Origin of the sequence: Lactobacillus sp. ESL0233, from assembly GCF_003692995.1 — a bacterium.
Taxonomy (GTDB): domain Bacteria; phylum Bacillota; class Bacilli; order Lactobacillales; family Lactobacillaceae; genus Lactobacillus; species Lactobacillus bombicola.
On sequence record NZ_REHH01000005.1, the window covers coordinates 1 to 57,671 of the forward strand.

The window sequence follows — 57,671 nt, forward strand, 5'->3', positions numbered from 1 at the left end:
AAAAGAAGTACGGTGGCAAGAGCAAGAAGGAAACACCTGTAACCATGCCGAACACAGAAGTTAAGCTTCTTAACGCCGAGAGTAGTTGGTGGGAGACTGCCTGCGAGGGTAGGACGTTGCCGTGCTTTTTTTAATATTCCGGCTTAGCTCAGTTGGTAGAGCGCTTGACTGTTAATCAAGATGTCGTCAGTTCGAGTCTGACAGCCGGAGCAAGGTTAAAAAAGAAGGTCTAATGACCTTCTTTTTTTGTTTATGAAAATTAAATTAGTGGCACTAAAAGTTTAGTGAGAGCGTGACTTAAACGCTTTTAAAAGGTACAATATAAGTATATATATATTTTATTTAAAGGAGGAATTTTCATGGTAGGGATTGTATTGGCAAGCCATGGTGGATTTGCGGATGGAATTGCCCAGTCTGCAGAAATGCTCTTTGGCAAGCAATCCAATTTTGCTCATGTCATTTTGAGACCTGATGAAGGACCCGATGATATTAGAGGAAAAATGGAAGAGTCGATTTCTTCATTCGATAGCCAAGATGAGGTACTGCTATTAGTTGATTTATGGGGTGGTACTCCGTTTAATCAGGCTAGCGGATTACTTGAAAGTCATCCATCCTGGGCAGTGGTTTCTGGAATGAATTTACCAATGGTTGTTGAGGCTTTAACACAAAGAATGACTAATCCAGAGGCTAGTGCTCATGAAATTGCAACAGCAATCATTGCTCCAGCAAAGGATGGCATTAAGACCAAGCCGACTAATTTGATGTCTGAGATGCAAACGCAAACAGTTGCTTCATCAGATAAATCTGAAGAAATTAAGAATAAATCTATTCCAGAAGGAACAGTAGTTGGTGATGGTCATATAAAATATGTATTGGCTAGAATTGATTCACGTTTATTACACGGACAAGTTGCCACAGGTTGGATTCCAGCAATGCATCCAGATCGTGTAATTGTTGTATCAGATCGTGTTGCTAAAGATGATATGCGCAAAAGCATGATTCGTGAAGCTGCCCCTGCTGGTGTTAAAGCGCATACCGTACCATTAGCAAAAATGGTGGAAATTGCTAATGATTCGCGTTTTGGTAATACCCATGCTTTACTTCTTTTTGAAAATCCAGAAGATGTATTAAAAGTAGTTAAGGCAGGAATCGACATAAAAACAATCAATGTAGGTTCAATGTCTTATAGTGTTGGTGATGTAAATGCTAATAACGTTTTATCGATGAATCAAGAAGATGTAGACACTTTCCATGAACTTAAAAAAATGGGTATTAAGTTTGATGTGCGTAAAGTACCAAATGATAAACCTGGTAACATGGATGCAATTTTGAGTAAAGCGCAAAGTTTGCTTAATGAGCAGAATAAATAGGGGAGTATAATATGAACACTATTCAAATGGTTTTAGTGGTCCTTGTTGCCTTTCTTGCAGGTATGGAAGGTATTTTGGACCAGTGGGAATTTCATCAACCTTTGGTTGCTTGTACACTAATTGGTTTAGTAACAGGACATTTAGATTTAGGTATTATTTTAGGTGGGCAATTACAAATGATTGCCCTTGGTTGGGCTAATATTGGGGCCGCTGTTGCTCCAGATGCAGCCTTAGCATCGGTTGCATCAGCCATTATTTTAGTTCAAAGCGGACAAGGTACTAAAGGCATTGGAATGGCAACTGGTATTGCAATGCCTTTAGCAGTTGCTGGATTGTTTTTAACAATGATTGTCAGAACAATTTCAACTGCTATTGCACATATTATGGATGCTGATGCTAAAAAAGGTAATTGGCGCAAAATTAATATGTGGCAATGGATTGCAGTTTGCTTACAAGGATTAAGAATTGCTGTTCCTGCTGCATTGCTCTTGGCAATTCCAGCTTCAACGGTTAAATATTGGCTAGGCTTAATGCCAACTTGGCTTAACGAAGGTATGTCAATTGGTGGTGCCATGGTTGTAGCAGTGGGTTATGCAATGGTAATTAACATGATGGCAAGCCGTGAGGTTTGGCCATTCTTTGCGATTGGGTTTGCTTTAGCTGCAATTAAGGACTTAACTTTAATCGCTTTAGGTGCAATTGGTTTGGCAATGGCCTTAATGTACTTAGCACTTGAATCTCAAGGCAATAGCAATAATTCAAGTACAAATAATGAAGGTACCGGCGATCCACTCGGCGATATTATTGATGATTATTAAAGTGATATTTAAGAGGAGGAGAGTTTATTATGGCTGATCAAAAAATAAAATTAACTAAAGCCGATCGCTTCAAAGTTATGTGGCATTCACAATTTTTGCAGGCTTCATGGAACTATGAAAGAATGCAAAATGGCGGTTTTGCTTATTCCCTAATTCCAGCATTACGAAAGTTATATCCTAATCAAGAGGACATGGCGGCAGCACTAGAGCGTCATTTAGTATTCTTTAACGTACACCCTTATTTGGTTTCGCCAATTTTAGGAGTTACCTTAGCTTTAGAAGAGGACAAAGCTAATGGTGCTCCAGTTGGTGACGAAGCAGTCCAAGGAGTTAAGGTTGGAATGATGGGGCCCCTAGCCGGTGTTGGCGACCCAGTCTTTTGGTATACTGTGCGTCCTATCGTTGGAGCATTAGGTGCTTCAATGGCAATTCAGGGCAACATTTTAGGACCAGTTTTATTCTTTGTTATATGGAATGTAATTAGAATTGCCTTTATGTGGTATACACAGGAATTTGGCTATCGGGCAGGTTCAGCGATTACTAATGATATGTCAGGCGGATTACTGCAAAAGGTAACGCGTGGAGCGTCCATGATGGGAATGTTTGTCCTAGGTTCTTTAATTGAACGCTGGGTCAATATTAAATTTACGCCAATTGTTTCCCAAACGCCGATTCAAAAGGGCGGTTACATTGATTGGAATACCCTGCCAGCAGGTGCTAAAGGAATCCAACAAGCTTTAATTGCTCAAAGTAATGGTTTATCCTTGACTAAATTTAAGGTGACTACCTTGCAAAATAATTTGGATACCTTGATTCCTGGTTTAGCTGGTTTATTATTAACCTTCTTGTGTATGTGGCTTTTGAAGAAGAAAGTATCCCCAATAGTGATTATTATTGCTATTTTCATTATTGGTGTTGGCTTACACGTTTTGCATGTGCTCTAATAAAATGGTTGAATCAAGTAACAACAAGGTTGATTTTACTACTAATGCAACATGGTTTCGGGGAATTTCAACTTATGGCAAAGCCATGATTGGAAATAAAGCATTTGAATTTTATAATGATCGTAATATTTCTGATTATGTCCAAATTCCATGGACAGAAGTAACTTATATTGTAGCGGATGTCCATTTCGGTGGTCGATATATTCCAAGGTTTGAAATTCGAACGAAAGTAAACGGTAAATTTATTTTTTCTACAAGAAATAATAAGAAAACTTTACGTGCAATTAGAAATTATGTTCCAGCTGATCGAATGCGGCAAGCATTGGGGTTATGGCAAAAAATAAAGCAAAGGTTGATACATAATTAAAAAATCTTAGATCAAAAGATCTAAGATTTTTTGTTATCTATGTTTATTCTTGATGGCGAATTTTAACTAAACTAAATAAAATAATAAAAATTAATAGTGCAGCAATCATTGCAATTCGATTTTCTGGCAAAAAGAGTAATAAAATAATCATTATGATAAAGAAGGCTAGAGTAGCAAAATCTAAATAAGGAAACCAAGGCATTTTAAAATCGGTTAATTCTTGTTCCTTTGTTTGTTTACGATATGCAATATGGGTAAGCAACATTAGACACCAAATAATCAAGAACATACTAGTTGAAGTCGAAGAAATAAAATTAAATGCATTATTTCCAATTAAAATGATAACTAAGGGAGCTAATTCCATTAAAACAGCAGATAGGATAAGTGCGTTTTGTGGAAGTTTTCGGTGTAACTGGCCAAAAGTATGGTTCCATTTACCTTTGCCTTGATAGGTAACCGAGAAAAGTAGCCTGCCTGCACTGTACAAAAAACTATTAGTAGCTGAAACAGCCGCGGAAATTACTACAAAGTTAATTAGTGAGCCAGCATTTTGGATACCAGTTGCAGCCAAGGTTTGGACAAAAGGACTGGAGTTAGTCGCAACCTTATTCCAGGGAATTACGACTAAAATCGCCACAATTGCTAAAACATAAAATAAGATGATTCTCATAGGTACTTCGTTAATTGCTTTTTTTATGGTTTTGGCTGGATTTTGGGCTTCGGCTGCAGTTAAGCCAACTAGTTCTACGCCGACAAAACTAAAGATAACCATCTGAAAGCCAGAGAAGAAGCCAATGCTACCTTTGGCAAATAGGCCACCGTGACTGTTTAGATTGGCAAAAGTAACTGGGCCCAGACTAGTTTTGCTACCTGTCAATAAGAGGTAAAAGACCAAAATGACGAAGGCGATAATTGTTACAATTTTAATAATTGCAAAGCTAAATTCCAAATTACCAAAAAAACGTGCGGACAGTAAGTTAATAATTAATAATACTGCCACCGTTATTAATCCAGGTAGCCAAGTTGGCAGTCGAGGAAACCAATATTGGAAATAAATTCCTAGAGCAGTCATTTCAGCCATCCCCAATGTGACCCAGCTAATCCAATAAAGATAACCTGAAATCAGACCTATATCTTTACCTAAGTATTTTTTGATAAAGTCGATGTAGGTATGCTTTGATAAATCTGAAACAATTAGTTCACCTAGAGCACGCATTAATAAAAATAAAAAAATTCCCACAATAACGTAAATTAAGAGGACACTTGGACCAGCTCGGCGGATACTATTGCCGACACCTAAAAATAAGCCTGTGCCGATTGTTCCACCTAAGGCAATTAATTGAATATGGGCGTTGGTTAGGGTTCGTTCATAACCACTATTATTGTTTTCTTCATCTTTTTCATTCATTAGATTTCTCCGAAACTATAAAATATTACATTGATATTACAATAGTCGATTATAGCATTTATTAAATTGACATGCTTATATAAAGATGAAAATTTTTTGAGTTGACAATTATTTTGATAATTGTATGATGAGTTTAATTAAGGATTTGTTAAAGGAGATAATCAATGTTTGTTTTAGCTACTTTTTCGTTGAACAATTTATCCATTAAGTTAGTTTTCCCGGAAACAAGTCATGCGCAAAGTTTATATAATCTTATTGAGCAGGATCGATCAGAATTATCACGCTTCTTGCCTTGGGCGAATGAAATAAATGCGCTTCAGGATGAACTTGCTTTTATTAAGCTTATGCGAAGTGAGACCGCGGAATATAAAAAATTGGCATTAGTGATTCTTGTGAATAACCAGCCAGCGGGTATGGTTGATCTGCATGATATAAAGCTAAATGATCAAAGTGCGGAAATTGGTTATTGGCTTGGACAAAAATATCAGGGTAAAGGAATTATGACTGAATCGGTAAAACGTTTGGTACAAATTTCATTTAGTAATTTAAGTTTGCATCGTTTAAACCTCTTGGCCGATCATCGAAATAAAGCTAGTAGAGCAATAGCACAAAGATTAAAATTTGATCACGTAGCATTATTGAAAGATGAAGTAAAATATCACGGACAGTTTTGTGATATGGATTTGTATACAGTTATTAATTCGACAAACTAAAAAATGTACTGGTATTTATCACCAGTACATTTTTAGTTTAATCTTCATAACCATTAGGATGAGCTTGGTGCCATTGCCATGCACTTGCAATGAGCTCTTCAGCACTTTCAAATTGGGGCTGCCAGTGTAAGATAGTTCTAGCTTTAGTAGAATCAGCAACAAGACTATCCGGATCACCGCTACGTCTTGGTCCGATTGTGTATGGAATCTGAATCCCGGTAACCTTGCGCGCAGCTTGCAAAATTTCTAAATTGGAGTAGCCGTGTTCAGTACCTAAATTAAAGACATCTGATAGGTTAGTTTTGATTAAATATTGTAGTGCTAAAATATGAGCATCGATTAGATCGGTTACTTGAATGTAGTCACGTACATTAGTACCATCTTGCGTATCGTAGTCATTACCAAAAATAGTGAACTTATTATCCCCCTTAACAGCACTATTTAAAATATTGGGAATAAGATGTGTTTCAGGTGCATGGTCTTCACCTGTTTGTCCATCCTTTGATGCCCCGGCAACGTTAAAATATCTTAGTGCAACTGATTTAATACCATCAGCTTTGTCGGCCCAGTGCATGATTTTTTCCATCATTAATTTGGTATCACCATATGGATTAATTGGATTTAATGGTGAATCTTCAGTAATTGGTAACTTTTTAGGGATGCCATAAGTCGCAGCACTAGAAGAAAAGACCAGGTAATTCACCCTTGCATCCCGCATTGCCTCAAGAAGGGCAATCATTCCCCAAACATTATTATCGTAATACTTGAGGGGGTTTTTCATTGACTCTGGTACTAGTGAATAGGCTGCAAAGTGCATAACAGCATCAATTTTTTCATTACGCAGAATTTGACTTACTAAAAATTTATTTTTAAGGTCGCCTTGATAAAACTTGGCGCGATTGTCTACAGCCAGACGATGACCTGTGTATAAAGCATCAAGCACAACCACTTCGTACCCGTTATCCAGTAATTGTTTAACTGCATTTGAACCTATGTAGCCGGTTCCACCAATAACTAATATACGCATTTTTGCCTCCATTTTTGTAACCGTTTAAATAAATTTTAGCATAAATTGGTAAATTATTTATATAAATTACTACTAATTGACACCAGGTAGTTTTTGCACTACATTAATTTTAAGTAAGTCAATTCAGAGGGGAAGTAAGCCAATGATTCATAATTCAACCATTGATCAGCAAATTAATCACAGATCAATTAGAAAGTTTAAAGCCCAATCGTTAACAACCGAACAATTAACCACCTTATTCACAGTTTTTCAGCATACGGCTACAAGTCTATTTATGCAAAATACGACTCTCTTGCATATTACTGATGAGGAAAAACGAGCAAAAATACGGCAATTGTGTAACCAAAAGTATGTGGGGGCAGAAGGTGACTTATTTATTTTTATAGTTGATCTGTATCGTAATCAGCAGATTCGCCAGCAACTAGGTCAAGATGATGGTCGAGTGCATACAACTGATCTTTTTATGCAAGGAATGGACGATACCTTACTTGCATGGCAAAATGTGGCTAATGCGGTGGAAAGTATGGGACTAGGTTATGTGCCACTGGGGACAATTAATGACCATCCACTAGCACTACTTGAGGTGCTGGATTTACCGAAACTAACTTTTCCTGCACTGGGGATGCAGGTAGGGGTCCCCGATCAAAACCCACAATTAAAGCCACGTTTACCCCTAAAATTTACTACGTTTGAAAATAATTATCCACAAAATTTCAATGTTGCTGAGTTAAAAGACTATGACCAAACTGTGGAAAAATATTATGATTTACGAGCAACTAATCACCGCATTGATTCTTTTACCAAACAAATAACCGGAGCCAAGTTGGATAATAAAAAAATTGATCGCGACCAGTTACCTCAATTGCTACATCAGCAGGGCTTATGTCTTGACTGGAAATAATAAATAAAAGTCATTCATTTGATTGCATGACTTTTTTTGTTTTGGTATAATTTGAATGTTACCGAAAGCGCTGATTTAGCTCAGTTGGTAGAGCGTTTCCCTCGTAAAGAAAAGGTCGCCAGTTCGATTCTGGCAATCAGCATAATAAAGGCAAATATAGCATTAAAGTCCGTTGTATTAATCTTGATATGACGGGCTTTTGTTTGTTATAAAGTATTTTAAATAGTTGTAAATTAATGTGAATTGTTGTGGTTAGTCACATTACAGGTCACACAAAGTAAAATAAATAAGAAATTTGTTGTCATTAATTTTTGTGGAATTAACATAACCTTTGATGCAGCAAGCTTAATTGCCTGCTTTTTTGTGTGACTGAGTGTGACTAGAAATAATTTGATACGTAAACACATATTAATTAATTTCAAAGTCATGCAACTATACAAATAAATTAAAAAGATGTAAAATTTGTTCAATTAAATAATTTGAGGTTGGAGTTATTGAAACTTTCAAGATTTGCTTCTTTGGGTCAGGAAGCAACTTGGAAGTTTTTTTGTTTATGGAGATAAAAATATTTATGGAATTTATTCAAGAATTAGTATTAATTTTGTTGGCATCAACAGTACTAGGACAAATATTTGTCCGCTTTGACATGCCTGCAGTAATAGGAGAGTTATTAGCAGGAGTACTTTTGGGAACAGCTGTGTTGAATTGGGTTAGACCAAGTAACTTAATCAGTGTATTTTCACAGATCGGCGTTATTTTACTAATGACACTAGCTGGAATGGAAAGTGACATTAACTTATTAAAGAAATGTTTTAAGGTAAGCTTTTGCGTTGCTAGTGTAGGTGTGATTTTGCCAATTATTTTAATGGGTATAGCTAGTTATTTATATGGAGTAAAACCCTTAAAAGCAATATTAATTGGAATAATTTTCTCTGCAACAAGTGTATCGATTTCTGCTATTGTGCTAGAAGAAAAGCATCAACTTCATAGCATAGCTGGTACAACTATTTTAGGTGTAGCAGTTGTAGATGATATTCTTTCAGTAATTGTATTGGGCCTATTTACTACCTTTAGCCAAGGAACAGGAAATAAACAGCCAACTAATAATATTATGGTTAATACGATAATTCAATTATTATTTTTTTTCCTTCTTTATTTACTTTATAAATTTGTACCATACCTAAAAGTACTTTTTTTAAGAATTAAAAATAATCAGATAGTGAATATTATTTATTTATTACTAATATTTACTGTGTCCTGGATTGCTGAAGCAGTGGGCTTGTCAGCCATTATTGGTGCGTATTTTTGTGGGTTGGCTATTAGACAATTGGAAAGTTATAAAAAGGTATATAAAGCTGTTTCCAATATTGGCTATGAAATGTTTATCCCCGTTTTCTTTGTTAATATTGGATTGATGTTGACATTCAAAAATTTTTATAAGGAATTAGGATTTATTTTGATAATGACTATTTTAGCAATTGCTTCTAAATTTTGGGCTGGTAAATATACTAGCAGAATTTTGGGTTTATCTAAGAGTAGTAGTGATATTGTGGGTGCTGGAATAATTTCACGTGGTGAAGTAGCCTTAATCGTTGCCCAAATGGGTTGCAATAGTCGATTATTATCTGAGAATATATATTCTAGTTTAATAATAGTAATTGTTGTAACTACAATTTTGTCACCAATTATCCTTAATTATTTCATTAAAAAGGCTAATAGTGATGTTGATTAATTTGCTATAATACACTGTTTAAATTTGTGGTATTAATTGTGGATTACGAGCTTTTATTTATTATAGATTGTTGGAATAATGGTAAATAATATATTTAGTAATTGACTTAAATTTAGCTTTAGGTATTACAATTTTAGTAAATTAAAAGGAGGTAGTCAAAATGCAAAAAGCAAAAGTAATTGTCCAGATGTGAAGTTCTTTTTTGCTATTGCGACTTTACGATTATAGGAATTTACTGCGAGTGTCACCATAGACTGGTTGCGGTAAATTCCTAGCAGTCCGAATAACTTTTATAGAAAACTTAGAATAGGATAAGTTTTGCTATCGTTTTGTACTATAATAATAGTAAAATTAAAGAAATTGGCTTTTCTAGTTAATTAACAAACATTTTGCTTTGAGACAGGTTGATCCTAATTGCGAGGTTAAAAATAATTATTGATACTCAAGAACTGCAAAAAAAGTTTTAGAAAATAAACGAAAAACGAATTTATAAAGGTGGAAATAAATATTTGAAATGATTTTAACTCAAGAATAATAAACTGACTATATAAAGTATTGATTGGCTGTCAAGCACGTTGGTGTGTTTTGAGAAATCTTTTGATTTTGAAGGAATAATTATTAATATGAAAAGTTTAAAAAAGATCACAAACAAAGTTTTATATCTTTGTTTGTTTATGATATTATCTATAATTATCCAAATCCCTACAATAAGTGAAGGCTTTTTTGGGGGAGAAAGTTCGAAAAATATAAATTTATTTTTACATGTTGTGATAACATTTTTTAGTACGATAATTATATTTCTGATTGTTAATACTGTTTATCATCGTTTGAATTCCAAACCAATATTTGTGAAAAATAATATTATTAGAAGTTATAGTTTTGCAGTTTTATTTGCATTACTTTCACAGATTTTACAGTTTGCTATTACAGTGCTTGAAAAGGGAAACGATCGAGATTTAGAGTTACTAGCCGCTTCACAATCAAAACTTGCGCCAATTTTAATAATTACGTTAGTTTTGATTTCTCCACTTTTAGAGGCAATGGTATGGCAAGGAATTTTACAGGGCGGTATTTTAAAAGATATACCTCCTCTTTTTTCAATAATAATTACGAGCGTATTATTCGCATTTGCTCATGGTTATTCTTTTAACTATAAAACTTTAGAGTTATTATGTTCAGGAATTTCGTATGCTATTTTATATTATGTGACTGATGATTTGGGATCAGTAGTATTCTGTTATGGTTTATCAAATTTATACATCGAAGTGCTAAAAGAATATGATAAGCCATACTACAATCTGTTTCATCAAGTTAAGCCAAAAAGCTCAGTTAACTGGCTATAGCTGGGCTTTTTGCTTGTCTTTTTAATTTTATTAATTTGGCATTTTTCTTTAGTTTGGAAGAAACTTGTATAATTTTTGCTTCTTCAATTTTTGTTATGGGGGAACATAATATGGATGTGAGTATTCATTTTATCAAGTGAATTATTTAAATTATAAATAACATTTAATAGGATGAATTCACTATCCTGAATTGTTATTTCTAAGGAAGTATAAATAAAATCATCATCTATATAAGAGCTGTTAATTTTAGACAAGGGTAATTTTCAAAAAGCATAATAAGATAAATTTCTAGTTTTTAATGTGTATGCTTCCCTTTCAAAATGATGAATTTCTGTCCCACTGAAGTACTATAATTTGCATCTAACCAGTATCACTGAAGTTATAAAATTATCGCTATAATGCCCATTTTATATATAGGCTAGCTCATTTCTATACTTATCGAGTCGAGGTTATATACGGCATCACATAGTTGAGCAACCTTATCTAGCTTTTTACTGATCAAAATTTTTTTAAAGTTTCATTGTTGATGAAAAAACATATACCTTTGAACAGTTTAAGCGGCGAATTCATTCAATTCATATTACATCAAAATTTATTGTGGAATTTTTTCAAGATAACGAATCTGAGTTTGAATAATTATTTGATGTTAAGTAAAAACAATGGAAGAAGATGAAAAAATGTTTGGTAATGAGTTATTAAATGATAGACAAATAGCAGATATAGGGGATAATTAGAAATGGATGTATTAATAGATAATAATTATAAAGAATTATAAGACGATGAACTAAATAACATATATGACGGTAGGTTTGATTTCTGCTTAGGAGCTGTTGCAAGTGCTATTTGGGAATTTTGCGATAGCTATAAATGACTACTGGGTATGATGCGGGTCAAAAAGAGTACCTAATAGAAATGCTTAAAACATCTCCACTAGCAGTGTTTATTATTTTTGGAAATATAATAATAGCTCCAGTATTAGAAGAAATATTATTTAGAGGTATATTACAATCTAATTTTTTTAAAAAAATAAATCCAAAAATTGCAATTTTAAGTTGAACACCCTACTTGATTTGATAGATGCAATCTAATCTTTTCTCATATAATTCATCGGGAGTGTGGTAGGCTAAGATTTTGCGTGGCAGGTTATTGCACCATTCCTCAATGCCGTAGATTTGGATCATATCATAATCCTTGATGTATTTACCTTTAGGAATGAAGCGCCTGATTAACCGGTTGTGCCGCTCTACTCCGCCCTTCTCACAAGAAGTGTAAGGGTGCGCATAGTAGACTAACGTCTGCGATACTCTTTCTAACTGGGCTACATCCGCAAACTCAGAACTGTTATCCGTGGTAATGGTCTTAAAGACCTCATTCCAGTATTCTTGGTAGTGGCTGCGCAAGATTTTAAAGGCCGTCATGACGCTAGCGGCAGTCTTATCCTTAATCGGGATAATCATAAACTTGCGCGTCATGCGTTCATACAGGGTTAAGAGGGCCTGGTCATCTTTGGTCTTGTGACCTAAGACTAGGTCGCATTCCCAGTGACCAAATTCGCGGCGCTGGTTAATAGCAGCAGGTCGCTCACTAATACTGCGCCCCAGTCTGCGTTTATGCTGGCGTATCCGCTTGGCTTTAGTCTTACGGCTTAAACATTCGGGCAAGTTAGTTGCCTTAATCTGTAATAAACCACGTTCCACATAATGGTAGAGCGTCTTGGTGCAGACGGTTTCGGCCCGGGTAAATTTACCACTGGCTAAGGCCCGGCCCACACAGGCATCAAGCGACCAGCCGTGCTTGAAGAAGTGCGCTTCAACGTACTTAATAAAGCGAGTTTTGGCCAAGCAGGCTTGCTTACGACCGCAGTTTAAGCGTCTTGACTGATAGCGTCTTTGCGCTGCTTGGGCATCATAGCGGTGCGGTTGACCGTGATAGAGTGCAATCTGACCGCCGGCAATTTGACGCAGGGACTGGCCCTGCTGGCACAAGACTTGGATAATCACGCGGTCTTGCAAAGCAAGATGTTGGCCCTTTTGGTGATTAGATATGGTAGAATTAAGCGAGTTCATTGGTAACTTCTTTCTAGAATTGATTGGGTAATTACATTCTATCAGAGAAGTCCAATGGACTTTTTTCATTTTTTAATTAGGGCAAGTGTTCAACTTCATTTTACAATTTACCAAAGAATATTTGGCCTTTCTGCGTACAATGGAAATTCCCTATATTGTTTCTGGAGAGGAGAATTTTAACTTAAAGGAAGTTTTAGTTAAACTAAGAGCACACTTTGGCATTGAAAAATTAGCTCTTTGTGGCGGTGCAAGAATTGATGGTGTCTTTTTAGAGCAGCACTTAGTCGATGAAATTTCTCTCGTCATCTCGCCATATGTCAATGGTGACCGCGAGATTAAGACTGCTTTTGAAACAACTGGCAGAATTGATGATCAATTTAAAATAGATTTTATCAAAAAACTGCCAGACGGCGGATTACATTTAATTTTTAAAAAAGGTGAATAAAAATAAGCTGCAAAAATTAATTTTGCAGCTTATTTTTTTAATTAACGACATTAACGGCTTTTCCGTTTAAGAAAGCTGATAAGTTGTTGATTGTAATATCTAACAGGCGCTTACGTGTTTCTTTTGGTGCCCACGCAATATGTGGTGTAATGTAACAATTTTTTGCAGTTAAGAGCGGACTGTTTACCGGAATTGGTTCTTGCTCGGCAACATCAACACCAGCTGCTCCAATTTTACCATTATTCAAAGCGTGAGCAACATCTTGCTCGTTAATCAACCCCCCGCGTGCTGTATTAAGTAATAGAACGCCATCCTTCATCTTGGTAATTGCTTCTCGGTCAATCATTTCAGTTGTTTCGGGTGATTGTGGCACGTGAAGACTAATGATGTCGGCTTGTTGATATAATTTATTCAGGCTAACCTGTTTTACGTAGTCTGGAAGATTAGTTTTTGACCGATGATTATAAAAAATAACGTTCATTGCAAAGGCATGGGCGATTTCAGCGACTTTTTGAGCGATGCTGCCAAAGCCAATTAATCCCATTGTTTTACCTTGCAGTTCGATTAATGGCTTTGCCCAAAAAGTAAAATCAGGATTGTTGCTCCAGCGTCCCTCGTGAACCAGTTTATTGTGCAAACCAACTTGGCTAGTGATTTCAAGGAGTAGAGCAAAGGTAAATTGTGCTACTGCATCGGTGCCGTAAGTTGGAATATTAGTAACCGGGATGTTAGCTGCCCGTGCAGCCGCAGTATCAATCACATTGTACCCAGTCGCGGTGACTCCAATGTATTTAAGATTAGGTGCTTTGGTGATAACACTTCGATTTAATGGTGTTTTATTAGTTAATACTATTTCGGCATCACCGATTCTGCGCAAAATCTCGCCGTCATCATCAACTGGTGTTCGATCATAAACGGTACATTCGCCCAACTGCTTAAGGGGTGTCCAATCAAGGTCACCGGGGTTTAAGGCATAACTATCTAAATTTACAATTTTCATTTTTTAACCTCATTTGTTCATTTTTAACTTCTAGTTTACTACAGTTTGCAAAAGCACCAACTATGAAACAGTTCAATCCAGGCTAATACTACAATTTGACAGTAAAAATAGATAATTTTACAATGAATTAGTGTTCTACCTTTTTAGCTTTTTTTATATATAGTTTAGTTATTTGGGTAAAAGACAAAGTGGGAAGAAGATGTTTTACTATCCAATATTGCTATTCCAGATTTTGGGAGCGGATGAAAGTAGTTAGTATTCATATAATGTTGTTATAAATGTAAGGAGTAAGTAATGAAAAAGTGCCCTAATTGTGGTGCCCTGATGGAAAATGGGGTTAATTTTTGTACTAAATGCGGTAGCGATTTACGTTCAATTACGTTAGAAAAAGAGCCGGAGCAGGCTACTACTGTAACTAAAAAAACTGCACCAGTTGTGGCTGAAGTTAATCAGCAACATGTTAATTCTGGTAGCTATTTGCAAAATTATTGGGAATGGCTGGTTGAATCATGGAAACGTCCCGCAGCTAGCAATTTAGCTGCTCAAAGCTGGTACGGTTGGTTAACAATTTTAATTGAAGATGTTTTATTTGTTACTGGATTATATTTCTTTGCTAAGTCAGTTATTACCAGTGCAATTGGCTTAGTCAATCATTTTGGGGGCGATACTAGAGGTTGGGGCAATTTTGATATTTCTTTTGGCATTGTCTTTCGGGTATTTTTAATTGTCCTGATTTTCCAACTGATTGTGATTGGTAGTCACTTTGTGGCATATAAATTTATTTATGATGAGCAAATTAATCTATTAGATTTTGTTAACCGCGGTATCCATGCTAGTAACCTAAATTTGATTTTGACAGTCATTTTCTTTTTATTAATGGTTTTAGGACTTAATAGTATCAGATTTACTTTATTTTTAGTTTTACTATTATTTGGTTTGTTCTTTATTGGTCAAGAAGTGGCCTTGCTAGCAAATAACGGTGCTCGACGGGATAAAGCATATGGCGCTTTGCTTGCTTTTGGTATTATTTTTGTTTGTAGTTTGATAATGAACTCACTTATTTATAATTCCGTTTTACGGTCAATTTTTAATCAAATTATTTCGGGTTTTAATGGTTCAATGTAGATGGTGTAAAGATGAATAAAAATGAATTTTGTCCAAATTGTGGACAACCAGTTAACGAAAACGAGGAGTTTTGTCCCAATTGTGGCGCAAAGCTGTCTAATAATAAGCAAAGCCGGCAGGAATACCGAACGGATCAGACGCACCGGCAAGCTGCTGACAATAATCTGCGCCAGCCGATGAAAAAGAAAACTAAGATAATCTTGAGCATTGTGGGCGTTTTGGTTGTTGCTTTCATTGCTTTTTATGCTTGGGGCTCAAATCATTATCAACGGAAAAATCAAGTTGATCAGATTACTGCGTATTTAAAAAATCCGCGGGCAAATTTAGCGGACTATGTTATCTCGGATAATCCTAGTGTGCATGTCACTAATGCGGCTTTGAAGCCAACGCAAAATTATTATTTTGATCACAGTAGTGATGCCGATAAGATGGCAGAAGCTTTTAAGTATGGTGATACTTATGAAGACGTTTCGTTAGTACAGGCAGGACGCTATTTACTGTTTTTTCCTAAATATACGTTAAAATTTAAGACTTTTACACCACATATTAAGACTAATCATGCCAATTCGACGATTTATGTTAATGATGAAAAAATCGGCGGGGTTAATGGTAGTGGTGAAAGTTATTATAAGCAGGTACAGCCACTTTTTCCTGGAAAATATCATATTGTAGTTAAATCGACTGCTGCTGGTCATAAGTTAACTGCTGATAAAAGCGCCAATATTTTTTCAAATAGTGTAATTAATATGAATATCAAGACCGTCAATTTTACGGTTAAAAGCTCTCCTGGTGCGGATGTCTATATTAACGAGAAAAAAGTTGGTACGTTAGATAAGAACGGCGAAAAAGTATTTAACGAATATCCTGCTACGGATGACATGAAGATTTATGTCATGATGAAAGTTGACGGCAACGCAATCAGATCAAAGGTAATTGATTATGATGATTTAGGCTTTGATGATGACGATGATAGTAGTAGCAATGTCGTTAAGCCTGAATGGCCTGGCTTAATCAGCGAGGATGATGCCAAAAATATCTTGGAAGACAACTTTGAAGATCCAGCTGAAGATGCATTTGTTGGTGGCGCGGAAAATAATGGTTACCAAGAACTGCATGAGCAGATTGGTAACTTTAATGACAATGACGAGATAATTTCTTATGATATGGATTGTAGCATTGTTTCCATTTCGCCTGCGCCAGATAATAGTAGTAATGTTGTCTATAAGATAACTTACACTTTTGAGCATGATGATTATGAGCATAAACAAGTAATGCTGTATTCTGGTTGTGTCTTCCACCAAAATGGTGATGACGATGATGCTTCACAAAAAATTAAAGCAATTGGTAATGGAAAGATTATCAGTGATAAAAAGTATAATAACTAAACTAATAGGGCACATCACATGTGATGCGCCCTATTTAGTTTTAAATTACATTGATGAGTAAATTGGCCAAGATAAAAGATCATCAATCTATTAAATTTCAAAATAATAGGAGAACTTAAAATTAATAAATTGCGTAAGAATTATCATGAAAAAAGCAAGTATTGTTCCACTATTTTTTAAAGGAAATTTCCTTTTTTGGAATACTGCATATGTGTTTTCATTAAAGAGTGGGCGAAAACTTAATCTTAAAGACTATCCTGAACTTAATAAATTGGGTTACTGAATTAAGGTTAATGATTAAACTAATTAACGGGTATGGTCACTTTTAGGGCTTCCGGCGTTTAGCTAAAAATTTTGTCGAATAACAGGGCTTCAACCAGATGATTTTTACGTAAATTTAGTTTCTGGTTCAATCATTGGCATATCTTTGGCAATTCAAACTTATGCAGCACCTGGAGCAGCAATTTTTGCTGTGGTAATGGCAGCAATTATGTATGCCTTTTTTGAGCAATCGCCAGTTCATAAGAAGGTAAGCCATGTAGCAGAGCAAGAAGAAGACGGCTTTGATGAATTTTAAATAGCTCATACAAAAATAATGTTAAGAAGCATTCTATTTTGTGAAGATCAAATAGGATGCTTTTGTTTTGTTTTTTTATTCACATATTCTACTAGCTTGAATTTTCCGACAAATGCAAGTTACTTTACTGGTAAAATTGTTCGTTTATATTTACTTGATTTCGCTTACATAAGTTACAAAAGGTTACATTAATTTACTATTATTATCAAAAATTTAGGTTAAAACTAAAATATATTGTGAAATATGTAATTAATTAGGAGGAGAAAGATGAATATTGCGAAAGCGATTCAAGTGACATTTTCCAATGCTGCGATAGTTAGCTCAGTAACATCAACAATTTTTATTATTTTATTGGGTTTTTATTTACGTAAGCGTAATATCTTTACAGAAAAGTATGGTAAGCTTTTATCTAAGATTGTTTTAACAGTTGCGCTTCCGGCTTTGGCATTCAACTCATTTATGCAGCCAATTAATGGCGAAACTTTTTCGCAAGGGATGAATGTGTTAATTTGGGGAATTGTAATTTATATTATTTTGATTTTGGTAACCCCAATTTCTTATGCCAAATATCCTAAAGATAAGCGGGATGTTCTAGCAATTTTAACCACTTTTGGTTCAACTACCTTTTTTGGAATTCCAATTGTTGGTGCGGTCTTTGGTACCAAGGGAATAATGTATAGCTCGATTTTTAATATTGGCTACCGGATTTTTTTATATTCTTATGCTTATATTAAGATGTCTGGCTTGAAAATGAATGCAAGCAATATCAAAAAAATGTTTGTCAATCCGGTGGTAATTGCTACTTTTTTGGGACTGATTATGTGGCTAGTGCAAAATTACATGCCACAGGTAGCTGTAAGACAAGCTGTTAATGGCGTAATTAATCCTGGTGCACCAATAATTAAGGTTGCCTTTTACCGAATTGATCAGACTGCAATTTGGCTGTACAAACCACTGCAATATCTGGCTAACCTAGCATCACCACTTGCTTGGCTATCAATCGGTGCTACTTTAGGTTCGACTTCATTTAAAAAAGCTGCGGAAAACAAGACTTCTTGGTACTACAGTTTTAATAAGGTTGTCTTAGTACCACTGCTTAACTTGGTAATACTGGTCATCTTAAATGTGACTAACATCTTACCGATTAGCTATGTTGCTTTAGGTACAATCATTATTATGATGGCTACGCCAACCGCTACCGTTGCTTCGTCTTATGCGATTAGCTTTGATCGTGAGGCGGTATTATCGTCCAATGCGTCCTTTGTATCGACAATTTTAGCGGTAGTGGCAATGCCATTTTGGATTGCCTTTCTCGGTGTTCTTAGTCAAAGCGGATTATTTCATTAATTAGGAGGTTTTTTATGTTTAAAATTGTTGCTTATGGCGTACGTGAAAATGAAGTAGATTACTTCAAGAAATTAAATAAATACCATTATGATGTGCAATTGGAACCTGAATTGTTAACTCATGATAATATTGAAACTGCCAAAGGCGCAGATGCTGTTTTGTTACGTGCCAATTGTAAGGCAGACGCACAAAACTTGGCGAAATTAAATGAGTGGGGCATTAAATACGTCTTTACTAGAACAGTAGGTTTTAACCATATTGATCTTAAGGCCGCAGCCAAATATGAAACGAAAGTTGCTCGTGTTCCGGCATATTCACCATACGCTGTAGCCGAATTAGCAATGACCCTAGGAATGATGCTCTTTAGACATACTGCTTTGGCAGTCGATATGACCAGGCAGGGAAACTTTAGTGTTTCGACCGCCACTTTTTCTGGGGAAGTTCATTCAAGTACTGTGGGAATTATCGGAACTGGTCGAATTGGGGCGACTGAAGCGCAGCTATATAGTGGAATGGGAACCAAAGTCTTGGGCTATGATCCTTATCCAAGCGACTTCGCTAAACAATATGTTGAATTTGTTGAGCAGGATGAATTGCTGTCAAAATCAGATATTGTTTCAATCCACGTGCCGTATTTCCCAGGTCAAAATGATCGTTTAATCGATGCGGACTTTTTAAAGAAAATGAAACCAACTGCTATTTTGGTTAATACGGCGAGAACACAACTTGCTGATTATCCTGCTATTATTAAGGCAATCACTCAAAATCAAATTGCTGGTTTTGCTAGTGATGTTTTACCAGACGAAGTTGAAGTGCTGGGACATGATTTTAAAGGAAATATCACTAATGAACTGACTAAGCAGTTAGTTGATTTATATCCTAAGGTTCTACTAACCCCGCACATTGGTTCTTACACGAGTCCAGCTTTAACCGATATGATTGCAGTCAGCTATGAAAACTTCCACCAAGTTTTAGAGACAGGTAAGACTGATAACGACGTTAAGTTAGACTAAGTTAATATACAAAAAAGCGAGCTATCAGCTGATAGTTCGCTTTTTATTTATTAGCTTTATAAAGTTTAATTGGTCGACCTACTTTTAGGTAATGTGTTTTGATTGTTAATTCATTAGTTTTTACTAAATAATCTAAATACTTTTTCGTGGTAATCCGTGAGAGTTTAGACTTACGGGCAATCTCCTGATTAGAAAAATAATCGGGTGTTTCTGCGATGATTGCCTTTATTTTGTTAAGAGAAAAATTTGATAGTCCTTTAGGCAAGGAGGTCATTTCTTTTTCTCCAGCAAAATTTTGTGTAATAAAAATCTGATCGAGTTCAGTTTGCGATAATTGTCGATCTTGGTTTAATACCTCATTATATTTTAGAAAATGCTCAATTGCCTTATGGAATCGCTCAAAAGAAAATGGTTTTACCAGGTAATCGAGTACGCCATAGTTTAATGCTTGGTTAATGCTTTGGCTATCTTTAGCAGCTGATAACATGATTACATTCGGATGGAGATTGTGCTTAATAAATAATTGAAGAAGCTCAGTACCTGAAATTTTGGGTAAATAAATATCGAGTAAGACCAAATCAAGCTGCATTTTTTGAGCAAGTGCTAAAGCTTTATCTGCTCTATCTACTTGATAAAGCTGCATTTTTGCAGGCGGAATTATTTTCATTAGGTACTGTTTATCAATTGAATTGACCATGGGGTCATCTTCCACAATGAGAATCTGTAACATTTTTACTCCTCGCTGTTAATCGGTAATTCAAGATAAAAATTGCTACCATGTGGATTACAAGGTGTAATGTCAATATAGCCGTGATGATTATCGATAATCTGCTTAACCAGCATTAAGCCGTAACCATGATCTTTACCTTTAGTAGAATATTTTTGCTTAAAAAGTTGTTCTCGGACAGCAGGCGGAATACCACTACCGTTATCGGTCACTTCTATAATCAGGGTTGTACTTTCGGTATCATAATTAAGTTCGAGTTTAATGGCACCACTGGTATCAATGGCAGCTAAGGCATTGTCGATTAAGTTACCCAATATCTTGATCAGATCAAGATTTAATTTGTCTGAAACAATTGCTTGTGGCAAATAGGAATCAGGAGTAAGTGTCAAAGTCACTTTTTGCTCTTTAGCCTGATTAATTTTACCGGTTAAAAACCCGACTAAAGCTGGTGGTTCAATCTGCTGGTTTAGCTGGCCAAACTCTTGCTGGTAATTAGCATTAACTTTGCCAATAAAATTAGTAACATTATCATATTGCTTTAATTCAATCATACCGTAAATTGCCTGTAATTTATTGCGAAATTCATGCGATTGCGCTCTAAGCGCTTGAATGTATTGCTCACTTCCAGCTAATTGTTCAGACAGTTGTTGATATTTGGATTGATCTTGCAGTAGGGCAATTTGGCCATAAGTTTTGTCATGATAAACTAGCCTATTAGTGGATACAATGTATTCTTTAGCGTTAATTAAGAGCGGAACATTGGTCTTATTTTGTGAATGATTATGATTAAAAATCAGTTCAGCTAAATTGGAATCTAGTGCAGTACCCACTTTAACTGCTGGAAATGTTTTTTTAGCTAAATAATTGGTTGTAATTACGATGTTTTGTTCATTAACGGCAATTAAGATTTCATCAATACTATCAATAATAGCATGTAATTCCGTCAGCTTGGTAGCAATTTCATTTGGTTCCATATTAAAAAGAGATTTTTTAATCCTTTGCGCTAAAAAAAGTGCCAAAATTATGCCGGCACATAAAGCAAATAATGAACCAAGAATAACCGATTTTTGAGCAGATAAAATTGCTCGGTTAATTGAGCTATCGGTTAGACCAACGCAAACAATGCCAACTTGTTGTTTGTTCTTGAAAACAGGGACAAAGATGCGATAACCCGTTCCTAAAATTCCTTTACGATGTGAATAATGGATTTTACCAGTGCTTGATTTCTTAGCATCTTGCGGAGAACTAAATCTTTTGCCAATCCGACTAGTATCAGGGTGTGAGTAGCGCATTAATTTCCGGTCTAAAATGACAACGAAATCAACATGAGATGCCTGTGTAATTTGATTGGCATATTTTTGCAATGAATTATTTTGGGTGGGCTGGGGATGCTTTTTTAGAGTTTCCTTAACGGTTGCATCTTGAGCAGCAATTCTAGCAACTCCAGCGATTTCTTCTTTGATTATTTGCTTTTGACTCTGTTTGACGTGGTATGAAGCGATACTGCCAGCAGTAATAACAAAAATAACTGTTGTTAAAAAAACTAGTAAAACAGATTTAGTTCTTAAGCTAAAGCGTGATTTTCGTAGCATGTTTTTCCTTTTTATATCGTTACAACTGATTACTACTAGTATAAACTACTAAATCATAAAAAAGCTTAACTTAAAGGAAGATTTTATCAAGTGCTTAAATAAATAACTAAAATATCTTTTAAACTAAAAATAGCAGTCATAACTGATAGTTACCAGCTATACTTAAAGTTAATTGATGTCAAAAATTGCAGTTTTAATAGAAGCCTTTAAAGGTGACTAATGTAAATAATCTCAGGTTACTAAATTCACTAAGTGAATTAATCAATTCTCATTATGATAGTGGCAATCACGCAATTACCACTACTTAGTGGAAAATCTCTCCCGATTAGACCAGGTGACTGTTAATGAAATTATCAATCATGCTTAATGTTTTGCAATCTGTTGTCAGACACTTTTGCGAAAAATTAGGTTATTCAAGTTTGATTGATTTGAAATCATCGTTTTCTAAAATAATTTTCCCTATTGATTACTGTTTCTACTTCTGGAAAATACGCTGAAATTTTGAATGATTTTTTACGAGAATTATCGGGAGACAAAATTTTGTAAAGAAGCCATTGATTTAATAATTTTTGAACAACATGATATAGAATAGATTTAGAAAGAAGAAATAACTTGCAGCTAATTATTCTTAATCCGTTTATCAAACATGTTCAAACATTGACAAACAAAATAGAACAATTATACTAAAAGATGAACTAAGTTAGTTGCTTAATCTAGTTTAAAAAGTAGGTAACCATGTTAAAAAGTGAAAGATTAAAGACGATTTTACAGATAGTGAACACGCAAAAGTTTGTAACAGTTGATGAATTGGCCCAAGCCCTCAAGGTGTCTGATATGACAATTAGGCGGGATCTAAATGAATTGCATAAGTCCAACAAGATTATGCGTATTCACGGTGGCGCACAGATTTTGTCAGACCAAAGCCGTATTGAAAAAAGTTACAAACAAAAAAGAGAGATTCATAGTAAGGAAAAGATTGAAGTTGCTAAGCGCGCCTGCAATCTAATTCATGAAAATGATTCAATTTATGTTGGTCCGGGCACTACTTTAGAATTAATGGTTGCCAACCTGAAAGTTAAGCATCTCAGGATAGTGACTAATTCACTGCCAGTTTTTGAAGTGGCTAAAAACAGTCCTAATAATTATGATCTGATCATGATTGGCGGTTCTTATCGGAGAATCAGTGGTGCTTTTTTAGGAGCTCTTGCTAATAGTGAACTTGCAACAATGTCTTTTTCAGTCGGCTTTGTAGGTGTTAATGGTATTAAGGATACTTCTATGACAACAGCTAACTTAGAAGAGGGTCAAACCGAGAAAATTGGATTGGACCATTCACAAATCAAATTGATAGTGGCTGATTATTCTAAATTGGATCACAGCGATTTTCATCAATTTTATGACTTGCGCGATGTTGATGGTTTGATTACTAATCGTGGTATCGATCCTGAATTGGAAAAACATTATAGTCAATTTACAACTATTTATAAGTAGTTGTTTTGAGAGGAGTTTTAGCTATGAAAGTTGTTATTGGTAGCGATCAGGCTGGCTTTGACTTAAAGGAAAAAGTCAAGCAGTACTTGGAGGATCACAATTATGAGGTCTTGGACGTTACAACAAAAGCAGCAGCAGATTTTGTTGAATCTAGCTTGCTAGTTACACGTGAAGTACTGGATAACGGTATTAAAAAAGCCATCATGTTTGATGAATATGGTGTAGGATCGGCAATGGCTTCTAACAAGGTCAAAGGGATGGTTACCGCAAATGTGAACGAGGAAAGAACTGCCCACATGACAGCGATGCACAACGGTGCCAAGGCTATCGCTTTGGGAAGTGGCATTGTTGGTGAAAAATTAGCCTATTCGATCGTGCAACATTATCTTGATACTGATTATGCTGGCGGACGGCATCAGATTCGGCTAAACATGTTAGAAGAAATGATCTAAGGGAGGGCTAAAAATGTTAGATAATGATCGACCACAACCAGAATTTGTTGATCCTAAAATTGATAAGCATACGGTGATTGCCTTGGGTAATGACCATATTGTGACTGCAATTAAAATGGCTATTTCTGATCACCTTAAGGATGAGGGCTATCGTGTAATTGATGAAGGTACACATGACAACACAAGAACTCACTATCCAATGTATGGTAAACGTGTGGCAGAAGATGTTGCTGATGGCCGTGCTGATCTCGGCATCGTTCTTTGCGGGACAGGCATCGGTATTTCAACGGCCGCTGATAAAAATGAGGGTATTCGAGCAGCGATGGTTGGCGACGCTACTCAAGCTGAATATGCCCGCCGTGAATTAAATGCAAATGTTATTGGCTTTGGCGGTATTGTCCTTGGACGTGATTTCATTTTTGATATTGTAGATTCATTTTTGAATGCTAGGTATGCCCCAACTGACGATAACCGCAAATTAATTACCAAAATTGATGGTATTGCAAAGCCGAATCCTGATCAAAAGGATAATGTTCACTTCTTTGATGAAGAAAATAAGAAGTGGGCCGAAGGCGTATACCACGACTAATAAAAGTAAATAAAAAACAAAATTTAATCGCACACAAATACAAAAGATCATGCAGAGATTGTCGTGGTCTTTTTTTGTACTCGGTAAGGCAGAGGGAAATTTGTTTAATAAAATCAGAATGAGAAACAAAGTTTCACTATTTCAATTTGTAGAAAATTAAGAAAATTTGTTGCAATTTTGAATCCGGTTACATATAATATTTATAGACAAGCAAACAAAATAAAACATTTTCAAACAAAATCGAAAATTTATTTAGTGTGAAAAGGAGAGAAAAATGGTTACAAGAGAAGAAATATCAATGGCAGGCTTTGAAATTGTTGCATATGCGGGAGATGCAAAAACTGCACTAATGAATGCATTAGATGAAGCACAAAAAGGCAATTATGATAAAGCGCGTGAACTTGTTAAAAGTGCAGATGTTTCACTTAACGATGCCCATAATTCCCAAACCAGGCTAATGAGTAAAGAAGCCAGTGGTGAGGAGATGGAAACAACCTTTATTATGTCTCATGGCCAAGATACTTTGATGACTACGATGCTCTTGAGAGATCAGGCTAAGTACTTTATCGATTTATATGAAAAATACAATATTACCCTTAAAGAACTTGAACAATTAAAGAAAAACGAGTAATAGGAAAAGAGGATAAGTATGAAGGTCGTAATAAAGCAAATTGAAAAAGCCCAACCGATTTTTCAAAAAATAGCTGCAAATAAGTATTTACGGGCAGTTAGAGATGGATTTATTGCTCTAATGCCGATCATTATTTTTTCGAGTATTTTTCTCTTAATTGCCAATGTACCCTTGATTTGGCACTTTGCATGGCCCGTTAAAGTGGCCAATGCGTTAAATATGTTTTATAACATGTCAATGGGTGTTCTAGCATTGATGGCTTCTTCATCCGTGGCCAAAGCTTTAACTGATTCGTTAAACTTAGATCTACCTAAAATCGCACAGATTCCAACAATAGGTGTGCAGTTTACAGCACAGATTTCATTTATTTTGGTTGCAGTAGATACTTTGACAGATAAGCTAAATAATATTTATTTTGCAATTTCAATGATTGGTACTAAAGGCTTGATTTGTGCATTTCTTGTAGCATTTATTGTTCCTAATGTTTATTATGTGTGTTTTAAAAATCATATAACGATTAAGTTGCCGAGCGCTGTACCTCAAAATATCGCAAGTGCTTTTGAAAATATTATTCCCTTTGCAATAAGTACCGGTTTCTTCTGGGTGTTTTCCTTGGTATTTAGGGCACTAACCGGAACCAATTTAGCTGCTTGGATTATTCAAGTTCTTTCTCCGCTGTTCACGGCTGCGGACGGTTATGTGGGTTTAGCAATTGTTTATGGCGCAATGGCTTTCTTTTGGTTTATTGGTATCCAAGGACCATCAATCGTTGAACCAGCTGTAACCGCAATCTATTTGAGTAATGTAGAATCAAATTTAACTGCTTGGAAAGCAGGAAATATTGCTGGTGCTAACCATATATTGGCGCAAGGTACGCAATATTTTGTTGCAACCCTTGGAGGAACTGGCGCAACCCTGGTTATTACTTTGATGTTTGCTTTTTGGGCCAAATCTAAGGGGCTAAAAGCTGTTGGTCGCGCTGCGTCTATTCCGGTACTATTCGGTGTTAATGAACCAATTCTTTTTGGGGCACCGCTAATCTTAAATCCAGTCTTCTTTATTCCTTTTATATTAACACCAATCGTTAATGTTTGGCTCTTCAAAATTTTTGTTGATATCTTCCATATGCCTGGTTTTATTTATAATCTGCCATGGACTACGCCAGGTACGTTGGGTCTTATCATGGGAACCGGCTTTTCAATCGTTGCAATTGTCTTATCTATTGTATTGTTGGTTGTTGATACGGTAATGTATTATCCGTTCTTCAAGGCCTATGATATTCAGAAGTGTAACGAAGAAAAGCAACATGCTGAGGAAGATCAAAATGATGCAAATTCTACAGCAGTTATTTCTCATAATGAAGAAACAGCTGGTGAAGTAAACACAATAAATGATGGTCAAACAGCTAAAGCAGGTTTATCTAGTAAGATACCACTTTCAAAAACCAAAGATGGTAAAGAATTAAATGTCTTGGTTCTGTGTGCAGGTGGCGGAACTAGTGGAATTTTAGCCAAGGCCCTAAATAAGTTGGCAAGTGAAAATTCATTGCCTTTATCTGTGGCCGCTACATCGTTTGGATCACATCATGATTTACTAAGCGGTATGGATATTGTTATTTTGGCTCCTCAAATGCATGCTATGAAGGATGAGCTTGAGAAGGAATGCAAACAGAATAACGCTAAAATGATTACTACAACTGGTAAACAATACATTAATATGACACAACATGCTGATAAGTGCTTAGACTTAATCATCACAAATATTTCAGATTAAAGAATTAATGGAGAAATTGACAATGAGTTTATTAAATAGAGTACAAAAATTACCTAATGACTTTGTATGGGGTGGTGCTACAGCAGCCTATCAAGTAGAAGGAAGTACAAAGGTTGATGGGAAGGGAGAAACAATGTGGGATGCGTATTTGCGTAAGCAAGGAAGGTTTTCTCCTGACCCAGCCAGCGATTTTTATAATTGTTACCCCGAAGATATTAGATTGGCCAAGAAATATGGTTTGAATGCAATCAGAGTTTCAATTGCCTGGACGAGAATTTTTCCACAAGGTTATGGTTCTGTTAACCAAAAAGGGGTAGATTTTTATCATAATTTGTTTAAAGAATGTCTTGATAATGGTATTGAACCATATGTCAGTCTTCACCATTTTGATAGTCCAAAGAATTTGTTTGAAGATGGTGATTGGCTTAATCGTAAAAACATTGATTACTTTGTTGATTATGCCAAGTTCTGCTTCAATGAATTTAAGGAAGTTAAGAACTGGTTTACCATTAATGAATTAATTTCACTTGCTTACTCGCAATACATTGCAGGTACCTTCCCGCCTAATCATCACTTTGATGTAACAAGTGCTATCCAAGCTGAGCACAATGAACTGCTTGCTCATGCTCGTGTGGTTAACTTGTATAAGAGTATGAATTTGTCAGGACGAATTGGGTTAATTCATGTTCTGCAGCCAGTTTATCCAATCTCTGACTCCGAAGAAGATAAGCATGCGGCAAAACTTGAGGATGCCTTCCTAAATAAATTTTTACTTGATGGAACATTTTTAGGTTATTATTCTAAAGACACTATGACTTCGATTAATGAAATATTGCGGTTAAATAATGCCCACCTAGATATTCAAGATGGTGATCTAGATATTTTAGCTAAAGCTGCGACTCAAAATGATATTTTTGGTTTAAATTATTATCAAAATCAATTTATTAAGGCTTATCAAGGTGAGAGTGAAAATCACTTTAACGGAACAGGTGCTAAAGGGACATCATCCTTTAAATTTAAGGGTGTTGGCGAAATAGTTAAGAAACAGGGTGTACCGACTACTGATTGGGACTGGAATATTTTTCCTAAGGGACTTTATGACATTTTACTTCGTGTTAATCATGACTACCCCAACTGTCAAACGATTTATATTACCGAAAATGGCTTAGGATACAAAGACCAATTTGATGGTACAGATAAAATTATCGATGACCAGCCAAGAATCGATTTTATCGATCAGCATATAGATGCACTTCTTAAAGCAAAAAATAAGGGCGTCAATGTACAAGGATATTTTGTTTGGTCACTCCAGGATCAATTTTCTTGGGCTAACGGCTATAATAAGCGGTACGGATTATTTTACGTTGATTTTGAAACCCAAAAGCGTTATATAAAGAAGAGTGCACTTTGGTTTAAAGAACTAGCGGACACAATGAAATAATATTTTAGGTAGGGATATATTGTATCTCTATTTTTTTGTCTGTAATAATATTGTTATATTATTTTGCTTTAGTAGTTTTTTTTCTGACGTATTTGTGCGTGGATCCAACATGTATCTTAGCGTATAAGTGAATGTCATAAAAATGCTCCAATAATTAATTAATATGACTGATTTTGTAAAAATATTTTAAATATAGTAATAATTGATAGCAAATATAAAATATTTATAAATTAAGTAAAACTTTTCTAAATTTAGTCATTATATGTAAATCTTTTCAAGTATATTGATAGCGCTTTAATCAATAGCTAAATAAGTATATAATTGCAATGTGCGATTAAAATAAAAGGAGATATATAATGAGAACAATTACTTCTACCGTTGCTAAACATATGGAAAATTTATCAACTGAAGATGGTATCATTAGTGCATTAGCAATTGATCAACGTGGATCGCTTAAAACAATGCTGGCCGATGCAGCAAATAAACCAGCAGATGAAACAACAATTGTTGATTTTAAAAAGGCCGTTTCAAGTGAACTAACACCGTATGCTTCATCAATATTGACTGATCCAGAATACGGTCTTCCTGCTACTAAAGTTAGAGATAAGAATTGTGGTTTACTGCTTTCTTATGAAAAAACTGGTTATGATACAACTGTACCTGGTAGAATGCCTGATTTAATTGAGAATCAATCTGGGTTACGAATTAAGAATGAGGGTGGTGATGCAATCAAATTTTTAGTTTATTATGATCCAGACGAGGGAGAAGAAATCAATGATAAAAAGAAAGCTTTTGTTGAAAGAGTAGGTGCTGAGTCAAAAGCTAATGAATTGCCATTTTTCTTAGAAATATTGACTTACGATGCTAAAATTAATGATACTAAAGGCGAAGATTTTGCTAAAGTTAAGGCTAATAAAGTTATTGCAACCATGCAAGAGTTCTCAAAACCTCAATATAATGTGACGGTTTTAAAGGTGGAAATTCCCTTTAATCTTAAGTATGTTGAAGGCTTTAATGGCGATAACAACGTTATTTATACTCAAGCTGAAGCTAAAAAATTATTGAAAAAGCAATCTGAAGCAACCGATCTACCGTATATCTTCTTATCAGCTGGTGTAACAAGCGAGGAATTTATTGCTGAGATTAAAATGGCTGAGGATGTGGGAGCAAAATTTAATGGCGTTCTTTGCGGGCGAGCTACCTGGAAACCAGCGATTAAACCGTTTGCTGGTGAAAATGAAGAAGCTGGACGTAAATGGCTTGCAACTAAAGGTAAGGAAAATATTGAAAATTTAAATAAAGTGCTCAGCGGTGCAAAATCCTGGCGTGAAAAATTAAAAATAGAATAATTAAACAGTATAGGAAAAGCCATCTATTGTATAGATGGCCTTTTTATTTGCTTTCATAAAAACCAGTTCTAACAGAATAAGCATCACTAAAAATACGTGTCATAATTTGTAAAGGTAAGCGTGAACGCACCTCATATTCAGGAAAGTAATTTGTTTTTGACATATATCCGATAAATGACATGGTGGAATAAGGCATGATACTTCCGGCTGGATTGGTAGTAAAAGTTAGAGTTGGTATTTCATTTTTATTCAAAATGGCTGCTGCTGCAACTAGTTCTTCGGTTTCGCCATTTAGAGTAATAAAAATTGCAAGTGCATTAGGTTTAATTTTACTAGCCATAGTTTTAATAATATTTGGATCAGAATGAAATTCACAATATTTCCCAGTTAACTGCAACTTAACCATTAATTCATTGGCAATTGATTCTGATAAACCTCTGGCAAAAATATAAATAATTTTTGCTTGTCTAGTTAATGAAATACTATCTTCAATCGTGCTGTAGCTAAGATTATGGAGGGTATTATTCATTTCAATCTCGTTTTTAGTAATGACATGACGGATTTTATCGTCAGCGTCATTTAAGACGCTAAAGGCAGAGTTTGATTTACTCTTTAATTTTAAAGATTCACGGTAAGAAGTATAACCGCTATAGCCCATTTTTTGCATTGTGCGTACGATTGTCGCAGTAGATACATTTGCGAATTGACTTAATTTAACTATTGACATTTTTGCAATTTGTTCAGGATTATTTTCGACAATGTTCCATAAGTGGAGTTCAGCAGAACTGAGTTCTTTGGTTGGCATTGATTTACCTCATTTGTAAAACTTTTTCTATATTATAAAAGTAAACGCTATCATTAAGAAAAATGTTACAACAAATTATCTATATAATAAAGTAAAAGTCAATAAAAAGGAGTGAAAATTTTGATTTATACAATAACTCTAAATCCGGCAATTGATTTAGTGATTGTGACAAAAAAGTTGGAACCTAAGGTAGTTAATAGAACTGAAAAATTTGAATTGCAACCAAATGGTAAAGGCGTTAACGTATCATTTATTTTGAAAAAATTAGGTATAGATAGTGTTGCTACTGGTATTGGTGGTGGTTTTACATTGGATTATATCGTTTCTGGATTAAAGGAAAAAGGTATACAAACTAATTTTTTTAAAGTTAAGGAACCAACTAGAGTTAATGTTTTTACAAATGTCATTGACGAAAATACTGAATATAAAGAGGTAAATCCGGGACCTATAATTAATCAAACCGTTCAGGATAAATTTTTGCAGTATCTAACCACTAATTTGGTAACTAATGATATTGTAGTGATTTCTGGAAGTTTTTCCAAGGGAATTAAACCCAATATTTTGGTTGAAATTGCTCAAATTGCTAATAATAAGAAAGCTAAGTTAGTTATCGATAGTAGTTATGCCGCAATTCTTGATACTTTGCCATTTCAACCATTTTTGCTAAAACCGAATGATGCAGAATTAGCAAAACTTTTTAACTGCAAGGAAAAATTAACTAAAAAGAAAATCGTAGAATTGTCACAAAAATTAGTGGCAGGTGGTTGTAAAAATGTTTTGGTTTCTTTAGGGGCACAAGGAGCAGCATTAATTAATGATAATCGCATTTTATTTGCCAATGCGCCCAAAATCAAAGTAGTCAATTCAGCTTGTGCAGGCGATACAATGCTGGGAACTTTTATTGCTCTATTAGAAAAAAATAAATCAGTTGAAGAAGCTTTAAAGATGGCGGTGGCGGCAGGTAGCGACACTGCAAGCAGAATTGGCTTAACAGAGTTTGCTTTAGATGAATTATTACCACAGATTTCAGTAAAAGAAGGGGTGTATTAATATGGCAAAATATGATTTGGTAGGTGCAACAGGTTGTGCTACTGGTGTTGCGCATACTTTTATGGCCGAAGAGGCCTTGGAAAAGGCCGCGAAAAAGCTGGGCTATACGATCAAAATTGAAACTCACGGACAAACTGGGGTTGAAAACCATTTGACAGCTGAAGAAATAAGAGAAGCTAAAGCTGTAATTGTTGCATCTGATATAGATGTTGATACTGATCGTTTTGCAGGTAAAAAGTTAGTTGTAGTCCCTGTGGCTCGTGGATTAAAAGAACCTGAAGAGTTGATCAATCGTGCATTGAATGCTCCTATTTATAAAGAAGGTCAAAATTCGGGTAATTCTGATGTGATTAGTGAAAATAATCAAAGTGTAGGAAACAAATTGTATACATCACTAATGAATGGTGTATCGCATATGTTACCATTTGTTGTTGCAGGTGGTGTTTTGATTGCAATTTCCTTCTTCTGGGGAATTAATTCGGCTGATCCTAAGAGTAGTGAATACAATCAATTTGCAGCTATGTTAAACACAGTCGGTAGTACAACAATGAATTTGATGGCTCCAGTTTTAGGAGCGTATATTGCAGAAGCACTAGCTCAAAGAACAGGTTTTGTTGTTGGATTAGCTGCTGGTTTTATTACATTTAATGGTGGTGGTGGATTCTTAGGAGCTATTGTTGGTGGTTATTTAGCAACAATTGTGGTTTGGGGATTACAAAAATTATTTAAACCATTACCAGATGATAAATTTCGCGGCTTAAAATCAATTTTCCTATTTCCAGTTCTAGGAGTTTTAATCACTGGTTCCATCATGTATTTATTAAATACACCGATTAAAGCGATTAATGTAGGTATGATGACATGGCTCAAAGGTTTTGAAAACACTAATCCAATTTTACTGGGAATCATTGTCGGAATAATGTGTGCATCTGATTTTGGTGGCCCAATAAATAAAGCTGCCTATGTTACAGGAACAGTTTTACTTGCTCAAGGTAATTATTTCTTTATGGCTGGTGTTTCTGCCGCATGTATTGCTCCACCATTAGCTACAGGATTCGCTGTTTTAATGAATCCTAAAGCATATTCTAAGAGTGAAAAAACAGCAGGCTATGTTAACTTTTTGCTAGGATCAACTCATATTACTGAAGGTGCTATTCCATTTGCTGCAAAGCATCCTTTATGGAATATTCCAGCTTTTATGGTGGGATCAGCAGTAGCAGCAGTATTGACATATATTACTAAAATTAGTGTTCCTGCACCTCACGGCGGTTTTATTGTTTTACCATTAGTTAACAAGCCCCTTTTATGGGTTTTATGGATTATAATAGGTTCAATTATCTCTGGTGTTTTATTGGCACTAATTGCTGGACGATTCGCAAAAAAAGATACAGTATCCGCTGAAAATAGTGTGATAACTACTTCTTCTAAAATAAAAAATGGAACGTCAGCAATAAATGAGGAAACATTTGATCCAAGTGATATCTTAGAAATAAGAAATATTAAAACAGATGTTGATATACCAAATCGTGATGAGGCTTTAAAATATTTAGCTGATTTTGCAGTTAACAATAATTTAGCTAATGATAGTAAAAAGGTTTATGCCAGTTATGCTAACCGTGAACAAGAAGGTTCGACGGGGATGACAGATGGTTTTGCAATACCACATGCTCAATCAGCTGCAATTGAAAAATCAGCAATGCTAATTCTTAAATTAAAGCATCCAATAGACTGGCAATCACTAGATGGGCAGAAAATTGATATAGTAATTTCATTTTTGATTCCACAAGTTGATAGTAATGAGCACCTAAAATATTTGTCGAATACAGCCAAGTTGCTAACTCATGAAGATTTTATTGCTAAGCTAAAGATTGCTAATACGGCTCAAGATATTTTTAACTTGTTTAAAAATACTAAAATTTAAAATATGGATTAATAGAGGAAAAATCCAAGTGTTTTTCCTCTATTATTTTTTATAAATATAATTTGTACCATATATTTCCTTTTGAGTTAATGATATTAACTTTTTTGTAAACAAAAAGCTTTCTCAAAGAGAAAGCAAAAGTTAACAACTTTAATTTTTAATCTTCGACTTTTTTGGCTTCAGCCAAGGCCTGCATGATTGAATCATTTTTAGAATGACAATCTTTGATCATTTGCCAGTCTTGTTCACTTAATTTAACGATATACTTACTCAATTCATTCACCCTTTCTTTGAAATCTTAACTTTTATAATAGCACTTTTCATGATTAAAGAAGAAAAGCAAAAATAATATTTTCATTTATGTTGCAAAATCAGAGGTTTAGTTAGAATATACCGATGGTAAATTTTTATTTTTGTATGTGACAAGTATATTCAGAATCTTTATCAGGACTTAATTTTCAATTTTGCATGAATGTGAAGCAAATGTTACAAGTATGACATTATTTTTAACAGAAGTAATATTTTTTTAAAGACTGAGTGATATTCCTGTTATAGTTCTGCAATTTAAACACTGTAGTATGTAAGCAATTGAATTGATTAATGCATATTTGTCAATTTAATGAGGAAATGATATGAAATTTGATAAGGAGAGAATTTTTTTGAAGGTAAAATCAATCTTAGTTAAATCAGCAGCAGTAGCAGCATTATCTGTTTCAGGCGTTGCGCTGATGAACAGCACTAAAACTAATACTGTTCATGCAGCTACCGTTGAAAATGATGCAGCAGTTGTAACTGTGAACTATGTTGAAGGTAATGGTATTCACGTTTGGAATAGTTACGAGCAGCCTGAAGCTACTGGACAAATTTTACCAAGTAATTCATCTTGGAAAGTCATAAAAACTGCCTATGACCATAATGGAGAAAAATGGTATGATTTAGGCAAAAATCAATGGGTAAAAGCTGAATACGTAAATTCAGGCTATTATCCAGCAAATATAAATGAAACCGAAACTCAATCTCAAGTAGCAGTAGAGTCTGATAGTTCTACTGTTACTACAAATAATAATCCTACCAATACACAGAATGAGACAATGGTTGGAAATGATGTAGAATCTAGTGCCAAGGCTTGGATTGCTAATCGTGAATCAGGTAGCTCATATAGTGCACAAAATGGTCAATATATTGGTAAGTATCAACTAGCAGCTGCATATTTAAATGGTGATTATTCCGCTGCTAATCAAGAACGTGTTGCCAATCAATATGTTGCTAGTCGTTATGGCTCATGGGCAGCGGCTAAACAATTTTGGCAAGCAAATGGTTGGTACTAATTGTTTTAAATAAATTCAATATACAAAACAGGAGCTAGGTAACCTTATTAGCTCCTGTTTTTGCTATAAATTATGAAATAATTTAAATAATAGTTATAAAAATTAATAATACATTGGCAATAATTATTAATTAGTTTTAAAATTATTTAATAATGATGAACAAATTATTTAAAAGATACTGTTGAGGAAAATTTAATGAAAAAAAGCCAAGCTACTATTGTAATAGTTAATATCATTTTTTCAGTAATTATTTCAGTCAAATTTGTAAATAAGCCACAGGAAATAATCGCGACTACAGTTAATAGATATGTAAAAACTAGAGCAAACGAAAAGGCCAGACTTTATAACAGCTCAGGTAAATTAGCGCATCTATATGCTATGCCTAAAAGAAAATATCAGTATAGTGAAAAAAAGAAATTAGGACGAAAGAAACTTTTGGCCTATAAAATAGGAAATAATTCTCAGTGGCTTCTGGCAAAGGATGCTCAGCTGGTTAAAAAGAGTAAAGCAAAAGTACGAGTTAAGCCTAATATTAAAAAATATGTGCGAGCAACAATAAAATTACCGCAAGGTTATACTAAAAAAGAATTGTTAAAGGCCTATCAGGGAAAAGCTAGTCAAGCTTTTATTGATGCATCAATGTATGGCATGAAGGTAAACGATTTTAGTCGGTTAAAACTTGGGGAAAATACCAAAGATAAAAATACAAAAGTAGATGTAGCTAATCTTAGCGCTGATCAATTGGCTACAATCAGTTCTTTTTCATTACGGTTAATTAATGAAGCTAGAAGAGATTTAAAGTTAAAGCCATGGCGAGAAAGCTATGGTGCAAGTAAACTGGCTGACGATATAGCCAGAGAGTACTTTGTCAATAATAGAACTATTAGAGAAAGTCATTATGTAGAGGGAATTGTACGAGCTTGTCATAAAAATGGATTGAACTTTGACAATAATTATATTGAAGATATGGCGGGCTTTTATAATCATAATCAAATAATGACCATGACAGAATTAAAACAATGCGTCTATTTTGGCTTAAAGCAAATGATTTTTGGTTATGTAGGTAGTGGTGAAGCTGGACGTTTTGACCGCAGTAACTATAAAGAATGGGAACATGCTGGAGATTTATTTAACACGCAAGGTTCTCTATATGATGGCGATTATAATTATTTTGGCTTTAGTATTTCTGTTACAAATAATATTTGTTCAATGCACTTTATCAGCATACCGACCAACGTTGTTAAAAATAAAAAATATAATTTTGCTTTTCAACCCTAGGATAAAATTAGTCTTTACTAGATTAAATTTTTATAGTGAGAATTAAGGTGTAAAGGAAAAAATATGGCAATTTATCTTCAACAAGCAACAAATAAAGATATCACAAAAATTATGCAAATTATTAATCAAGCTAAGCAGTTATTAAAAGAAGATGGTAACCCACAATGGCAGAATGGACGACCAAATCAGGAAATAATTACAACTGATATTGTAAAAAAACAAGCTTATTGTCTAATGGTCGATCAACAAATTGCTGGTATTGCCATTTTACAAACGACTCCAGAAACTACTTATGCCAAGATTGATGGGGCATGGCATCAAGAGCACCTGCAATATGCAACAATTCACCGAATAGCTATTTCAGCTAATTTTCGTGGACAGCATTTAGGCCAATTTTTTATGTCGAATTTGATTTCACAAGGAAAGTTAAAGGGGATTAACAATTTTAGAATTGATACCCATCCTGTTAACTTAAGAATGCAAAAGTTAATTAAAAAAACAGGTTTTAAATATCGTGGAACTATTCAAATTGACCAAACCAAAGATGGCCTGCGTTATGCTTATGAACTTAACCTATAAAAAAATTATTTTTTACTTGACTTAGAAGCAATAATTTCATATACTATTTATCGTTGAGTGACAAGTAAAAGCTCAAATGAATTGGGTTATAGCCAAGTGGTAAGGCACTAGTTTTTGGTACTAGTATGCGCTGGTTCGAATCCAGCTAACCCAATTGTTCATACGAACACCCGACCCGAAAATAGACAGCTAGCTGTCTATTTTTTTTTGCTTTTAAATAATTGGTATTATTATGAAAAAATAGGTAGAAAATAATTGCAATTAAATGTATAATTGATGAAAATATAAAGAGGATAGGTGAAAAAATGGTTGATTTGATAAAATACATGAAGTCTGGTTTAACTGATATTCCCCAAAATTTAATTTTAAAATTTTCAGATTATGCCAGTAAAATTCCTGATGTAGTTAAGTTTACTATTGGTGAACCTGACTTTGACACTCCTGTGCATATTAAAGAAGCTGCCCAAAAAGCAATTGTACAAAATCACTCACATTATGCGCCATCAAACGGGACAATAGGTTTACGACAAGCAGCGGGTGCATTTTTAGCTCAAAAGTATGGGCAAAAATATGATCCTGAAACTGAAATTTTGGTTACTAATGGGGTAACTGAGGCAATTTTTGATACAGTAATTGCAACTCTAAATCCAGGCGATATTATGGTTGTTCCTACTCCAATATTTCCATTATATATGAGTGATGCCAGAATGATTAGTCAGCAAATTAAAATTGTTGAAATCGATACTTCAGCGGATAACTTTAAATTGACGCCCAATAAATTACAAGCGGTACTTGATCAATATGGGGATCGCGTGCGCTTATTAATAATGAATTATCCAAATAATCCAACTGGTGTGACTTATAGTCAAGCGGAACTAGATTCTTTAGCCAATGTGATTCGCGATAAGCCAATCTTTGCCTTATGTGATGAAATTTATAGTGAACTTTGTTATGATCAAGATCATGCATCAATGGAAAAAACTTTACACGATCAAGTTATTTTACTAAATGGTGTTTCTAAATCTTGGGCAATGACTGGTTATCGTATTGGTATTATTTGTGCACCAAAAAATATTGTGGCACAAATTGCAAAAGTTCATCAATTTATAGCTACTACTGAGCCTACACCAATGCAGGATGCAGCTGAAGAAGCCTTTAAAAATGGGATGAATGATGCGCAATTAATGAAGGCAGAGTTTAAAAAGCGACGCGATGTTTTATATAACGGATTGACTAAGTTAGGTTTTACTTGTGTTAAACCTCAAGGAGCCTTTTATATTTTTGCTAAAATTCCTGCTAGTTTTGAGCAAGATGACAATAAATTTATCTATGATTTAGTTGACAAGGCTCATGTTGCAGTTACAGGCGGTTCCTGTTTTGCCCAAGCAGGAGCGGGTTATATTAGATTCTCTTATGCGGTTTCGATGGCACAAATTGATGAAGGTCTAAAGCGTCTTGAAAAATATATAAATGAAAATAAAAATTAAGCAAAAAATTGCTTGCAATTATGCACGTTTTTCGGTAATATAATTTACGTGCGTAACGGAGGAGTAGCGAAGTGGCTAAACGCGGCGGTCTGTAAAACCGCTCTCTCTGAGTTCGGCGGTTCGAATCCACCCTCCTCCATTGTCACTGGGTTATAGCCAAGTGGTAAGGCACTAGTTTTTGGTACTAGTATGCGCTGGTTCGAATCCAGCTAACCCAATAAGATAATTGATTTAAGGCAGCTGTGATAGTTGCCTTTTTACTTGCTTTTATGCAAAAATATGCGGCAATAGGTTAAGGACTACTTGTACTTACTATAATTTATAAAGTAAGCACAAATAGTAGGAAGTGGACGTTGATTTTTTTATCAAAAGGAGAATTTTTATGGCTAGACTAGTTAAAGTTGGTGCTAGTATTGAAGAAACTAATTGGCATGAGGCTTTAAAGGATCTCAGAACAGATGATGTTCTCCTTTTGGAACCTGGATTTTATGATTTACCACAGGGGATATTATTTTCTGATATTACAATTAAAGGTACGGGAACTTTGCCTGAAGATACAACTATTTTAGGCTGCATCAATGTAGCCAATGACAGTCGATTTGTTAATTTAGAAAATCTTTGTCTCAATACTAATGATGAAGCAAATAGTTTGTATATTCCTCCTAAAGCTAATACATATTTGACTTTACGTAATTGCATAATCAAAGGATATGGGGATGATACAGCGGTAATAGCTTGCAATGGCAAAGTAACGTTAGAGTTATACTCAACAATTATTTTAAATGGATCGGTTTCTCTATTTGCTGATGCCGATTTTCGTTTAGAAATGAATGATTCTACAATTGAAAATGTTGTAAAAGACGTTGCGGCTTTGGCTCTTGAAGGTCGTGGTACGGCAATTATCAATAATTCACAGATAAATGGTAGTATTGAAACATATGCTAATTCCAATATAGAAATTAATTTTAATAATTCACAAACAAATACATTATTAGTTCAAGGCGAAGTTTGGTTAAACATGCTAAATAGCGAACTTTCTTTTCAAGATGATACTTGCCTGTATATTACAGATAGAACTTGGGTTAACATTGTTGGTTGCAATTTTAAGGGCTGCGTTTATCTAGATTCTAAACCACACGTGATTATTCAAAATAGTCAAATAGATCGTTTAATTGGTGTTAACGAGGTCCAACTAACGATTATTAATTCACTTATACTTAGTCATACTGATTTTCAAGATAAAGCAAAATGTAGTGCACGCCAAACGACCTTTAATGGTGGACTTGAATATCAGTATTTTTTAGCATTGGGCGATGATGCAGAGTTTGAGGGGCGAGATTTGATTTTTAATTCTAATGGAGCTCATTTAGCGGTAAAAGATTCTGCCAAATTAAGTGCTAGTGTAATTGCAACTAGTGATGAAGAAATTACAGTAGAGCGTAGTTATGAAGCTAAATTCAAGCTTTTGGGAATGAAGTGGATTACTAAAGAAAATAATTAAAAATAATAATTATATTATTTTTAATTTAGCTTATAATACTGGTATAGTTGGGGGTGCAAAATGGAAGAGCCAATGTACATTAAAATTCATAATCAAATTAAGCGTGAAATTGAAAGTCATATTTATAAGGTTGGCAGCAGGATACCATCTGAACGTCAACTTGCTCTTAAATTTGGCGTTTCTCGGATGACTTTGCGCCAAGCAATAAAAACTTTAGAAGATGAAGGAATTTTAGAACAAAGACTGGGTAGTGGCACCTATGTCGCAAATCAAAAAGTACAAGAAAAAATGTCGGGTATTATGTCGTTTACTGATATTACTCATGCCAACGGTCAAATTCCTTCTAGTAAGTTAATTTCATATCGTGTTGGTAAGCCTTCTTTATCGGAAATGGAACGATTGCATTTGGCTAAAGATCAAACAATTTTACGCATGGAACGAATTCGTTATGCCGATAATGTGCCAATTTGCTATGAAGTTGTTACAATTCCCCATAAATTGATTTTAGGCATGTCTAAAGAAAATATATCAACGCATTTATATCGTACGTTAGAGCAAAATGGCTATGAAATTGGTCGCGTAACCGAACATATTTCTGCCGCAATTGCGAATGAAAATGCGGCGCGCTTACTTAATGCTAAAAAAGGTGAAGCTTTAATTACCCGTTTACAAGTAACAGAACTTTCATCTGGAGAGCCATTTGAATATACAAGAGCAAGTTATGTAGCCGATCGTTTTGAATTTACATTTTCTAAATAAAAAAGCTTTAATTAACCCGTAGGTAATTAAAGCTTTTTATTTTAAGTCATTTTTGATTTTGGTCGTTGAAATACCCGGTGTTCGTGATAGATAAGTTACTTGACAGTATGGCTTTAAAAAATCAAATTTACCCTGCCAGTCACTTCCCATAACAAATAAACTAATATCGTATTTTTGAATATCAGCAATTTTTTGATTCCAATCTTGTTCGGGAATGACTTCATCAACGTAGCGAATTGCTTCTAAAATATATTTTCGTTCAGCAAAATTGTTGTATGATTCTTTATGCTTCTGTAGTTCGTTAAATTTATCTGTTGAAAGGCCAACGATAAGGTAATCGCCCATTTCTTTGGCTCGTTGAAGTAGGCGAATATGACCATAATGCAATAAATCAAATGTTCCATAGGTGATAACTTTTTTCATATTTAGTGCTCCTATTAATTGACGAATTAATATTATCATATTTATAGAAAAGGTAAAACATGTCACGTAAAGTTTGATAGTTTGCTAAAATATAATAAATGGAACATGGAGGAATTTGTCATGGATAAAGTGAATGTTCTAGGTGTTGACTTTGATAATAAATCTTTTCAACAATTCCAAAATGAATTTATTGGCAAAATTAATGCTCATCAATCGACTTTGGTCGTGACTGCTAATCCGGAAATTGTTATGGCTACTAATGAAAATCCAGAATTTATGAAAATTTTAAAATACGATGCAGATTACATTACGGCTGATGGGATCGGAATTGTTAAGGCAGCAAAGTATTTAGGTAACCCAATTATTGAACGAGTTACTGGCTATGACTTATTTACTTGGTTAATATCATTTGCCAATGAACGCAACTTACGAGTTTACCTAATTGGGGCTGAACCTAGTGTGATTGAAGCAACTAAAGCAAAAATTATTCAAGAATACTCTGATATTCAGTTAGTTGGTGCAAGGGATGGCTATTTTAAAGAAGACTTAGAGTTAGTTGCTTATCAAATTGAACGAACAGAGCCAGACCTTGTTTTTGCGGCTTTAGGCTCACCTAAACAGGAACAGCTTTTAGCCCTTTTGCGCAAAAATTTGTTACCAGCTTTGATGATGGGGGTGGGAGGAAGCTTTGATGTCTTTTCAGGCAAAGTCAAAAGAGCACCGCAATCCTGGCAAAAGTTACACCTAGAATGGTTATATCGTTTGTTAAAAAATCCTAGCCGCTTTAAACGGATGCTAGTTTTACCTAAATTTGTCCAAAAAATATATCAATCTAAAAAGGAACAGAAAGTGTTATGAAAATTTTGCATGTAAATGCAGGTCTTGAAAATGGCGGTGGGCTAACCCATATTGTTAATCTACTTAGGCAGGCTAAAGCGGCGGGGCAAGATTTCACCTTATTATGTTTGGCTCCAGGACCTGTAGCTAGTGCTGCAGCAAATGCCCAACTAAATGTGCATGTTTTAGGGGTGAATAATCGTTATGATTTAACTGGACTTAAGCGCTTGCGTACCTTTATTAATCAAGGAGAATTTGACATTGTGCATACCCATGGTGCGCGCGCTAATTTATTTATTGCCTTGATTAAGCATAAAATTAAGGCCAAGTGGTGTGTAACAGTCCATTCAGATCCATATCTCGATTTTGCAGATCACGGTATATTAGGTCATGTATTTACAACAGCCAACTTATACGCCCTTAGACAAGCAGAATGTGTTTTTGCAGTGACCCAAAAATTTGCCCAACTTTTAGTAACAAGAGCCAACTTAGACGCAAATAAAGTACACGCTATATATAACGGAACAAAATTTCATGCTAATAGTGCAATTCCTGCTAAAGAAGAACATCAGTGCTTTAACCTTGTAAATGTTGCCCGCACAGAAAAAGTAAAGGGGCAAGATTTATTATTAAAAGCACTAAAAATAATTAATAATCCTAATGTTCATTTATATATTGCTGGTAATGGTACCCAACTTGCAAGTTTGAAAAAATTGGCGCAAAAGTTAGAGTTGACAAAGCAAGTTACTTTTTTGGGATTTATCTCACAAAAACAGTTGGAAAATTTATATCGCAAAATGGACTTAGCTGTTTTAACTTCTTATTCTGAGAGCTTCCCTTTGGTTTTATTGGAAGCTAGTGATAACCTTTTACCACTACTTTCGACAGCTGTTGGTGATATTAAAATGATGATTCCAGATAAGCAACATGGTTTTATTGCTACTGTGGGTAATATTAATTCAATTGCTGCTAATTTAAAAAAGGCAATTGAATTATCAAAAGAACAGTTATCGCAAATGGCGCTAAGCGAAAAAGAATATGCGGCCAGTAGATTTTCATTAAAAAAACAACTTGAAAGTATTTTAAAGGTTTATGAAGTACTTTTGGCAGAATAACTAATTGTTTAAAAAGCTAGAAATGTTTATAATAAAGCAAAAATTAGTTGGAATTAGAGGAAATAATGTTTTATCAAGAACTAGGGCAAGACGATTCTTTGACCCTGCATACAGATTTGTATGAATTAAATATGATGTATACGTATTTTAAAAAAGGAATTGCACAGCGAAAAGCCGTTTTCGAGGTTTATTATCGGCAAGAGCCTTTTGGTAACGGCTATTGTGTCTTTGCTGGTTTAGAACACGTAATTTTATACTTGCAAAATTTAAAATTTAAAGCAAGCGATTTACAATATTTAAAAGAAGAAGTTGGCTATGATGATGATTTTATTGATTATTTACGTCACTTCGAAATGAAATTAACCTTACGTTCAATGCGTGAAGGTGAAATTGTATTTGCTAATGAACCTCTTATGCAAATTGAAGGTCCTTTAGCACAATGTCAATTAGTTGAAACAGCCATATTAAATATTATAAATTATCAAACTTTGTTAGCCACTAAAGCAGCGCGAGTTAAATTAGCTGTCCAAGGTGATGGGGTAATGGAATTTGGGACAAGACGGGCCCAAGAAACAGATGCCGCTCTTTGGGGAACACGTGCTGCATATATTGGCGGCTTTGATTCAACCAGTAACGTGCGAGCTGGTAAATTATTTGGTATTCCGATTTCTGGTACCCACGCACATTCATTGGTGGAAGCTTTTGGTAATGAATATGAAGCGTTTAAAGCTTACGCTGAAACGCATACCGATTGTGTATTCCTAGTTGATACCTATGATACTGTAAGAAGTGGAGTTCCTACGGCGATTCGTGTAGCTGATGAAATGGGTAGCAAAATTAATTTTCAAGGGGTTCGCATTGATTCAGGTGATATGGCATATATTTCTAAGCAAGTGCGACGAGAATTAGATAATGCTGGCTATAAAGATGCAAAAATATATGCTTCAAATGACCTTGATGAAAATACGATTACTAGTTTAAAGATGCAGGGGGCAAAGATTGACGTTTGGGGAATTGGTACGAAGTATATTACCGCTTATGATCAACCAGCTTTAGGAGCGGTTTATAAACTAGTATCAATTGAAGATGAAAATCAGCAAATGCGTGATACCATAAAAATTTCATCTAATGCAATTAAAGTGTCAACTCCAGGTAAAAAACAAGTATGGCGTATTTCGGCTAATACTCAGAAAAAGAATGAAGGTGACTGGGTTTGTCGTGCCGGGGTTGATCCTCGCCAATTTGATTCATTATTTATGTTTCATCCAGAATATACTTATATTAATAAAGTGGTAACAGATTATACAGCTGAGCCACTTTTAAAAGAGATTTATATTGATGGCAAACTAATTTATCAACAGCCACAATTAAATGAAATTAAGGCGTTCTGTGCAGCAAATTTGGATGGCTTATGGGATGAATACAAACGTAGCTTGAATCCGCAAGAATATCCCGTTGATTTGTCGCAAGAACTTTACGATAGTAAAATGAATTTAATTCAAGATATTCGCCATCAAATTGCTAAAGGAGATGCAAATAAATGAGACCCTTACAAAAAGAGATAGTTGACTATGAGCATGTTTTACCAGAGATTGAACCGGAAAGGGAAATACGACGGTCAGTTGATTTTTTAAAAGAATATCTAAAAGCTAATCCTTTTTTAAAAGCTTATGTATTAGGAATTTCTGGAGGCCAAGATTCAACTTTAACTGGTAAATTATGTCAAATAGCAATTACCGAAATGCGGCAGGAAACAGGGGATGACTCCTATCAGTTTATTGCTGTACGTCTGCCTTACGGCGTGCAGGCTGATGCTCAAGATGCAGCTGATGCGGTTGCTTTTCAAAATCCAGATCAAGATTTAATTGTTAATATTAAACCAGCCGTTGATGCAATGGTCGCTAGTTTAGTTGCTACTGGTCAAAAAATTACTGATTTTAACAAAGGCAATATTAAAGCACGTCAGCGAATGGCTATTCAATATGCTATTGCCGGGGCCAATCATGGTGCTGTAGTGGGGACAGATCATGCTGCTGAAAACTTTAGTGGTTTTTATACTAAATATGGTGACGGTGCTGCAGATATAACACCGTTATTTCGCTTAGATAAGCGGCAAGGTAAACAATTATTAAAAGAACTTGGATGTCCGAAGCATTTATATTTAAAAGCACCAACTGCTGATTTAGAGGAAAATAGACCTAGTTTACCTGATGAAATAGCTTTAGGTGTGACTTATGAGGAAATAGATGATTATTTAGAAGGACGCGAAGTTTCTACTGAAGTGGCAGAAAAAATCGAAGTATTGTGGCGTAAAAGTGAGCATAAAAGGCATTTACCAGTTACAATATTTGATAACTTTTTTAAAGAGTAGTTTGAATTGAAGGAAAGCTTTATTAATAATGATAAGAAATGCTAAAGTGTCTGATGCAGATGCTATTCAAAAATTAAATCAAGCCGAGTTAGGGTATGATTATGCTATAGAGAAAACAGCGGCTAATTTAAAGAAACTGCTGTCGGACTCTAAGCATCACTTACTATTGGTTTTTGAAGACAATGCTACTAAAAAAGTTGTTGCTTACTTACATGCTGAATTATATGAAGAAATTTATTTTGATCCAATGTATAACATTCTAGCACTAGCGGTTAGCCACTCCTATCAGCAGCAGGGCATCGGGACTAAACTGATGGGTGAGCTTGAAAAAAGGGCAATTAGTCACGGTATTAATGAAATAAGACTGAATTCTGGTGAACAGCGAATTAAGGCACATCAGTTTTATGAAAAATTAGGGTATATTACTAATAAAAAGCAGAAGAGATTTGGTAAAAAGTTAATTTAAGTGGTTTTAATTTAGCTACTTAACATTGACAAAGATTGTGCAAGTAGTACAATTATTTTTAACTTAAGATATGTTTTTTAAATTAGCAATTCACAGAGAGGATCGAAAGCTGAGAATGATTTATTGCTACTTAAGAAATGCTCCTTATGTTTTTTATTAAGATTAAATGAAGAGGTAACAAGCACTGTTGCAATTGAGGTGGTACCGCGTTTTGAGCGTCCTTAAGTTTGGCAACAGTGTTTTTATTTTGTTATAAGGGAGAAAATTTGATGAAGAAATTGACAAGTTCAGAATTTAGGCAAATGTTCCTGGACTTTTTCAAAGAGCACGGTCACATGGTTTTGCCCAGTCAATCACTAATTCCACAAGATGATCCAACGCTACTTTGGATTAATTCAGGTGTGGCAACCATGAAAAAATACTTTGATGGTTCAGTTGTACCTAAAAATCACCGAATTACTAGTTCACAAAAATCAATTAGAACTAATGATATCGAAAATGTTGGTAAAACTGCTCGTCACCAAACTTTCTTTGAAATGCTAGGCAATTTTTCAGTCGGTGATTACTTTAAAAAAGAGGCAATAAGTTGGGCTTGGGAATTTTTAACCAGTCCAAACTGGCTTGATTTAGACAAAGAAAGACTATATTGTACCGTTTATCCCAAAGATACAGAAGCATACCAAGTTTGGCTTGAAGTTGGCATGCCAGAAGACCATATTGTAAAATTAGAAGAAAATTTTTGGGATATTGGTGAAGGACCATGTGGTCCTGACTCTGAAATTTTTTATGACCGCGGTCAAGAAAATAATGATGTTTCAGAAGATGATCCAGAAAATTTCCCTGGTGGAGAAAATGCTCGTTATTTAGAAATTTGGAATATTGTTTTTTCACAATTTAATCATTTAGCCGATGGTCAATATGTTGATCAACCACATAAAAATATTGATACGGGTATGGGCCTAGAACGGGTTTTATCAATTTTGCAAGATGCACCGACCAATTTTGAAACCGACCTATTTTTACCAATCATTCACGCAACTGAAAAAATGACTGCAGGTAAAGAATATGGTAAAGTAGCAGCTGATACTACTTCATTTAAAATAATTGCTGATCATGTTAGAACTGTCAGTTTTGCTATTGCCGATGGGGCTTTGCCCTCTAATACAGGACGTGGTTATGTATTAAGACGCTTAATTCGCCGTGCTGATTTAAATGGCCAACGCCTAGGTATTAAAGGAGCTTTTCTTTATAAGTTAGTTTCAGTTGTCGGTAAGATAATGGAGAGCCATTATCCACAAGTGACTGAACAAAACGATTTTATCGCTAAGGTCATCAAGAATGAAGAAGAACGTTTTCAATTAACACTAGAATCTGGGCTGACTTTACTTGATAATTTAATTTCCGAAGCAAAAGAAAATAACAGTAAGGTTATTAAGGGCCAAGATGCTTTTAAACTATTTGATACTTATGGTTTTCCATATGAATTAACCTTTGAAACTGCTCAAGATGCTGGCTTAGAAGTAGATAAAGCAGGTTTTGATGCCGAAATGAAGGTGCAAAAAGCTCGTGCTCGTGAGGCGCGTGGCCATTTGCAATCAATGGGCGCACAGAATGAAACTCTAATGAATTTAAAGGATAAATCTGAGTTTGAATATGGCGTTTATGAGGAGCGGCATGCCAAATTAATTGATATCATTGTTGCTAATCAATTAGTTGATCGAGCAGAAGGCGATCAGGCAACCTTAATTTTTGATAAAACTCCGTTTTATGCTGAACGTGGGGGACAAGTTGCTGACCATGGAAATATTTATGATCAAGATGGTAATCTGGTAGCTCAAGTAACAGATGTTCAGCATGCCCCTAATGATCAAAATATGCATTTTGTAGATGTTATTTTACCCTTGGAAAAGGGTCAAGAGTACACTCTAAAGATTGATCGTGCACGGCGAGAGGGATTGCGCCATTCACATACAGCTACGCACCTATTGCACGCTGCTTTAAGAAGTATATTAGGTGAACATACCCACCAAGCTGGTAGCTTGGTAGAACCGGACTATTTACGCTTTGATTTCACGGCGATTGAACCAATGACTGCCCAAGAAATTAAATCTGTTGAGATCTTAGTCAATCAAAAAATTTGGTCAGCAATTGAGGTTGAAACTAAAATAACTGACCCAGATCAAGGTAAAGAAATGGGTGCCTTAGCCTTATTTGATGGCAAGTATGGCGATCAGGTGCGGGTAGTTAGAATGAGTGATTTTTCAATTGAATTTTGTGGTGGTACCCACTGTGCCAATACAAATCAAATTGGAATTTTCAAGATTACTTCTGAATCAGCCATTGGTGCAGGTCATAGAAGGATTGAAGCTGTGGTATCTAAAAAGGCTTACGAGTATTTAGCACAAAGATCGGAATTACTTGATCAGATTCAATCTACTGTAAAATCAACCAAACCGGAAAATATTATTGACAAAATTACGAGTCTTGAGCATGATTTACACCATACGCAAAAGCAAGTGGAAGATTTAAATATGCAGATTAATCAAACTAAGGCGGAAGAAATTTTCAATGATATTAAACAAATTGGGGATTTAACTATTATTGCTCAAAAAATTGATGCCAATGGAATGAACGATTTGCGTGAGCTTGCAGATACTTGGAAAAATAATGCTAAGTCAGATATCTTGGTTTTGGCTGCCGCTAATTCTGGTAAGGCTAATATGATTATTAGCTTGAACCAAAAAGCATTAGATAAAGGGCTCAAAGCGGGTGATTTAATTAAGCAAGCTGCCCCTATCTTTGGTGGTGGCGGTGGTGGTCGCCCTAATATGGCTCAAGCAGGTGGTAAAAATCCAGCCGGTCTAGAAGATGCAATTCAAGCGGTGATTGAGGCAATTTCTCAAAATTAATTAATTGAGTTTACACTTTTTTTCAAGTAAAATTGTGTTAGGAGGAATAACTATGAGTTCGCTAGATAAGACAATGCATTTTGACTTTAATGAGAATAAAGGCAAGAATATTTATGATACCCTACAAGATGTTTATAATGCCTTGGAAGAAAAGGGTTATAATCCAATTAATCAGATTGTTGGCTACTTATTGTCTGGTGATCCAGCTTATATTCCACGGCACAATGATGCGCGTAATTTGATTTTGAAACATGAGCGTGATGAGATTATTGAAGAACTTGTAAAAAGTTATCTTGGCAAAAATAAATAATGCGTTTAATAGGTTTAGATGTGGGATCAAAGACTGTTGGGGTAGCAGTAAGTGACGCATTGGGTATTACTGCGCAAATGGTTGAAACTATTATGATTGATGAGAATCGTTATAATTTTGGTATGCGCCCATTAAAAAAAATTGTCCGTAAATATGAGGCAAATGGCTTTGTATTAGGATTACCCAAAAATATGGATGGTTCTGCAGGTGCATCTGTTGCGCGTAGTAAGGCATATGCCGAAAGACTAAAAGCTAAGTTTAACTTACCAGTTTACTTTTCTGATGAGAGATTGACCACAGCTCAGTCACAAAGAGTTTTAGTTGAAGAAGCTGGGGTACATAATCGTCATAAGCAAAAAGCAATAATTGATCAGATGGCGGCAGTTTTGATTTTACAAAATTATTTAGATCTAAATCGAAAGGATTAATATGACACAAGAAGTTCACGGTGAAGACCGTCAAATTACCTTAGTTGATGATAAGGGGAATGAAGAATTATACGAAATTTTATTTACCTTTCATTCAGATGACTATGACAAGTCTTATATTTTACTTTATCCAGCTACTTCTAGCGAAAGTGATGAAGTTGAAGTATTAGCATTTAGTTACGATGCTGATGAAGCAGGAGATGTAACTAGTAGTGATTTGCATGAAATTGAGGCAGATGATGAATGGGATATGGTTCAAGGAGTGCTTAACACATTTTTGGACGATGACCGTTTAAGTGGTGAATAAATTAAAAACTGGCCTGGCCAGTTTTTTTTATTGATAGAGAATTTTAGGCATGGATAATAAGACATTAAAGACTTTAGAATTTGCTAAAATAACAGAAAAATTGCAACTACAGGCAATTACTGAACCAGCTAGAAAAAGAGCAGCTACTTTAACGCCAAGTATAGATTTTAAGCAAGTTAAACTCGCTCTTCAGCAAACATTAGTGGGTGCAAATTTATTACGTATTAAAGGGCAACTACCTTTAACCGATTTTGCTGATGTAGCACCAAGTACTAAGCGCTTAAGAATTAAAGCAAATTTAAATGCTCAAGAATTAGGCAATTTGCTACTGGTACTAACATTAGCCAGTGATGTAAATGATTTTTTAGTGGAAATTGATGAAGAAGATCTAGATTTAACAGCTATTGCAAGTATTCTGGATAATTTAGAAATACCGGAAGTATTGTTTAGTGAACTTAAAAAAGCAATTGAGTTCGACGGGACCATACTTGATACTGCTTCAACTAAACTAGCTCATTTACGTTACGAACTAAAAAGTAATGACCAAGAAATCAAAAAAAAGTTGGATGGTTATCTTAAAGGTAATACGAGTAAATATTTATCTGAACAAATAGTTACTATTCGTGATGACCGCTATGTTATTCCCGTTAAGCAGGAATATCGAAATAAATTTGGTGGTGTTGTTCATGATCAAAGTTCCAGTGGGCAAACTTTATTCATAGAACCAAGTGCGGTCTTGAATTTAAATAATCATCAACAGAATATGCTTGCGCAAGCAAAGCAGGAAGAACGACGTATTTTACGTAATTTATCTGATTTAGCACGCCAAGAAGTTGATTTGATTGACCAGATTGCTACCTCCCTAGTAGAACTGGACTTTTTGCAGGCTAAAGCGAAATTAGCTTATGAAATGAAGGCAACCGAACCGAAATTAACAACCGATCATTCGTTGAGTCTTTTAAAAGCACGCCATCCACTGATTAATTCTGCAACAGTAGTCGCAAATGATATTTATTTAGGAAAAGATTTTGATACGGTTCTAATTACGGGTCCCAACACTGGGGGTAAGACAATTACCTTAAAAACTGTGGGGCTACTCCAACTGATGGCTCAGGCTGGACTATTTATTCCGGCAGCAGAAAATAGCAAGGTAGGAATTTTTAGAGATATTTGTGTCGATGTTGGCGATGAACAATCAATCGAACAATCATTAAGTACTTTTTCATCTCATATTAACGGAATCATTAAAATGATGAAAAAAGTTAACGATGAATCCTTAGTCTTAATTGATGAAATTGGTGCAGGAACTGATCCAGAAGAGGGCGCTAGTCTTGCTATAAGTATTTTAGATTTTTTCCGTCATAAAAAGGCTAAAATTATGGTTACTACGCATTATCCTGAATTAAAACTTTATGGCTATAACCGACCTAGAACAAGCAATGCTTCAATGGAATTTGATTTAAAGACTTTAGCGCCAACTTATCATTTACAAATTGGAATTCCTGGTCATAGTAATGCTTTTGCTATTGCACGCAGATTAGGGATGCGTGAAGATGTTGTCAAAAATGCTGAAAGCTTATTAGATGAAGATAATGCTGATATCAATCAAATGATTGAGCAATTGACTAAGCAAACTAATGCAGCTACAATAGCGCGTAACCATCTAGAGTCTTCTCTTGATCGGTCTAAAAAATTAGAAATAAAACTTGAGCATGCTTTAGATTGGTACAGTCAGCGCGTGCAAAAGCAACTTGAGTTTGCTCAAGAAAGAGCTAACGAGGTCATAGCTAAGAGCCGTAAAAAAGCTGACCATATTATTGCACAGTTAGAGCAGCAACAGGGTAATATTAAGCAAAATCAATTAATTGCTGCTAAAGGTGAATTGAACCAATTAAAACAACAAAATGATAATTTGATTCATAACCGGGTATTACAGCGAGAAAAACGACGGCACCAGGTTAAAGTAGGTGATCAAGTTAAGGTTTTATCATATGGTCAAGTTGGCACAATAGCCAAAAAATTAAGTGAGCATCAGTATGAAGTGCGACTCGGAATTATTAAAGTTAAAGTCAGTGATCAAGATATCGAAAAGACTGAATCTTCTCATAATTCTAAGGCTAAGGCAAAGGTGCATGCAGTCAGTGCTAAGCGTCGCAGTAATGCTAAAAGTGAATTAGATTTACGTGGCCAGCGTTATGAAGAAGCTATGAATAATCTTGATCTTTATCTTGATTCTGTCCTTTTAGCAGGACTTGATGTAGTTACAATTATTCATGGTATTGGTACAGGTGCAATTAGAAAGGGCGTTTGGCAATATTTACAATCAAGTAGGCATGTTAAAAGCTATAATTATGCCCCAGCAAATGAGGGGGGAAATGGTGCTACAATTGTACATTTAAAGTAAAAACATTTCACTTGTAAAAAGTAAGCATAATGCTATAATTACATTATCAAAGAAAGATTTAATGTATTATTGGTGAGGTATGACTATGGTAGATGAACTGACAGATCAAAATTATGAAACAGAAACTAAAGATGGCGTTGTACTGATTGATTTTTGGGCAACTTGGTGTGGACCATGCAAGATGCAGTCACCAGTAATTGAAGAACTGGCTGAAGAGCGGCAAGATGTAAAATTTACCCAAATGGACGTCGACCAAAATAAAGCGACGCCTAGTTCATTAGGTATTATGGCTATTCCGACGCTTGTTATTAAGAAAAATGGTGCGATTGTTGACAGATTAACGGGTTATACGCCTAAGGCTAAACTCAATCAAATTTTAAATCAGTATACAGATTAAGAGCTAATAAATAACCCTAAAATTATTATGATTTTAGGGTTATTATAATTAGTTTTAAATTTTTACTAAGTAGGATTTTAATTGCTTTTTTCTTTTAATAAATCACGAATTTGTTTGAGGTAATCTTCTGTAGATGGGCCAGCTGGTTTTTGCTGCTGTTCATCATGTTTAGTAACTTTATTAACGGCTTTAACAAGTAAAAAAACAATAAATGCAATAATTAGGAAATTAATTACTGTGTTAATAAATTCACCATATCTAAATGTTGCCCCGCTAACTTTAAGAACTAAATTGGATAAGTCAATTTTACCAATAAATAGGCCAATTAATGGATTAATTAGATTGGTTACTAAGGAGTTAACAATATTAGTGAATGCTCCACCAATGATTACACCAACTGCGAGATCAATTACATTTCCTCGTTCAATAAATTTTTTAAATTCTTTTAACATTTTTACACCTCCATTTAATAATCATATTGCAAAAACACCAAAAAATTAAATAGATAGACTTAAAAGTTTAGCTAAACTTGGTAATTAGTTGAACTTTTTTTTGCTTTTCATCAATTTTTTGTTCACATTCAGTAGTACGTTTAGTTTCATTTTGAAAAGCTTCTGCAATGATGCCAGCTTCTAATGAAAATTCATTAATTCCACTATTTAGCCGATCAACTACACTTTGTCCTGTTAATTCCATTATAATTTCTGTACGTCGTTCTTTGATTTTAGTCAAAATACCGAATCCTGTAGTTGAAAAAAAACTATTAATATCGTCAAAGGAGGCTAGATCATATTTTCTAGCAATTCTTTTACCAGCCCAATAGAGAATTTCATTATTATCGCTACCTAAAATTGTTGGTAAAAGAAAATCACGGTATAATTGATTGACAAAATAGATATGTTCATTTTGTTGGTTGTCGTTGTGCATAAAGAATTCATCCCTTTTATTTTCTTTTATTTTACCGTAAAATTGATGGAAGTAGAAAGAATTTAGGGAGATTTATGATATGGATAAGCGACCAATTGGGTTATTAGATTCTGGTGTTGGCGGATTAACAGTAGTTAAAAAAGTTATAAAAAAAATGCCGAATGAAAATATAATTTTTGTAGGTGATAACGCTCATATTCCATATGGTAATAAATCACAGGCCGAAATTATTTCGTTGACGTTAGCAAGTGTGAATTTTTTACTAAGTAAAAATGTTAAAGTAATAATTTTTGCATGTAATACCGCTACTGCAGTAGCCATGGATATTATTCAAAAACAAATTAGTCCTAAAATTATTGGTGTAATTCCGGCGGGGGCTAAATGTGCAATCAATGCTAGCCAAAATCAAAAAATTGCTGTTGTTGCAACGCAAATGACCACTAATCTTCATGCGTATCAAAAAGAGATTACTAAATACGCCCCAAAAATAGAGGTAACAGAGGTCGCTGCGCCGCAGTTAGTACCATTAATTGAGAATAATGCTAGCCATAGTGAATATGATAAGGCATTATCTGAAATATTATTGCCTTTACAAACAGTTGATTTTGATACCTTAATTCTTGGTTGTACCCATTATCCAATTATTCGTTCAGAATTTGAACGTCAAGTTGGTTCACATGTACAGGTGATTGATCCTGCAGATCAAGTGGCACGATACACATATAACTTGTTAAAAAAAGAGCATTTATTGAATGCTAACTTAGCTGTAGCCCAGCATGAATTTTATACGACGGGTAAAGTGGAGAAAGTTAATGAATTGGGTCGATTAGTATTAAATGATTCTAATTTTCAGGCGCAACAAATATGAAAGGAGAAGACAGGTGAAAATTTTATTTGCAACGACTAATCAGGGGAAGGCTAGAGAATTAAAGGCAGCTTTCCAAAAGAATGGCTTTAAGCTAGATATAATAACAAATAATGATTTATCTAATCCACCAGTTGTTGCAGAAACGGGAACCACCTTTGTCCAAAATGCAAAATTGAAAGCACATGCTTTAGCTGATTTTAGTCAAATGGTGACTATTGCTGATGACTCTGGGTTGATGGTTGAGGCGCTTTATGGAGCTCCAGGTGTCCGTTCAGCTCGATATGCTGGTGCAGAACATAACGATTCCAAAAATAATGCTAAGTTATTGGCAGAATTGGGTGGAGTTCCACTTGAAAAGAGAACAGCGCATTTTAATACGACGATTGTTGTATCTATGCCTAACTTTTTTAATCGAGATTTAGTTGTTAGTGGGCAGTGTACAGGACAAATTTTGCTAGCTCCGCGTGGGGCTGATGGCTTTGGTTATGATCCCCTTTTTTATGTTGCTGAAAAGGGCAAAACATTTGCTGAGATGACCTTACTAGAAAAAAATAGTTTGTCACATCGAGGAAAAGCAATTAACAAATTATTAGCAATTTTTCCAACCTGGTTAGCTCAATTTGAATAAATTAAAAAAACAGGTCTACTATAAAGTACCTGTTTTTTGATTAACTAGCTAAGGTAATATTATTTTGGGATAATGTTGCTAAATATGCTGTTAAATAGCGATCACGCACAACTTGTTCACAGCCAGTATCAACTTGAAAGTGGATGACATATTTTATTGTTTGGGCTGTTTGCTCTGTAATACCAATAATTTGGGGCTTTTGAATAAGTGAGTCATGAGAAATAGTACCGTTGACTTTTTTAATCAGGGCATTAACTTTATTGAAGTCATTATCGGCTTTTAGTTGCAATTCAATATCAAGACCAATCCCGCCATGGGCTAGATTTTGCACAATTGATATATTTCGATTGGGAATATAAATAATTGATCCATCAGTAGCTTGTAGTCGGGTAGTACGTAACCCCAATTGAATTACAATGCCTGTTTGATTATTAAGTTGGACTAAATCACCAACATCGAATTGGTCTTCACTAAGAATAAAAAAACCATTAACTAAGTCACTAACAAAACCTTGTGCTCCCATACCAATAGCTAATGAAAAAATTCCAGCACTAGTTAATAAAGTTCCAACAGGAATACCCAAAATTGATAAAACAGCAAACAAATAAAAGAAAATCACGGTATATTCAAAAATACTAGTAATTAAGGTTGCTACAGTTCGTGTACGTTTATTTTGTGGCTGTCTATTATGCTTTAAATAGTGACTAATTACTTTTTTACCACATTGATCAATAATATAGAAAACAATAGTTGAAATAGCTAACTGCCATAAAACTGTAAGTGCTTGTTCGCCTAATCTATCCCAATTAAACTTTAATACTCTTTGATTTATTTGAAATGACTTATTCATAATTTCTACCTTTCATATATTTATATTAACTATAGCAAATTATTACATATAGATTGAGATTAACCTATTTTCATGCTAGACTTTTTCTAGGTACAGAATTGGAGGTAGAAGATGATAATTTCCTATGGTGCACTGGCAGGTTTAATTGCGGCAGTCGCATTATTAATTTTAGTACTTTTTACAATACCAGTACTTATTCGTGTTGCAAACGCAGCCAAGGAAGTAAATAAAACAATCCAGCTTACCAATGAATCCATTCAACAAGTAACAAAAGATGTTGATGAATTACTCGAGCAAACTGGTGATTTGCTAGATAAGACTAATGTTTTAATGGCAGATGTTAATCTAAAGATGAAAACTATGGATCCGGTTGTTCAAGCAGCCGCTGATTTAGGTGTAAGTGTTTCAGATGTTAATGCTTCTTCGCGGCGGATGGCAAAAAAAGTCAGCAACTTTCATTTGAAACGTGACGGTATAATGTCTTCTGCTTTAACTTCGGTGTTTGCAAGACGTAGGCGCCGTAAAGGCAAAGACTAATAAATTAAGTAAAAGGAGTTAATTTTTATGAAAAAACTTACAAGTTTTATATTCGGTACAATTATTGGTGGTACTGCGGGCTTTTTAGCTGGTTCATTATTAGTTTCTGATAATCAGATTGATGAATTAAAGAAAAAGGTTAAAAATAATGAAGCTGTTCAAGATTTAAAGAAGAAATACGATAATGGAACAGAAGTTGTCAAGAATCAGTTGGCTTCATTTCCTAAAAACGTTGAAGATGATTCAGAGTTGAAAGATTTTGATGATATTGTCATTGATAATTCTACTGACGCAGTTGCTGCAGTGCAAGATCATGCAGAAGATTTAGTTAGTGACTTACATCATGCCGAGAATGCTAATGATATAAATAAGCCTGATGAAACATATGGCTCAAATGATTCATATGTTAGACCATAGAAGTATCTAAAAATGCACGAGAAAAAATTTTCTCGTGCATTTTTTAATTATGGCTAAATAATTAATCTTTTAGTGGTAAAATTTTTAGTTCTTTACTGGTATGAGTAAAGGGTTCATAGCCATTTTTAGTTACAACCCCGCAGTCTTCAATTCTGACACCAGCAACATTTGGTATATAAATTCCGGGTTCAATAGAAAAACACATGCCTTCTTCGATAATTAAATCATTGCCTTGAACGATTGAGGGATATTCGTGGACCTCCTTACCGATGCCATGGCCCAAACGATGAATGAAATATTCACCATACCCTGCTTTAGTAATAACGTCACGGGCTACACTGTCAAGTTCAGCCGCAGTCATTCCAGGACGAACTGCGTCAATTGCTGCTTGTTGAGCTTCACGATCAATTTCATATATTTCTTTCTGTTTAGCTGTTGGTTCTCCGTAAGCTACCGTTCTGCTTGAATCAGAGGCATAACCATTATGCATTGTGCCTAAATCAAATAGAACTAATTCATTTGGCTTAACGGTATTCATTGTAGGTCCAAGATGGGGATTGGCTGCATTAGCTCCAGTTTGCACAATAGTTTCAAAACTTTCGTGCATAACGCCTTTTTGCAACTTAAGTTGATAATCAATTTGTCCAGCGATATAGCGTTCAGTAACTCCTGTTTTAATAGCGTCAAAGCCGATTTGAAAAGCGAAGTCAGCTTCGCGCCCAGCGGCTTGTAATTCTGCAATTTCTGCTGGAGTTTTATATAAACGAATTTTAGCAATAAAATTGGATAAATCGCTATCAAAATTAGCATCTGGAAATTGCTGATGCATTAATTGATAATGAGAAACAGACAAATTATTTTTCTCTAACGCCCATCTTTGATATGCTGAAGTTCGGCTTTTTACTTTGTCGGCAATGAGCGCCCAAGGATTTTCGGAGTCAAGATAGCCATAAACATCACCATCCCAAGTTGAATTTTTAGCTTCTTCGACATTTAATGCAGGAACAAATACAAAGGGTTCATGATCCTTAAAGGCTAGTAAACAAAAAATCCGCTCATGTGGTTCCATTTCATAGCCAGTAAAATAAGCGATTGTTGTTGGATTAGAAATATAGGCGATATCGTTGCCAGAACTTTGCAACC

57 protein-coding genes, 5 tRNA genes, 1 rRNA gene and 1 other annotated feature (1 of these 64 running past the window's edge) are annotated in these 57,671 nt (G+C 34.9%); of the genes, 51 read left to right on the forward strand and 12 right to left on the reverse strand.

Going from position 1 to position 57,671, the window contains the following annotated elements:
• The first annotated feature begins 8 nt into the window (after positions 1-8).
• The 6 genes from rrf to F5ESL0233_RS01210 all read left to right on the forward strand — a co-directional run bounded on the left by rrf (position 9) and on the right by F5ESL0233_RS01210 (position 3,499).
• Positions 9-125 (forward strand): 5S ribosomal RNA (gene rrf, locus F5ESL0233_RS01185).
• A 12-nt stretch (positions 126-137) separates the two neighbouring features.
• Positions 138-210 (forward strand) — tRNA-Asn (locus F5ESL0233_RS01190).
• Positions 211-359: 149 nt separating this feature from the next.
• On the forward strand, positions 360-1,370 hold the full coding sequence (locus F5ESL0233_RS01195; RefSeq protein ID WP_122058348.1) for a PTS sugar transporter subunit IIB: 1,011 nt from the start codon (positions 360-362) through the stop codon (positions 1,368-1,370).
• An 11-nt stretch (positions 1,371-1,381) separates the two neighbouring features.
• Complete coding sequence (locus F5ESL0233_RS01200) at positions 1,382-2,188, forward strand: PTS mannose/fructose/sorbose transporter subunit IIC (RefSeq protein ID WP_090093515.1); 807 nt, start codon at positions 1,382-1,384, stop codon at positions 2,186-2,188.
• Positions 2,189-2,217: 29 nt separating this feature from the next.
• A complete protein-coding gene (locus F5ESL0233_RS01205; RefSeq protein WP_090093517.1) occupies positions 2,218-3,132 on the forward strand; it encodes a PTS system mannose/fructose/sorbose family transporter subunit IID in 915 nt (304 codons plus the stop codon).
• Between the two features lie 4 nt (positions 3,133-3,136).
• Positions 3,137-3,499, forward strand: a complete 363-nt coding sequence (locus F5ESL0233_RS01210; protein WP_090093519.1) for a DUF956 family protein — start codon at positions 3,137-3,139, stop codon at positions 3,497-3,499.
• A gap of 43 nt (positions 3,500-3,542) precedes the next feature.
• On the opposite strand, the gene F5ESL0233_RS01215 is transcribed toward F5ESL0233_RS01210, so the two are convergent.
• Positions 3,543-4,907 carry an amino acid permease gene (locus F5ESL0233_RS01215; RefSeq protein ID WP_118898126.1) on the reverse strand — a complete coding sequence of 455 codons (1,365 nt, stop codon included), beginning with the start codon at positions 4,905-4,907 and terminating at the stop codon, positions 3,543-3,545.
• 164 nt (positions 4,908-5,071) lie between these two features.
• Here F5ESL0233_RS01215 and F5ESL0233_RS01220 point away from each other — a divergent pair, with 164 nt between their 5' ends.
• Positions 5,072-5,620: a GNAT family N-acetyltransferase gene (locus tag F5ESL0233_RS01220; RefSeq protein WP_122058349.1), complete on the forward strand. Its 549-nt coding sequence runs from the start codon at positions 5,072-5,074 to the stop codon at positions 5,618-5,620.
• A gap of 37 nt (positions 5,621-5,657) precedes the next feature.
• Here the strand turns inward: F5ESL0233_RS01220 and galE are convergent, their stop codons facing one another.
• Entirely contained in the window at positions 5,658-6,647 is a 990-nt protein-coding gene (gene galE / locus F5ESL0233_RS01225) for a UDP-glucose 4-epimerase GalE (protein WP_122058351.1), read from the reverse strand.
• A gap of 142 nt (positions 6,648-6,789) precedes the next feature.
• Between galE and F5ESL0233_RS01230 the strand changes: the two genes are divergently transcribed.
• From F5ESL0233_RS01230 to F5ESL0233_RS01250, 5 genes are all read left to right on the forward strand, one after another.
• Entirely contained in the window at positions 6,790-7,548 is a 759-nt protein-coding gene (locus F5ESL0233_RS01230; RefSeq protein WP_122058352.1) for an NADPH-dependent oxidoreductase, read from the forward strand.
• 69 nt (positions 7,549-7,617) lie between these two features.
• Positions 7,618-7,690, forward strand: a tRNA-Thr gene (locus F5ESL0233_RS01235).
• Between the two features lie 341 nt (positions 7,691-8,031).
• Positions 8,032-8,080: a sequence feature (sodium ion sensor (DUF1646 type); this cis-regulatory element may regulate processes involved in with the transportation of sodium ions), on the forward strand.
• A 39-nt stretch (positions 8,081-8,119) separates the two neighbouring features.
• Entirely contained in the window at positions 8,120-9,280 is a 1,161-nt protein-coding gene (locus F5ESL0233_RS01240) for a cation:proton antiporter (RefSeq protein WP_122058354.1), read from the forward strand.
• A gap of 623 nt (positions 9,281-9,903) precedes the next feature.
• Positions 9,904-10,623, forward strand: a complete 720-nt coding sequence (locus tag F5ESL0233_RS01245) for a CPBP family intramembrane glutamic endopeptidase (protein ID WP_122058355.1) — start codon at positions 9,904-9,906, stop codon at positions 10,621-10,623.
• An 867-nt stretch (positions 10,624-11,490) separates the two neighbouring features.
• A complete protein-coding gene (locus F5ESL0233_RS01250; protein WP_122058357.1) occupies positions 11,491-11,679 on the forward strand; it encodes a CPBP family intramembrane glutamic endopeptidase in 189 nt (62 codons plus the stop codon).
• A gap of 5 nt (positions 11,680-11,684) precedes the next feature.
• Here F5ESL0233_RS01250 and F5ESL0233_RS01255 read toward each other — a convergent pair whose 3' ends face one another.
• Complete coding sequence (locus F5ESL0233_RS01255; RefSeq protein WP_122058358.1) at positions 11,685-12,689, reverse strand: IS30 family transposase; 1,005 nt, start codon at positions 12,687-12,689, stop codon at positions 11,685-11,687.
• A gap of 85 nt (positions 12,690-12,774) precedes the next feature.
• Between F5ESL0233_RS01255 and F5ESL0233_RS01260 the strand changes: the two genes are divergently transcribed.
• On the forward strand, positions 12,775-13,134 hold the full coding sequence (locus tag F5ESL0233_RS01260; protein ID WP_233554947.1) for a dihydrofolate reductase family protein: 360 nt from the start codon (positions 12,775-12,777) through the stop codon (positions 13,132-13,134).
• Positions 13,135-13,171: 37 nt separating this feature from the next.
• On the opposite strand, the gene F5ESL0233_RS01265 is transcribed toward F5ESL0233_RS01260, so the two are convergent.
• Positions 13,172-14,134: a D-2-hydroxyacid dehydrogenase gene (locus tag F5ESL0233_RS01265; protein ID WP_122058360.1), complete on the reverse strand. Its 963-nt coding sequence runs from the start codon at positions 14,132-14,134 to the stop codon at positions 13,172-13,174.
• Between the two features lie 294 nt (positions 14,135-14,428).
• Between F5ESL0233_RS01265 and F5ESL0233_RS01270 the strand changes: the two genes are divergently transcribed.
• The 5 genes from F5ESL0233_RS01270 to F5ESL0233_RS01285 all read left to right on the forward strand — a co-directional run bounded on the left by F5ESL0233_RS01270 (position 14,429) and on the right by F5ESL0233_RS01285 (position 19,581).
• Positions 14,429-15,259 carry a zinc ribbon domain-containing protein gene (locus F5ESL0233_RS01270; protein ID WP_090093538.1) on the forward strand — a complete coding sequence of 277 codons (831 nt, stop codon included), beginning with the start codon at positions 14,429-14,431 and terminating at the stop codon, positions 15,257-15,259.
• An 11-nt stretch (positions 15,260-15,270) separates the two neighbouring features.
• Entirely contained in the window at positions 15,271-16,644 is a 1,374-nt protein-coding gene (locus tag F5ESL0233_RS01275; protein WP_122058361.1) for a zinc ribbon domain-containing protein, read from the forward strand.
• A 427-nt stretch (positions 16,645-17,071) separates the two neighbouring features.
• Positions 17,072-17,221, forward strand: a complete 150-nt coding sequence (locus F5ESL0233_RS08215) for a hypothetical protein (RefSeq protein ID WP_158592373.1) — start codon at positions 17,072-17,074, stop codon at positions 17,219-17,221.
• A 267-nt stretch (positions 17,222-17,488) separates the two neighbouring features.
• On the forward strand, positions 17,489-18,568 hold the full coding sequence (locus tag F5ESL0233_RS01280; protein ID WP_122058363.1) for an AEC family transporter: 1,080 nt from the start codon (positions 17,489-17,491) through the stop codon (positions 18,566-18,568).
• A gap of 14 nt (positions 18,569-18,582) precedes the next feature.
• A complete protein-coding gene (locus F5ESL0233_RS01285; protein WP_122058364.1) occupies positions 18,583-19,581 on the forward strand; it encodes an NAD(P)-dependent oxidoreductase in 999 nt (332 codons plus the stop codon).
• 43 nt (positions 19,582-19,624) lie between these two features.
• Here the strand turns inward: F5ESL0233_RS01285 and F5ESL0233_RS01290 are convergent, their stop codons facing one another.
• A complete protein-coding gene (locus F5ESL0233_RS01290; protein ID WP_122058366.1) occupies positions 19,625-20,311 on the reverse strand; it encodes a response regulator in 687 nt (228 codons plus the stop codon).
• Positions 20,312-20,313: 2 nt separating this feature from the next.
• Positions 20,314-21,900: a sensor histidine kinase gene (locus tag F5ESL0233_RS01295; RefSeq protein WP_122058367.1), complete on the reverse strand. Its 1,587-nt coding sequence runs from the start codon at positions 21,898-21,900 to the stop codon at positions 20,314-20,316.
• A gap of 735 nt (positions 21,901-22,635) precedes the next feature.
• Between F5ESL0233_RS01295 and F5ESL0233_RS01300 the strand changes: the two genes are divergently transcribed.
• From F5ESL0233_RS01300 to F5ESL0233_RS01330, 7 genes are all read left to right on the forward strand, one after another.
• The gene (locus tag F5ESL0233_RS01300; protein ID WP_090093547.1) at positions 22,636-23,391 is read left to right on the forward strand and encodes a DeoR/GlpR family DNA-binding transcription regulator; all 756 of its coding nucleotides are present in this window, start codon (positions 22,636-22,638) and stop codon (positions 23,389-23,391) included.
• Positions 23,392-23,414: 23 nt separating this feature from the next.
• Positions 23,415-23,843: a galactose-6-phosphate isomerase subunit LacA gene (gene lacA / locus F5ESL0233_RS01305; RefSeq protein ID WP_122021299.1), complete on the forward strand. Its 429-nt coding sequence runs from the start codon at positions 23,415-23,417 to the stop codon at positions 23,841-23,843.
• A 13-nt stretch (positions 23,844-23,856) separates the two neighbouring features.
• Positions 23,857-24,432, forward strand: coding sequence for a galactose-6-phosphate isomerase subunit LacB (gene lacB, locus F5ESL0233_RS01310; RefSeq protein ID WP_090093551.1), 576 nt, complete (start codon positions 23,857-23,859; stop codon positions 24,430-24,432).
• Positions 24,433-24,706: 274 nt separating this feature from the next.
• Positions 24,707-25,063, forward strand: coding sequence for a PTS lactose/cellobiose transporter subunit IIA (locus F5ESL0233_RS01315; RefSeq protein ID WP_122058369.1), 357 nt, complete (start codon positions 24,707-24,709; stop codon positions 25,061-25,063).
• Between the two features lie 18 nt (positions 25,064-25,081).
• A complete protein-coding gene (locus tag F5ESL0233_RS01320) occupies positions 25,082-26,836 on the forward strand; it encodes a PTS lactose transporter subunit IIBC (RefSeq protein WP_122058370.1) in 1,755 nt (584 codons plus the stop codon).
• Positions 26,837-26,858: 22 nt separating this feature from the next.
• On the forward strand, positions 26,859-28,277 hold the full coding sequence (gene lacG, locus F5ESL0233_RS01325) for a 6-phospho-beta-galactosidase (protein ID WP_122058372.1): 1,419 nt from the start codon (positions 26,859-26,861) through the stop codon (positions 28,275-28,277).
• 356 nt (positions 28,278-28,633) lie between these two features.
• Positions 28,634-29,626: a tagatose 1,6-diphosphate aldolase gene (locus tag F5ESL0233_RS01330; RefSeq protein WP_090093573.1), complete on the forward strand. Its 993-nt coding sequence runs from the start codon at positions 28,634-28,636 to the stop codon at positions 29,624-29,626.
• A 43-nt stretch (positions 29,627-29,669) separates the two neighbouring features.
• Here the strand turns inward: F5ESL0233_RS01330 and F5ESL0233_RS01335 are convergent, their stop codons facing one another.
• Entirely contained in the window at positions 29,670-30,431 is a 762-nt protein-coding gene (locus tag F5ESL0233_RS01335) for a MurR/RpiR family transcriptional regulator (protein WP_090093575.1), read from the reverse strand.
• A 120-nt stretch (positions 30,432-30,551) separates the two neighbouring features.
• Between F5ESL0233_RS01335 and pfkB the strand changes: the two genes are divergently transcribed.
• The 11 genes from pfkB (at position 30,552) to F5ESL0233_RS01395 (ending at position 40,334) form a co-directional block, all read left to right on the forward strand.
• Entirely contained in the window at positions 30,552-31,481 is a 930-nt protein-coding gene (pfkB, locus tag F5ESL0233_RS01340) for a 1-phosphofructokinase (RefSeq protein ID WP_090093576.1), read from the forward strand.
• 1 nt (position 31,482) lies between these two features.
• Entirely contained in the window at positions 31,483-33,402 is a 1,920-nt protein-coding gene (locus tag F5ESL0233_RS01345) for a fructose-specific PTS transporter subunit EIIC (RefSeq protein WP_122058374.1), read from the forward strand.
• Positions 33,403-34,061: 659 nt separating this feature from the next.
• A complete protein-coding gene (locus tag F5ESL0233_RS01355) occupies positions 34,062-34,730 on the forward strand; it encodes an SLAP domain-containing protein (RefSeq protein WP_090093648.1) in 669 nt (222 codons plus the stop codon).
• Between the two features lie 195 nt (positions 34,731-34,925).
• Positions 34,926-36,008: an SEC10/PgrA surface exclusion domain-containing protein gene (locus F5ESL0233_RS01360; protein WP_122058375.1), complete on the forward strand. Its 1,083-nt coding sequence runs from the start codon at positions 34,926-34,928 to the stop codon at positions 36,006-36,008.
• 63 nt (positions 36,009-36,071) lie between these two features.
• Positions 36,072-36,587, forward strand: coding sequence for an N-acetyltransferase (locus F5ESL0233_RS01365; RefSeq protein WP_122058377.1), 516 nt, complete (start codon positions 36,072-36,074; stop codon positions 36,585-36,587).
• Between the two features lie 82 nt (positions 36,588-36,669).
• Positions 36,670-36,741 (forward strand) — tRNA-Gln (locus tag F5ESL0233_RS01370).
• Positions 36,742-36,892: 151 nt separating this feature from the next.
• Positions 36,893-38,074, forward strand: coding sequence for an aminotransferase class I/II-fold pyridoxal phosphate-dependent enzyme (locus tag F5ESL0233_RS01375; RefSeq protein ID WP_122058378.1), 1,182 nt, complete (start codon positions 36,893-36,895; stop codon positions 38,072-38,074).
• Between the two features lie 57 nt (positions 38,075-38,131).
• Positions 38,132-38,213 (forward strand) — tRNA-Tyr (locus F5ESL0233_RS01380).
• Between the two features lie 7 nt (positions 38,214-38,220).
• Positions 38,221-38,292 (forward strand) — tRNA-Gln (locus tag F5ESL0233_RS01385).
• Between the two features lie 164 nt (positions 38,293-38,456).
• Positions 38,457-39,575, forward strand: a complete 1,119-nt coding sequence (locus tag F5ESL0233_RS01390; RefSeq protein ID WP_122058380.1) for a hypothetical protein — start codon at positions 38,457-38,459, stop codon at positions 39,573-39,575.
• A 60-nt stretch (positions 39,576-39,635) separates the two neighbouring features.
• The gene (locus F5ESL0233_RS01395; RefSeq protein ID WP_090093596.1) at positions 39,636-40,334 is read left to right on the forward strand and encodes a GntR family transcriptional regulator; all 699 of its coding nucleotides are present in this window, start codon (positions 39,636-39,638) and stop codon (positions 40,332-40,334) included.
• A gap of 36 nt (positions 40,335-40,370) precedes the next feature.
• Here the strand turns inward: F5ESL0233_RS01395 and tagD are convergent, their stop codons facing one another.
• Positions 40,371-40,757: a glycerol-3-phosphate cytidylyltransferase gene (gene tagD / locus F5ESL0233_RS01400; protein ID WP_090093597.1), complete on the reverse strand. Its 387-nt coding sequence runs from the start codon at positions 40,755-40,757 to the stop codon at positions 40,371-40,373.
• A gap of 120 nt (positions 40,758-40,877) precedes the next feature.
• Between tagD and F5ESL0233_RS01405 the strand changes: the two genes are divergently transcribed.
• The 11 genes from F5ESL0233_RS01405 (at position 40,878) to trxA (ending at position 52,301) form a co-directional block, all read left to right on the forward strand.
• A complete protein-coding gene (locus tag F5ESL0233_RS01405; RefSeq protein ID WP_122058381.1) occupies positions 40,878-41,615 on the forward strand; it encodes a WecB/TagA/CpsF family glycosyltransferase in 738 nt (245 codons plus the stop codon).
• Complete coding sequence (locus F5ESL0233_RS01410) at positions 41,612-42,709, forward strand: glycosyltransferase (protein ID WP_122058383.1); 1,098 nt, start codon at positions 41,612-41,614, stop codon at positions 42,707-42,709. The genes F5ESL0233_RS01405 and F5ESL0233_RS01410 overlap by 4 nt, the downstream gene beginning before the upstream one ends.
• A 65-nt stretch (positions 42,710-42,774) precedes the next feature.
• Positions 42,775-44,253: a nicotinate phosphoribosyltransferase gene (locus F5ESL0233_RS01415; RefSeq protein WP_090093602.1), complete on the forward strand. Its 1,479-nt coding sequence runs from the start codon at positions 42,775-42,777 to the stop codon at positions 44,251-44,253.
• On the forward strand, positions 44,250-45,080 hold the full coding sequence (nadE, locus tag F5ESL0233_RS01420) for an ammonia-dependent NAD(+) synthetase (protein ID WP_122058384.1): 831 nt from the start codon (positions 44,250-44,252) through the stop codon (positions 45,078-45,080). Before F5ESL0233_RS01415 ends, nadE begins: the two co-directional genes overlap by 4 nt.
• Before the next feature lie 28 nt (positions 45,081-45,108).
• Complete coding sequence (locus F5ESL0233_RS01425; protein ID WP_118896639.1) at positions 45,109-45,546, forward strand: GNAT family N-acetyltransferase; 438 nt, start codon at positions 45,109-45,111, stop codon at positions 45,544-45,546.
• Between the two features lie 269 nt (positions 45,547-45,815).
• Complete coding sequence (alaS, locus tag F5ESL0233_RS01430; RefSeq protein WP_122058386.1) at positions 45,816-48,455, forward strand: alanine--tRNA ligase; 2,640 nt, start codon at positions 45,816-45,818, stop codon at positions 48,453-48,455.
• 52 nt (positions 48,456-48,507) lie between these two features.
• Entirely contained in the window at positions 48,508-48,765 is a 258-nt protein-coding gene (locus tag F5ESL0233_RS01435) for an IreB family regulatory phosphoprotein (protein WP_090093608.1), read from the forward strand.
• Positions 48,765-49,193 carry a Holliday junction resolvase RuvX gene (ruvX, locus tag F5ESL0233_RS01440; protein WP_090093610.1) on the forward strand — a complete coding sequence of 143 codons (429 nt, stop codon included), beginning with the start codon at positions 48,765-48,767 and terminating at the stop codon, positions 49,191-49,193. The genes F5ESL0233_RS01435 and ruvX overlap by 1 nt, the downstream gene beginning before the upstream one ends.
• Position 49,194: 1 nt before the next feature.
• The gene (locus F5ESL0233_RS01445) at positions 49,195-49,500 is read left to right on the forward strand and encodes a DUF1292 domain-containing protein (protein WP_090093612.1); all 306 of its coding nucleotides are present in this window, start codon (positions 49,195-49,197) and stop codon (positions 49,498-49,500) included.
• Between the two features lie 49 nt (positions 49,501-49,549).
• Positions 49,550-51,904, forward strand: a complete 2,355-nt coding sequence (locus tag F5ESL0233_RS01450; RefSeq protein ID WP_122058388.1) for an endonuclease MutS2 — start codon at positions 49,550-49,552, stop codon at positions 51,902-51,904.
• 85 nt (positions 51,905-51,989) lie between these two features.
• Positions 51,990-52,301: a thioredoxin gene (trxA, locus tag F5ESL0233_RS01455; protein WP_090093615.1), complete on the forward strand. Its 312-nt coding sequence runs from the start codon at positions 51,990-51,992 to the stop codon at positions 52,299-52,301.
• Between the two features lie 77 nt (positions 52,302-52,378).
• Here trxA and mscL read toward each other — a convergent pair whose 3' ends face one another.
• Both mscL and F5ESL0233_RS01465 read right to left on the reverse strand, forming a co-directional pair.
• Positions 52,379-52,753, reverse strand: a complete 375-nt coding sequence (gene mscL / locus F5ESL0233_RS01460; protein ID WP_090093617.1) for a large-conductance mechanosensitive channel protein MscL — start codon at positions 52,751-52,753, stop codon at positions 52,379-52,381.
• A gap of 67 nt (positions 52,754-52,820) precedes the next feature.
• The gene (locus tag F5ESL0233_RS01465) at positions 52,821-53,228 is read right to left on the reverse strand and encodes a YslB family protein (protein ID WP_090093619.1); all 408 of its coding nucleotides are present in this window, start codon (positions 53,226-53,228) and stop codon (positions 52,821-52,823) included.
• Positions 53,229-53,307: 79 nt separating this feature from the next.
• On the opposite strand from F5ESL0233_RS01465, the gene murI reads away from it, so the two are divergent.
• Positions 53,308-54,096 carry a glutamate racemase gene (gene murI / locus F5ESL0233_RS01470; protein WP_090093621.1) on the forward strand — a complete coding sequence of 263 codons (789 nt, stop codon included), beginning with the start codon at positions 53,308-53,310 and terminating at the stop codon, positions 54,094-54,096.
• A gap of 13 nt (positions 54,097-54,109) precedes the next feature.
• A complete protein-coding gene (locus tag F5ESL0233_RS01475; RefSeq protein ID WP_228150115.1) occupies positions 54,110-54,724 on the forward strand; it encodes an XTP/dITP diphosphatase in 615 nt (204 codons plus the stop codon).
• Positions 54,725-54,764: 40 nt separating this feature from the next.
• Here the strand turns inward: F5ESL0233_RS01475 and F5ESL0233_RS01480 are convergent, their stop codons facing one another.
• Positions 54,765-55,574 (reverse strand): mechanosensitive ion channel family protein, encoded by an 810-nt coding sequence (locus F5ESL0233_RS01480; protein WP_090093625.1) that lies wholly within the window; start codon positions 55,572-55,574, stop codon positions 54,765-54,767.
• Between the two features lie 111 nt (positions 55,575-55,685).
• Between F5ESL0233_RS01480 and F5ESL0233_RS01485 the strand changes: the two genes are divergently transcribed.
• Positions 55,686-56,111, forward strand: coding sequence for a DUF948 domain-containing protein (locus F5ESL0233_RS01485; RefSeq protein ID WP_122058389.1), 426 nt, complete (start codon positions 55,686-55,688; stop codon positions 56,109-56,111).
• Positions 56,112-56,138: 27 nt separating this feature from the next.
• Positions 56,139-56,528: a DUF1269 domain-containing family protein gene (locus F5ESL0233_RS01490; RefSeq protein WP_090093630.1), complete on the forward strand. Its 390-nt coding sequence runs from the start codon at positions 56,139-56,141 to the stop codon at positions 56,526-56,528.
• Between the two features lie 61 nt (positions 56,529-56,589).
• Here the strand turns inward: F5ESL0233_RS01490 and F5ESL0233_RS01495 are convergent, their stop codons facing one another.
• Positions 56,590-57,671: the 3' portion of an aminopeptidase P family protein gene (locus F5ESL0233_RS01495; protein WP_090093631.1), read on the reverse strand. It continues 25 nt past the right edge of the window; 1,082 of the gene's 1,107 nt are visible here — the last part of the coding sequence; the start codon falls outside the window, past its right edge; it ends in the stop codon at positions 56,590-56,592.

Bases quoted from the DNA above. Each gene is read 5' to 3' on its own strand.
- F5ESL0233_RS01230 (WP_122058352.1), top strand. From the start codon at position 6,790: ATGATTCATAATTCAACCATTGATCAGCAAATTAATCACAGATCAATT.
- F5ESL0233_RS01445 (WP_090093612.1), top strand. From the start codon at position 49,195: ATGACACAAGAAGTTCACGGTGAAGACCGTCAAATTACCTTAGTTGAT.
- F5ESL0233_RS01415 (WP_090093602.1), top strand. From the start codon at position 42,775: ATGTTTTATCAAGAACTAGGGCAAGACGATTCTTTGACCCTGCATACA.
- F5ESL0233_RS01490 (WP_090093630.1), top strand. From the start codon at position 56,139: ATGAAAAAACTTACAAGTTTTATATTCGGTACAATTATTGGTGGTACT.
- F5ESL0233_RS01365 (WP_122058377.1), top strand. From the start codon at position 36,072: ATGGCAATTTATCTTCAACAAGCAACAAATAAAGATATCACAAAAATT.
- F5ESL0233_RS01485 (WP_122058389.1), top strand. From the start codon at position 55,686: ATGATAATTTCCTATGGTGCACTGGCAGGTTTAATTGCGGCAGTCGCA.
- F5ESL0233_RS01240 (WP_122058354.1), top strand. From the start codon at position 8,120: ATGGAATTTATTCAAGAATTAGTATTAATTTTGTTGGCATCAACAGTA.
- galE (WP_122058351.1), bottom strand. From the start codon at position 6,647: ATGCGTATATTAGTTATTGGTGGAACCGGCTACATAGGTTCAAATGCA.
- tagD (WP_090093597.1), bottom strand. From the start codon at position 40,757: ATGAAAAAAGTTATCACCTATGGAACATTTGATTTATTGCATTATGGT.
- lacG (WP_122058372.1), top strand. From the start codon at position 26,859: ATGAGTTTATTAAATAGAGTACAAAAATTACCTAATGACTTTGTATGG.
- F5ESL0233_RS01480 (WP_090093625.1), bottom strand. From the start codon at position 55,574: ATGAATAAGTCATTTCAAATAAATCAAAGAGTATTAAAGTTTAATTGG.
- nadE (WP_122058384.1), top strand. From the start codon at position 44,250: ATGAGACCCTTACAAAAAGAGATAGTTGACTATGAGCATGTTTTACCA.
- F5ESL0233_RS01465 (WP_090093619.1), bottom strand. From the start codon at position 53,228: ATGCACAACGACAACCAACAAAATGAACATATCTATTTTGTCAATCAA.
- F5ESL0233_RS01285 (WP_122058364.1), top strand. From the start codon at position 18,583: ATGTTTAAAATTGTTGCTTATGGCGTACGTGAAAATGAAGTAGATTAC.
- F5ESL0233_RS01195 (WP_122058348.1), top strand. From the start codon at position 360: ATGGTAGGGATTGTATTGGCAAGCCATGGTGGATTTGCGGATGGAATT.
- F5ESL0233_RS01360 (WP_122058375.1), top strand. From the start codon at position 34,926: ATGAAAAAAAGCCAAGCTACTATTGTAATAGTTAATATCATTTTTTCA.
- F5ESL0233_RS01335 (WP_090093575.1), bottom strand. From the start codon at position 30,431: ATGCCAACCAAAGAACTCAGTTCTGCTGAACTCCACTTATGGAACATT.
- F5ESL0233_RS01200 (WP_090093515.1), top strand. From the start codon at position 1,382: ATGAACACTATTCAAATGGTTTTAGTGGTCCTTGTTGCCTTTCTTGCA.
- F5ESL0233_RS01390 (WP_122058380.1), top strand. From the start codon at position 38,457: ATGGCTAGACTAGTTAAAGTTGGTGCTAGTATTGAAGAAACTAATTGG.
- F5ESL0233_RS01320 (WP_122058370.1), top strand. From the start codon at position 25,082: ATGAAGGTCGTAATAAAGCAAATTGAAAAAGCCCAACCGATTTTTCAA.
- lacA (WP_122021299.1), top strand. From the start codon at position 23,415: ATGAAAGTTGTTATTGGTAGCGATCAGGCTGGCTTTGACTTAAAGGAA.
- F5ESL0233_RS01280 (WP_122058363.1), top strand. From the start codon at position 17,489: ATGAATATTGCGAAAGCGATTCAAGTGACATTTTCCAATGCTGCGATA.
- F5ESL0233_RS01255 (WP_122058358.1), bottom strand. From the start codon at position 12,689: ATGAACTCGCTTAATTCTACCATATCTAATCACCAAAAGGGCCAACAT.
- F5ESL0233_RS01215 (WP_118898126.1), bottom strand. From the start codon at position 4,907: ATGAATGAAAAAGATGAAGAAAACAATAATAGTGGTTATGAACGAACC.
- F5ESL0233_RS01290 (WP_122058366.1), bottom strand. From the start codon at position 20,311: ATGTTACAGATTCTCATTGTGGAAGATGACCCCATGGTCAATTCAATT.
- F5ESL0233_RS01410 (WP_122058383.1), top strand. From the start codon at position 41,612: ATGAAAATTTTGCATGTAAATGCAGGTCTTGAAAATGGCGGTGGGCTA.
- F5ESL0233_RS01345 (WP_122058374.1), top strand. From the start codon at position 31,483: ATGGCAAAATATGATTTGGTAGGTGCAACAGGTTGTGCTACTGGTGTT.
- F5ESL0233_RS01330 (WP_090093573.1), top strand. From the start codon at position 28,634: ATGAGAACAATTACTTCTACCGTTGCTAAACATATGGAAAATTTATCA.
- F5ESL0233_RS01450 (WP_122058388.1), top strand. From the start codon at position 49,550: ATGGATAATAAGACATTAAAGACTTTAGAATTTGCTAAAATAACAGAA.
- F5ESL0233_RS01205 (WP_090093517.1), top strand. From the start codon at position 2,218: ATGGCTGATCAAAAAATAAAATTAACTAAAGCCGATCGCTTCAAAGTT.
- F5ESL0233_RS01295 (WP_122058367.1), bottom strand. From the start codon at position 21,900: ATGCTACGAAAATCACGCTTTAGCTTAAGAACTAAATCTGTTTTACTA.
- lacB (WP_090093551.1), top strand. From the start codon at position 23,857: ATGTTAGATAATGATCGACCACAACCAGAATTTGTTGATCCTAAAATT.
- F5ESL0233_RS01250 (WP_122058357.1), top strand. From the start codon at position 11,491: ATGACTACTGGGTATGATGCGGGTCAAAAAGAGTACCTAATAGAAATG.
- F5ESL0233_RS01275 (WP_122058361.1), top strand. From the start codon at position 15,271: ATGAATAAAAATGAATTTTGTCCAAATTGTGGACAACCAGTTAACGAA.
- murI (WP_090093621.1), top strand. From the start codon at position 53,308: ATGGATAAGCGACCAATTGGGTTATTAGATTCTGGTGTTGGCGGATTA.
- F5ESL0233_RS01435 (WP_090093608.1), top strand. From the start codon at position 48,508: ATGAGTTCGCTAGATAAGACAATGCATTTTGACTTTAATGAGAATAAA.
- F5ESL0233_RS01375 (WP_122058378.1), top strand. From the start codon at position 36,893: ATGGTTGATTTGATAAAATACATGAAGTCTGGTTTAACTGATATTCCC.
- mscL (WP_090093617.1), bottom strand. From the start codon at position 52,753: ATGTTAAAAGAATTTAAAAAATTTATTGAACGAGGAAATGTAATTGAT.
- F5ESL0233_RS01220 (WP_122058349.1), top strand. From the start codon at position 5,072: ATGTTTGTTTTAGCTACTTTTTCGTTGAACAATTTATCCATTAAGTTA.
- F5ESL0233_RS01405 (WP_122058381.1), top strand. From the start codon at position 40,878: ATGGATAAAGTGAATGTTCTAGGTGTTGACTTTGATAATAAATCTTTT.
- F5ESL0233_RS01270 (WP_090093538.1), top strand. From the start codon at position 14,429: ATGAAAAAGTGCCCTAATTGTGGTGCCCTGATGGAAAATGGGGTTAAT.
- ruvX (WP_090093610.1), top strand. From the start codon at position 48,765: ATGCGTTTAATAGGTTTAGATGTGGGATCAAAGACTGTTGGGGTAGCA.
- F5ESL0233_RS01210 (WP_090093519.1), top strand. From the start codon at position 3,137: ATGGTTGAATCAAGTAACAACAAGGTTGATTTTACTACTAATGCAACA.
- F5ESL0233_RS01395 (WP_090093596.1), top strand. From the start codon at position 39,636: ATGGAAGAGCCAATGTACATTAAAATTCATAATCAAATTAAGCGTGAA.
- F5ESL0233_RS01245 (WP_122058355.1), top strand. From the start codon at position 9,904: ATGAAAAGTTTAAAAAAGATCACAAACAAAGTTTTATATCTTTGTTTG.
- alaS (WP_122058386.1), top strand. From the start codon at position 45,816: ATGAAGAAATTGACAAGTTCAGAATTTAGGCAAATGTTCCTGGACTTT.
- trxA (WP_090093615.1), top strand. From the start codon at position 51,990: ATGGTAGATGAACTGACAGATCAAAATTATGAAACAGAAACTAAAGAT.
- F5ESL0233_RS01300 (WP_090093547.1), top strand. From the start codon at position 22,636: ATGTTAAAAAGTGAAAGATTAAAGACGATTTTACAGATAGTGAACACG.
- F5ESL0233_RS01425 (WP_118896639.1), top strand. From the start codon at position 45,109: ATGATAAGAAATGCTAAAGTGTCTGATGCAGATGCTATTCAAAAATTA.
- F5ESL0233_RS01315 (WP_122058369.1), top strand. From the start codon at position 24,707: ATGGTTACAAGAGAAGAAATATCAATGGCAGGCTTTGAAATTGTTGCA.
- F5ESL0233_RS01265 (WP_122058360.1), bottom strand. From the start codon at position 14,134: ATGAAAATTGTAAATTTAGATAGTTATGCCTTAAACCCCGGTGACCTT.